Source organism: Chelativorans multitrophicus, assembly GCF_011317445.1.
Lineage (GTDB): Bacteria > Pseudomonadota > Alphaproteobacteria > Rhizobiales > Rhizobiaceae > Chelativorans > Chelativorans multitrophicus.
The window spans coordinates 284563-341901 of the sequence record NZ_JAAAPL010000003.1 but is presented as its reverse complement, the minus strand read 5'-3'; the positions used below and the strand labels follow the sequence as shown (position 1 = coordinate 341901).

Sequence of the window (57339 nt, the reverse complement as noted above, 5' to 3'; positions counted from 1 at the left end):
TCCGTTGGGGTCTTCGCCAAGACGGCGAGTGTCGTCGGCACGCCGGATAGGCGCGTGACGCCGTATTTATCGACGAACTTCCAGTAGTTGGACATGTAACGCTTGTCGCGCGCGCCCATGATGCTCGGTATGAGAACGCTCGCGCCGCTCGCCAGGGGCGAGAGGCAGCGGCCGATCAATCCCCCGACATGGAACATCGGCGTGTCGTGGAGGATCACCTCACCGAGCTTCAAACTGGAGGCGAGTTGGAGCGTCCAATGCCGGTAGGACATGTTCCGGTGCGAGAGCTTGACGATCTTAGGCATTCCGGTGGTTCCGCCAGAGTGCACGTAGACCGCAGTCACGTCACCGCTCTTAGGAGTCTCTGCTTCAAGCTCGTCATCCGATAGAGATGCCAGTTGCGCGTCGAGATCATTGTCGAGGACCGTTCCGCCGGGGCCGGCTACGGAAAAAACCGGCAGGCCGGGCGGCAAGGCATCAATGACCGACATCAGGGATTCCCAGATCCTGAAGCCGGGTGTCGGTCCGAGCGCGATCACGGATTTGACCTCGGCCTCCTTTAGGAGATGCAGCAGCGCCGGGGCTTCCAGCATCCAATTTATGGGAAAGGCGATGGAGTTCGCCATGCTGCCAAGAAGCGCCCAATAGATCTGGGGAACAGCCGGAAGCAATACGGCGACGACGTCGTCCGGTCCCAGGCCCCGCGAGCGCAAGAGTGTGGCGGTCCGAGCGATGTTCTGGCGAAAGCTGGCGAAGGTAACCTCGTCAGGCGCGCGATCAACATCTCCGTCGTGGACATAGGATATCGCGACATCGTCAGCATCGCGCGAAGCCAGAGCCAACGAGATCCTTTTGCAGAAGTCCACGACGCCCAGACGATGCTCAAGCGGAACCTCTTCAATCGCCTCCACATCTGCTATTGACCGGTAGGGTCGATCAAGTAAGGCTTCATCCGCTGTTTCCGGCAGCACTTTCCTACCAGGGACACCAGCGGGCGTGTTGGTCATTGTTTCCTCCTTCACAATCCAGCGGTCGAAAGGCATGCCGTTCAGATCCCTATTGCTTAGCGGGAGGGGTGAAAGAAAGAGCTGCCATGGCATAGAAAGTATTCCGAAATGGATAGATGGAAGATTGATCTGTTTACGCTGCGCGGTTTCTCGATCCTGATGGAGGAAAGAAATGTCTCACGCGCGGCTTTCAAGCTGGGCCTGAAGCAGCCGACAATGAGCCGGATGCTGGCAAAGCTGCGAGCTTATTTTGATGATCCGCTGCTGGTCTGGTCCGGCGGCCATATGGTTCCCACGCCGCGCGCCATCTTGCTGGAATCGGAAATCCACCAGGTCTTGGCGACTATGGAGCGGCTTTCGTCCTCTCCCCAGGAATTCGATCCGAAAACAAGCGGACTGACGATCAGGCTTGCGGCAACCGGCTATACGGAAAACGTGTTCTTGGCCCGGGTGATGTCCGAGGTTGCGGTCCGTGCACCCGGAGTGCAGTTGGAAATACGCCCGCCCGATCGCCTTCACGACACCAGCGCTCTCGAAAAGGGCGAGGTCGATTTTCTTGTGGGATGGAACGTCACTCCGGCTCCGGTCCTGCGCTCACGGGTGCTTTTCACGGACGAACTGGTATGCATCGCTCGCGCCGGACATCCGGCGCTTGAAGACGGCAACCTCTCTTACGAACGTTATGTTGCGCTTCCGCACGTCCAGTTCGACACACCGAGCAAGACGACGACGGAACTGCTGCTGCACGAGAGGCTGGCTCAGCGGGGCGATCGGCCTTTTGTCCAGTTTCGCGTGCAGAACCTTCTGACGGTTGCGGAGATCGTCGCGAACTCCGATCTCATCGCCACCGTGTCAAAGCGGTTCGTCATCAGCTATCTTCAGCAATATCAATTGAGCATCGCCGAATTGCCCGTCAGGCTTCCGGTCATGCAGAACCGGGCCTGGTGGCACGAACGCATGCATCGGGAGCCCTACAGCCACTGGTTTCGTTCACTGCTCGCCGAGATCGGAAAGACGATGTAGGCTATATCCTGCGCGCCGGATGGGCGGGCGGAGATGGCAGCGGACTGATCCCCGCAATCTCTCCTTTGGGATCGATGCAGATCTCGGAGATGACGCCGTCAACAAACTCGGCGTGATGGCTCCGACGCCTTGTGCGCGTCGGTGCCTCGTCAGAATAGCGTAACAACGCTCGGTATTGCCGTCGCCGTCAATCAGCAATCCGGAAGTGTTACGGGTGAGGTGTGCGACTTCACCCGTGATCAGATATCGGCGCGCACGTTCTGTTTCTGAGTGCCAAGCCCTTCGATGCCAAGTTCGACAACGTCGCCAGGCTTGAGATAGCGCGGGGGCTTCATACCCATGCCGACGCCGGGGGGCGTGCCTGTGGAGATGATGTCACCAGGCTGCAGCGACATAAACTGCGACAGATAAGAAACGAGATGGCGTATGCCATAGATCATGGTTTTCGACGAACCGTTCTGCATGGTTTCGCCATTGACCGTCAGCCACATGCCGAGATTTTCCGGGTCTGCAATCTCGTCCTTGGTGACGAGCCATGGACCGGTCGGGCCGAACGTGTCGCAGGACTTGCCCTTGGTCCATTGGCCCTGACGTTCGATCTGGAAGGCACGTTCGGAAACGTCGTGAATGGTGCAATAGCCGGCCACATAGTCGAGCGCGTTATCTTCGCTGACATATTTTGCGGTCTTGCCGATGACAATGCCGAGCTCGACCTCCCAGTCGGTCTTTTCAGAACCGCGCGGGATGATGAGATCGTCGTTCGGGCCGACGATCGCCGAAGTGGCCTTCATGAAGATGATCGGCTCGGACGGAACAGCGGCGCCGGTTTCGGCGGCGTGGTCGGAATAGTTGAGACCAATGCAGATGAACTTGCCGGTACCCGCAACACACGGGCCCAGACGCGGGTTGCCTTCGACCTTTGGTAATGAATTGACATCGAGTGAGCCAAGCTTGGCCAGCGCTTCGGGATTCAGAGCTCCACCCGACAGATCGCTGATATGCGCGGACAGGTCACGAATATTGCCGTCGGCATCGAGAAGACCCGGCTTCTCCTGTCCGGTTTCGCCATAGCGAAGAAACTTCATGTGTTTACTCCTGGGAGATTGGTGAAGCGGCTGAGGATTTAAATCGTCCAGCCGCCGTCGATATTGTACGCTTGGCCGGTCGTATAAGTGGCGCCAGCGAGGTAGACGACGAGATCGGCGATCTCTTCAGGCTGGCCTATACGGCCAATCGGTTGACGAGCAATAAAGGCCGCACGCTGCTCTTCATAATTCCCCTGTGCGCGGAGACGATCCTGCAGCGACGGGCTTTCGACCGTGCCGGGGCAGATCGCGTTACAGCGGATGCCTTTGGTGACATAATCGGCAGCAACGGCCTTGGTCAGCCCGATGACCGCAGCCTTCGTGACGCTATAGGCAAAGCGGTTCGGCACACCCTTAACGCTCGATGCAACGGAGGCCATATTGATGATAGCGCCGTCCTTGCGTTCCAACATGCCCGGCAATATTGCACGGATGGTGCGAATCATCGCCTTGACATTGAGATTAACTGCGAAATCGAGATCTTCGTCCTTCATCTCAAGAATTGTGCCGCCGTGAACGACGCCCGCACAGTTGAACAGAATGTCGACCTGCCCGATTTCAGCGACGATTGCCTTGACTTCCGTCTCGTCGAGAACGTTGAGCTTGCGCGTGATGATTCCCGAAACGCCTTCGATCTCCTTCAGCGCGCCCATGTTGATGTCGGTTGCATAGACTTTTGCGCCGGCTTCCGCGAAAGCCAGCGCGCTTGCACGGCCGATCCCTTGAGCTGCGGCTGTGATCAGCGCGGTTTTCCCGTCAAATCGTATCGTCATCTTGAGCCTTCCATTCGACAAGCAGGATGTGGCCGCAAGATAGCACCACATCCTGTTGATTTACACTTCGCACCGCTCGGTTGCGCGGTCCATATTTGCGCGTTCGGGGCCGTTTCCTGGGCGCTGGTCGTCACCCCCTGCAGATCGTATCGCCGGTATGCACGGGGTGCACGAACCGAAGGCGGTCAGACACCTCCTGCCGCGGCTTCAGGTGGAGCCGCGTTCGAAGGATCGCGAGCGGACCGCGAGGATCGCGATCGCGGTTACTGCACAGCACAGCATCAAATAGCCGACGACCAGCGTCGGTTCGCCGCCGCCCCAGCCGACCAGCGCCGAGGCGATGAAAGGCGTCGGACCGGCGATGAGCAGGCTGTTCAGCTCTCGGGTCATGGCGATACCGGAGAACCGGTAGCGAACCGGGAAGAGGTTGGCAAGGAAGGCACCCTGCGCGCTGGCGAGCCCGCCGAAGCCGATGCCGTAGCCGATGCTGAGCGCGAGCGTGGCGAGGACGACGTTCTTCGTATCGAGCATCGCGAACATCGGGAAGGCAAAGAAGAAGACGAAGACCGCGCCGAAGAAATAAACCCGCGCATGGCCGATGCGATCGGCGAGAGCGCCCATCGGCGGCGTCATAATGATGCCTGTAAGCGTCGCGATCATAACCGCGGTCAGTGAGTCGGTGCGGGTCATGCCGAGCGTGTTGGTCATGTAGCTCAAGCTGAAGGCGCTCAGGATGTAGGCGTTGGCGTTGTGGCCGGTGACCGACAGGAAGCCGAACAGCAATTCGCGCGGGCTCTTCGTGATCAACTCGCCGATTGGCACGCGCTGCTCGTGACGTCGCTCTGCCGCTTTCTTCATGGCAGCGACATATTCCGGCGTCTCATCGAGGTTCTTGCGGATGTAGAGCGCCACGCCGAAAAGCAGCGCAGAGATCAGGAAGGGCACGCGCCAAGCCCAGCCGAACAGCGTCTCCTCCGGCAGGTAGGATACGAGCAGGAACATGAGCGTCGCCAGCATGATGCCGACCACCGTCGCCGCCTGGAGGTAAGCGGTGTAATAGGCCTTGCGCTCCGGCGGAACGTATTCGGCAACAAGCGTCACCGCGCCGGCATATTCGGCACCGGCGCCGAAACCCTGGAGCAGGCGCAGCAAAACCAGCAGGGCGGGCGCCCAGAGGCCGACCTGCGCATAGGTCGGCAGCAAGCCCATCGCAACGGTGGTGAGGCCCATCAGCGATATGGTGAAGATCAGCGCCGGCTTGCGGCCGAAGCGGTCACCCATATGCGAGATCAGCACGCCGCCGAGCGGCCGGCTGAAGAAACCGACGGCGAAGGTGGCGAAAGCCGCCAGCACGCCGGCCGATTCCGAGAATTGCGGGAAGAACAGCTTGTTGATGATCAGCCCGGCCGCGGCGCCGTAGAGCGCATAGTCGAACCATTCGATAATCGTGCCGATGGTCGCCGCCGTGACGGCGCGCCGAATGTTGGCCTGCTCGGCGGGGCTCTTCCCCACCGCGATGGACATTGTCATGGGAATTCCTCCAAACGTTATTGTCGTTGATGGTGACCGCCGTCAGGAAACGGCGGCGGGCATGGTGAGGCCGAAGCGGCTCGCGCTTTCGGCAAGACCGGCAACGATGCCGGGAGACAGCAGCACGCCGTCACGGCGCTGGCCTTCGCGGCGGCTAAACGCTTGCGCGCCGGGCAAGTCGACATGGTTGAAGCCGGGGCGCAGTGCCGAGCCATGGCAAAGGTCCACCAGCGCCGCGACTTGACGCTGGAAATCCTCCTCGCCGCCGAAAGCGGCCGGATCGACAACCAGGACGAAGACCGCTGCGCTCCAGCCGTCGTCGCCTTCGGCCCGGCCGCGGCCGCTCAGGCAGCCGGTCAGCAGTTCGACGATGAGTCCGATCGAGAAGCCCTTGTGGCCCGCTTCCAGCCCGCCGAGCGGCAGGATCGTGCCCGGCGGATCGGCGGCAATGATGTTGGGATCGGTCGAGGGTTTGCCCTGCGCATCCATCAGGAAGGGATGCGGCAGCGCCTCACCTCGCTGGCGGTAGGCGGCGACGCCGCCATTGGTCATCAGCGCCGTAGACATGTCGATCAATATCGGCCTGTCGGGCGATGGCGCGCCGAAGGCGATCGGGTTCGAGGTCAGCACCGGCGTGACGCCGCCGAAGGGCGCGACGCTGCTATGGCCAGGATCGGTCAACGTCACCAGAACCATGCAGCCGGCCGCGACCGCCGGCTCCAGATAGGCACCGAGACAGGCGGTGTGGTGGCTTCGCTGGATCGCGACCGCACCCAGGCCGAAGCGCTTCGCCCGGCTCAGCGCCTCGGCGGTAGCGCGCCGCAGCAACCAGGGGCCGGGCAGCTTGCGCCCGTCCCAGGTGAGGCAAGCGCCGAGATCGTTGAGTACCTCGGGATCGCCGTCGAGCGTCATGCCGCCGGCCTCGATGTCGCGCAGATAGAGCGGCAGCAGTGCGAGCCCATGGGTCGATTTGCCGAAGAGGTCGCCCTCGACCAACACCGCGGCGACATCGCTGGCCTTCTCCGCCGGCATCCCGGCGCGTTCGAAAAGCCCCCGCGCGAGTGCTTCGAGATCTTCCGCACGGTATCGGGTAGCTTGGGGGTTTGTCGTCGTACTCATGGCTTCACTGTCTCCCCGATGGCCAGAACAGGAGGACGAGCACCCCGGCCAGCACCATCATGCCGGCGATGACGTTGATCGCGAGCTGGGTGCTGTGCATCTGATCGTCGACCCAGCCGATAAAGGTCGGGCTGAAGATAACTGCCGAGATTGCCCATCGAGTTGATGAGGGCGATGCCGCTTGCCGCCGCGACGCCGCTGAGGAAGGTCGAGGGTGCAGTCCAGAACACCGGGAAAATGGCGAGGATGCCGAGCGTCGCCAGCGAGAGCCCCGCCACGGCGATGGTGAGGTCGTGCGGGAAGGCAGCGCTCACCGCATAGCCGATGCCGCTGGCGATGGCGCAAAGCGCGAGATGCCATTTGCGCTCGCCGCTGCCGTGCAGGGGGGTGAGCCGCCAGTAAACGCGCTTGTATAGCGCGTCTCCGGCCGTGCCCTCGCCCGCCGCGAGAGGCAAGGTCTGCAAAGTCATCGGGTCTCCTCCTCTAGTTTGTGTTCTTCGGGCGCCGGGCGGTTCAAATTGCCCGGCCTCCGTCGATGGTATGCGGCTTCAGCTGCGTTTCGATCCGGGTGAGCGCCGCCCGGTTGACATCTGTCTCCGAGGCGATGGGATCGGCGCGAGTGCACCCATCTTAGGCTCCCGCCTTCAGGGCCGGCGCGGCGCCGTGGCTCTTGCGGTGAACGATGGTTTTCTCCAGCGCCTCCCAATCCCAGTCGATGCCGAGGCCCGGCTGGTCGGAGGGGATCGCCTTGCCGTTCTCGATACGGATCGGCGAAGAGGTCACGAGGTCGAGCTGCGGGATGTATTCGAGCCAGCGGCTGTTCGGCACGGCGCAGCAGAGCGCGAGATGGATCTCCATAAGGAAATGCGGGCAGACCGGCACGTTGAAGGCCTCAGCCATATGCGCGACCTTGAGCCAGGGTGTGATGCCGCCGACGCGGCCGACATCGACCTGAACGATTGAGCAGGCGCCGGCCTCGAGATAGTCCTTGAACTGCGAGACCGAATACATCGACTCGCCAACCGCGATCGGCACCGTTGTCGACTGCGAAAGGCGCCGATGCGCGCCGACATCGTCGGCATGAATCGGCTCCTCGAACCAAGCGACGTCGAGCTTCTCGTAGTGCCGTGCCCGGCGGATCGCCTCGTCGAGCGAAAGGCCCTGATTGGCGTCGGTCATCACCTCCCAGTCCCAGCCGACCGTGTCGCGCACCGCGGAAAGCCGCTTCACGTCCTCGAATACATGCGGACGGCCCACTTTGACTTTGGTGCCGCCGAACCCGCTCTCCTTGGCCTTGAGCGCCTCCTCGACCAGTTCAGACTCCGACATGTGGAGCCAGCCGCCCTCGGTGTAATAGAGGTCGATCGCGTTCTTCGCGCCGCCTGCGAGCCGGTGCAGCGGCAGCCCTGCTTTGCGGGCGCGCAAATCCCAGAGTGCGGTGTCGATCGCGGCGAGCGCGATTGAGGTGATGGCGCCGACCGTCGTTGCATGAACGCGGAAGAACAGGGTCCGCCAGAGCCCTTCAATCTCCTCCGCCTCGCGGCCGATCAGTACCGGGGCAAGATGGTCGTCGATCAGCTTGCAGACCGAGGAGCCGCCTGTGCCGATTGTATAGCTGTAGCCGGTTCCGGTCGCACCGTCCGCATCGGTGATGCGGACCATCGGTGTCTCCTGCAATTCGAAGGCCTGCACCGCGTCGGTGCGCTTTACCTTGGGCTTTAGGTCCGCTTGAAGAACCTCAACGGATACGATCTTGGTCATAATGAATTCGTCCTTTGCTTTGAAAATCAGGCGGCGGCGTGCGTCAGGCGCGCACGCAAGGCCACGTGAGCGATGGCAGCCGCTGTAAGGCTGGCGCCGATGACGTAGCGTTCGGCATTGATCGAGCCAGTCGCGCCCTTGTCCCAGCCGTCGATGGAAGGGCTGGCGAAGCCGACCAGATTGCCGATAGAACCAATGAGCGCGATACCTGCCGCCGAGGGGCCGCCCCCGCCAGGAATATCGGCGGGGGCGGCCAGAAGACCGGCAACGCGGCATAGATGCCAAAGATCGCAATCAGGCAGCAGGCACAAAGCAAGAATCTAACCTTTCACGCCCGAAAGTTCTTCTTGCGATTTTCCTGGCAGGTCCGAATGCCAGCCGCCGTAGCGACGCCATGACATCTGAAGATGCACTTCGACCGCGGCTTGAGCCCCATCTTCGTCGCCCCGGATGATCGCGTCGTAGATGGCGCGGTGCTCGTCGAGCATCGGCGCAATGTCGTGGGGGATGCGGCTGAACAGCCGCGCATGATGCAGATGAGGATGCAGTCCCTTTACCGCCTGGGACAAAATCTCGTTGCCGGCGGCCTCCAGCATGGCGTTGTGGAAGTTCTCGTCGGCACGGCTAATGCCGACATAGTCCCGGTCCTGCCCGCGCGGCGGATTGGCCTCCATCGCCTCGATGCTCTCACGCATTCGCGCGATCGCCGCGGGTTCGCGGCTGCGCGCCAGACGCCGAGCCGCCCACCCCTCGTTAAGGATGCGGAAGTCGCGCAACTGCTCGAACCACTCGCGCGATGGCTCAGGCGCGACCGAAAATCCGGTGAAGGAGGCGAATGCGACCAGGCCCAGCGTGGACAGCCGCGTCAACGCCTCGCGAATGGGAGAGGAACTCACCTCGAACTCACGCGAGAGCGCATCGATGTTAAGCTTCTCGCCCGGGGTGTAGTCGCGGTCGAGAATGCGTTCCATCAGAACGGCGGTGACTTGGTCGACGAGCACGACGCGCGCCAAAACGGGTTTGCGGATCACGATTGTCCTCCTGATCTCATAATCTACGATAAATTATCGATCGTCAAGGATCGATCATAAATCATAAATCGTGCATGATTCTATGAGCGATTGGATGAGCCGATATGGGCCCTTGATATTACTGCCAATTTATCAGACGTCGTTCCATATAGACTCCTGCTATTATCCTAGATATCGTGCGATATGCCGCATGAAAATCAGCAGACATCGCACTAGCGTCCGCCGGTGGCATAATTCAAGTGGAGAGGAGATTTTTGAATGCGAATGTCCCGAATGGCCTTGGGAGTAGCCTTGGCTAGCCTGTTCGCGCCGAGCGTAGAGGCGCTTGAAGTTGAACGACACACTTACTCCGAGTGGACGCGCACGAGGTTTTCCGAGTCTGTAACCGTGAAAGGACCCGGCAAGTTTATTTTCCTGGCCGGTGTCGGGGCGGAGGACCATACCGAAACCGAGGACAAGAGCGCGGCTATCCTGCATCTCGGCGATCCATACAAGCAGTGCGTCTACGCATATGAGAAGATCAAGACGAAGTTGGCCGACCAGGGTGCGACGCTTGCCGACGTCGTTAAGCAAGTCGTTTACGTCAACGATATTCGTTATCAAGGACCTGTGGCGCAATGCCGGAGGGAGGCATACGGGGACATGCCTATTCCTGCAAACACATTTCTTGTGGTGAGCGGATTTGCAATTCCCGGAATGCTGCTCGAGATCGACGTAACTGCGGTAGTTCCGGAATAGGGCCTGCAAACTGAGGCAGAGCAATACTCTGCCTCATCTTCTTGAACCGTACGAATGGCATTACGGCCAGCGGCCGATGAAATGCCGCACCTACAGGTCGGATGCATGGCCGCCCCAACCAGCAAATGCAAACGCTCAATATAACCCGTTGGCAACGGACAGCTGTCCAAACACGGACCCTTTGCCTCCGAGCAGCAGTGCGTCTGCCGTGGGCCGCTGGGCATCTCCTCAAGTGCGTATTGGCGCCCTCGGGATTACGCTGGCACTTTCGTGTCGTTCATGCGGTAACGGAACTTGGTATCGGTGAGGTTAGCCGCGTCCGATAGTTCCGCGGCGAACAGCTGAGGCGCCAGGATGTTCAGGATGCCTTGCGCGATCTGGTTCGACTGCTTCGGAACGGTAATGACGGTCAGCAGATCCCCGTCCTTCACAGAGGCGTCGGTGGTAACGAGCAGGACGGGACATCCGATTTTCTCCACCTGGTGCGCCAGCTCGATTTCCCGACCATCGCCGAAGATGACCACGCCGGTGGTCCCATCCATAGATTCGAGCGGACCGTGGAGATAATGGCGTGTATCGTAGGCCGATGCGGGAATGCGTGCCGCCTCCCTGATCAGCAGCGATGCTCCGTCGGCGGTGCCCAGCGATGCGCCTGCCCCGACGCAGTCGATGGCGCGGCGCTGATGAAACAGTTCGCGCAGCCGCTTCATCTTTACGGATGCGTTGGCGAGCATCTCCCGCGCGAGTTCAGGGATCGACGCGAAGTCGCCGCGAGCTCCTCCGGTCATCTTCTCAAACGCCATACCCATAGCCAAAAGCGTTGCAGTGTAGCCCGTGCTCGATGGGGTCGCGTCCGAGCCGTTGTTCAACGTGAGATGCAGGTCGGAAGCCCGCGCCAGCGGGCTCGCCGGATCATTTGTGATCGCCAGGCGCTTTGCAGATGCAAGCTTCTCATGCGCCAGGACCGTCTCGACGCTGCGGCCGCGATGGGACAGGCCCACAAGCGCGTCGACCAGGTTACGCCCTTCGGCCATATCGCAGGCGCGGATCGCGAAGGCACGTCGCCGCTGCGCTTGCAGCTCGCCGGCGCCAACCACCGCCGCGGCAAAGCTGGCGCCGATGCCCGTAATTCCGATCACCGGCCTGTCGAGCGACGCCAGATCCATCCCGGCAAGCTGCTCGCTAGCGGCTGCATAGGTGTCGGCCAGCGCTTCGGGCTGGCGGGCTATCGTGGAACGGTAACTCATCGGATTTCCTTCTTTTTGGTCAGGTTCGCGCCGTGGCCGGGTAGGAGTTCCGCCGGCCGGGCAAAGAATTAGAAAGCATCGCGGCGAGACGGCATGCCCCCTCAACCGGGCTCCCGCGAAACAGTTGCGGCGTAATGCGCGCGCAGGACGCCTCGGTGAGCGCTTCGGAGAATGCCTTCCACAAAGAGGGCTGGGCAACGATAACGCTACCGCCTGCCACGGCATAAGCCGCCTGGGCGCCGCGCGCATCGAGATGCATGACGAGTCTCGCCAGTTCGCGCCCTCCCTCCTCGATGACATTCCGAGCAAGCGAAGACCCGCGCGCCGCTGCGTCGAAGACTGCCTCGGCGTGCGCGCCGACTGCGGCGGGTCCGCCGAGGGTCGCGACGACGCTGCCCAGCCGCGGAAGCGACGGGACCGAGAGGCTTTCCATCAGCGCCACAGCAAGCGGTTCGTCCGCTTCCCCGCCCGCATCGAGATGCCGGGCGACCGCACGGACGGCGTCGCGCACGAGGCCGGCCGCGCTGCCCTCGTCGCCGACGAGCCATCCCCAGCCACCAGCGGACATCATACGCTTGCCCAGCGGACGGCACACGGCGATCGAGCCGGTCCCCGCGACCACACCTATCTGGCCCGCGAGGCCGAGGGCGAGCGGCATAAGCTCAGCGTCGTTGACGACGGAGACAGGAATGTCGGTCAGCGCTGAGAAGGCGGTCTCGAACGCCCTGCACTCCTCGTCGTCGTCGCATCCGTGCGCGCCGATGCCGATGGCACTGATGGGCCGCCCTGCCGCAAGCTCCGACACCAGCTCGAACAGGCAGAGGGCGTCGCCATTCCAGCTCCGCGTCCGCCACTGACTGCTGGGGAGGATGCGCTCCCCCGCATTGCCTGCATTGGGCGCATCGGCGTATTCGGCGCGCAGGTGAGTCTTCGTCCCGCCAATGTCGATGCCGATAATCAGCGGGCTCTCCGAGTCCTTGCCTTGGGAGATCATGCGCTGGTTCCGGTCGCACCGCGCATCCGCGCGCCGTCGGGAGAGAAAAGAAGCGCCCGATCGAGATCTCCCGTCAGGACCGCGGTATCGGTCATCTTTGCCGCATCGCGGCCAGCGCGCGCGATGACCCTGGTGCCGTCCGCCAGATCCAGGTGGACGTAGGATTCCGCCCCGAGCTCCTCGCAGAAAACGACGCGGCCTTCCAGCCGCAGCGCGCCATTGGCGGGCGTCGTTCCGGACACCATGCGCAAATGTTCGGGGCGCAGTCCGATCTCTACGTTCTCGACATCGCGCGGCAGCGTGGCCTGGATGCTCGCGGCGCCCTGACCTCCAATGCCTCCGAGCTTCAGGACCTGTCCGTCGGAACCCGCGATCCGCGCAGGCAGGAAGTTCATCTTGGGCGAACCGACAAAGCCGGCGACGAAGCGGTTATCCGGATTGTCGTAGAGGTCGAGAGGAGCGCCGGCTTGCTGGATGCGCCCGGCATGCATGACTACCATCTTATCGGCGAGGGTCATGGCCTCCACCTGATCATGCGTCACATAGATCATCGTGGTGCCCAGGCGCCGGTGCAGCTCCATCAGCTCGGCGCGCATCTGGACACGCAATTCGGCATCCAGGTTGGAAAGCGGCTCATCGAAGAGGAATACGCGCGGTTCCCGCACTATCGCCCGGCCGATTGCCACCCGCTGCTTCTGCCCTCCAGATAGCTGGGCCGGCTTGCGGTCGAGCAGCTGCTCAAGGCGCAGGATTGCCGCCGCCTTCTCCACCCGTTCATGGATGAGCGCCTTCGGGCTTCCCGCCATACGCAGGCCGAAGGACATGTTCTGGAACACGGTCATGTGCGGGTAAAGCGCATAGGACTGGAACACCATCGCGGTGCCGCGCTTGGCGGGCTCGACGTCATTGACCACCTCGCCGCCGATGGAAATCGTGCCGGAGGTCGGATCCTCGAGACCAGTGATCATTCTGAGAAGCGTCGATTTTCCGCAGCCCGAAGGTCCCACGAAGACGACGAACTCGCCCTCTTCGATCGAAAGGCTCACGTCCTTCAGCACGTTCACTGACCCGAAGGATTTCGTGACAGAGGAAATTTCCAGGAAAGCCATGGGTAAAGGCTCCGTTATCCCTTGGTGCCGGACATCGCGATGCCCTCGACGATCTTCCGCTGGAAGATCAGGAAGAAGAGGAGCGGCGGAATGGCGGCGAGGAGGTTGGCGGTCATTACGACGTCGACGGTCTGGTGCGACAGCGGGGCGTTGAAAAGCCCAACGACCTGGCCCACGGTGTACATTTCGGGGCGAGTCGCCACGATCAGGGGCCACATGTAATTGCCCCAGGTCTGCATGAAGGTCAGGATCGCGAGCGTGACCAGCGCGTTGCGGCAGAGCGGAAGCGCAACGTGCCAGTAGATCTGGAAGTGACTGGCGCCGTCGAGCCGAGCCGCCTCGATCATGTCGCGGGGGATCGCGCCCATAAACTGCACCAGCATGAACAGGCCAAAGGCCGAGGCCAGGCCCGGCACGACCAGGCCCTGCATCGTGTTCAGCCATCCGAGCGACGAGGTCAACAAATAGGTCGGGATGATCGTTACCGCGGTCGGCACCATGAGCGACAGCATGATAACAGCGAAGAGGACCCGCTTCCCGCGGAACTCGAACAACGCGAATTCGAACGCCGCGAGAGAGCCGATCAGGAGGACGCCGAAGATCGTCAGTGCCGCGTAGAGCAGCGACACGCCGTAAGCCCTTAAATATCCGGTCTCCGCGAAGATCATCTGGATCTTCTCGATCCCGGCCGCGATCGATGTCGGCCACAGCCGCGGATTGATTGAGACCGGCTCGCCGGGCAGCGAGAACACGACGTTGATCATCCACCAGACCGGGAAGACCGCAATGATTGCGACCAGGATGGCGAGCGCCCATTTGAGGACGGTCCAGACGGTGAGGCGAGGACGGGAAGGAGCGGTCATGAGCGCCTCCACTTGCGAACCGCGAAGGAGGCCAGCGTGAGAAGGATGATCGCGACGGTCAGCAGGAAGCCATATGCTGCCGCCTCCCCAAAGTGGACCTCCCCGAAGGCGCGCCCCATCATGTCCATCACGGGGAAGAGCAGCGCGCCGCGGCGGCCGCCATATTCGGCAAAGGACGAGCCGGTAAGTAGCCACGGCTTGTCGAAAACCTGCATGGCCGAGATGATGCTGTAGGTGATCACGAAGAACATGACCGGGCCCAGCATCGGCACTGTGATATGGACGATCTGCTGCCACTTGTTGGCGCCGTCAAGCCGGGCAGCTTCATAGAGTTCGCCCGGTATGTTCTTCAAGCCGGCCAGGAAGATGACCATGTTGAAGCCGGCCGAAACCCAGACATCGACGGCGATGAGCGCGTAGATCATCGAGTCGGTGTCGTTCAGAAAGTTTATAGACGGGATGCCGAACCAGCCGAGGATCATGTTGAGAAGGCCGAAGTTCGGAGCGTAGATCCAGCGCCAGATCGTCGCCGCCAGAAAGGCGGGCAGTACCACCGGGACGAAATACGCGTTGCGGAAGAAGCTCGCCCAACGCCCGGTAAAGCTGTCGACCAGCAGGGCGAGCCCGAAAGCCACGAGGATGCCAAGTGGAACCGTGATCGATATGTAAGTCGCGAGATTTCCCATCGCGCGACCGAAATCGCGCGATCCGAGAAGCTTCTCGTAATTTGCAAGCCCGATGAAACGCGGTGCGTCGACCCCGTTCCAGTCGTGAAAGCTGTAGTAGAAGCCGCTCACGATCGGATACAGGAAGAAGGCCACGAACAGCACAACGAAGGGTGCGATCATCAGGTATTGCGGCAGGTGCCTGCGCAAGGAGGGCATCGTCTTTCCTTGAGGATGGGCGGCCGGGCGTGCCCGGCCGCGTCAGCGCCGCCTCTTATTCGGCCAAGCAGTCGTTCAGTTCCGCGATCATCTCCTTTGCGCCTTCCTCGGGCGTATAGTCTCCGTCAGCTGTGGCGGAAACGTAATCGACGACCGTTGAGGAGTAGCAGCTCGGAGCGGCCTTCACGAGATAGGGAGGCATTACGTCCATGGCGTATTTAACGGCCTCCACCGACTTGGAGATCAGTGGTAGCGCCGACACTTCCGGATCGTTCATGGCCGCGACATTCGAGTTGAAGCGAGACAGGAGCTTCGCCCAGCGCGCCATCTGTTCCTTCTCGGTCACGTAGGAAGCGAACTCCCAGGCGATGTCGAAGTTCTCGCCTGGAGCCACGCCGATTATCTCGTAATTCTGTATGCCGCCGTGCTTATCGGGCGTATCGCCGGGGATGAGGACGAAGTCATACTTCAGCTTACCGTTCTTGCTGGCTTCCTCATAGGTCGGGTTGACCCACGGTCCCACGGTGTGGAAGGCGAGATTGTCGGTGATGAACAGGTCCTTTGTGGCCTGGTCGTTGCGGCTCGTTCCGGAGGTAAGCGGCGCCATGTCCACGAATTTTTGGAGAACCTCGGCCATAACGTCCGGATCGATTCGTGTGGTGCGGGTTTCCCAGTCGATACCCCAGGTGCTGACGTCGCCCGAGATCGCGTACATCTCGGCGATGGAGTTGAAGATAAGCGCCTGGTCGGGAATGGCGTACATCCCCGCTTCTTTGACCTTCTTCATCTGGTCCAGCCATTCCGCCCAGGTTGCCGGCGGCACTGACGGATCGATGCCCGCCTTCTCGAGAACGGTCAGGTTGCGAAAGAGGAGTGAGCCGTAGCCGGTATAGGGCAGGCAGTACATCTTGCCTGGCTCAGGCGTGCAATTCTTAATTGCGCTTTCGTCGAACTGGCTGCGGTATTCCTCCGGCATGGCCATCCACTTGTCATGGATGTTGGCCAGCGCGCCTACTTCGACCAGTTGGGCGCCGGTGCCGATGCCATTCATGAAGACGTCCGGAATGTTGCCGCTCGCCGCGCCGGCGATCTGCCCCGCCGTAAGGTCCGCGTCGCCTTTGCCGACGATGTTGATCTTTACACCGGGATGCTTGGCGGTGAACTCGCTGATGAATTGCTGCTGAAGCGCCAGCGCGTCTCCCTGCGCGAAATCTGAATAAACCCAGTATTCCAGCGTGACGTCCTGAGCTGCCGCTATCCCGGTCCAGCCGACCGCGATCAGTGCCGAGACGCTACCCAGAAATTTGCTGCACATGGCCATTTACTCCTCCTTTTGGAAACGCCCGCACATAGGTTCCTCTGGGGCCGTTGTTCTATGTTAGGCACCTTAACAAATAAAATCTGGCGGCAAGAGTCAATGGCAAATGCGCTCGGTCGCCGAACGCGTATTGAAGGCAGGGCTAGATTTGGCCGAGCAGGCGCGAGAGTGCTTGTTCGGTCGCGAGCTTCTCGATGCCGAGCACGGTTGCATCGACACCTAGCAAGGTGGTTGCGACCTCGACGGGATATGTCAAGCGACCCACCACCTCCTGCACTTTGGGAAGCAGCAGCGGCGAGGCGCCCATGCCGCCGCCCAAGACCACCAACCCGGGATCGACCACGCTCACGCAGGTCGCCACCAGGGCGCCAATATCAGCAGCGTGTTGCTCCACGTGTTCAATTGCGGCCGTATTTCCCTGTTCCGCGAGGGCCAATAATTCGTTCGTGGTTGCGGGCGGCTCCCCGCAGGCTCGGGGCCAATGGGCACGGACGCGCGCGATCAGCGATTCCGTACCGAGATAGCGTTCCACGGCACCCGCCTCGGGAAAGAGGCCCGGGCCGAAGGGGAAGCTCACATGTCCGATTTCGCCGGCAGATCCGGTCGCGCCGGCAATTAGTTTTCCGCCAAGCACCAGCCCCATACCGATCTTGAGGCCTATCTGGACGTAGGCAAAGGTATCACGACCTCGTGCTGCTCCGAATTGACGTTCGGCCACGGCTGCGCAATTAACGTTGTTGACCAACAGCACATCAATCCCAGCGGGTGGTTCGAATTCGCTGAAGATCATGTTCTGGTTCGTGCTGATCGCGTCGCCTTCCGCACCAACCACTCGGGTCGGTATAGCGATACCGAGGGCGCGTAGAGGTCCCCAGTCTCGATCATTCTCCGCGATCGCCGCGGCCACTTCCTGTGCAACTGTCCGGCTGATCTCGGGAGTGAGCGCGAACTGGCTGCCTGAGAGGCTGCAAACCCTGCTTTGCAGCAGCCTTCCGTCCAGCGTTGCGACCCGCAGGCGCACGTGGGTTGAGCCAGCATCTACCGCAATTACGTGCCCAGCCTTGCGGCCGACCCGGTACTGCGCAGCGCTACGACCAAGCGTCCCCTGCACCGCGCCCGTCAGATCCACATAGCCGAGCCTTTCCAGTTCCGCGACCGCGGCCGACATCGTTGGACGCGAAAGGCCAAGCGCAGCACCGATCTGAGGACGTGTGGAAGGCCCCTCATAGGCGAGACGTCGAAGGACAGCCTTCGCACTTTCCGTCATCGAAGGAAGCTGCTTTGGAACTACTTTATGCACGCGCGCACCATTTTGTTGCTTCAATTAACTTTCGCATTCTTGCCGGGTTTCGTAAAGACAACACCTCCTCACAGTCGCCCACAGGTATGCTGCGGGCCGACATCGCCGTTTTTGCCCGCACCGGCACGGGGATATCACCTGCTGCCAAACGGTCCAGAGCTTTCAATCGCTTTCTCGACCGCGCTGTTGAGTGTGTTGTCGCCGGCAGCGATGCGGCTCGACCTATTGTCCAGCGTGGTTGCGCCGCCGGTGACGATGTTGCTCCACCGGATTGATGCTCTGATCGCGTGCCAACGCCACCACGGGATCGAGTTTTGACGCATTGCGGGCGGGGATGAAGCCGAAGCCGATGCCGATCAGGCTGGAGCACAAAAGTGCCACGACAATGGAAGGCGGCGAGTAGATAAGTTGAAACATGGAAGTGAACTGAGCAAACAGCGCCCCGAACCCGGCGGCAATCAAGATACCGATCAAGCCACCGATGAGACAGACCAGCACAGCTTCGATGAGGAATTGTTGCAAGATGTCGCTTTGACGCGCGCCGATGGCCATGCGCGCACCGGTCTCGCCCGCTATGGAGGATGGGGCAAGGGCCGCCATTGTGGCCTGAATGGTTTTCTGAAAACTATTGGTGTTGAAGATGACGAAGTCCTGCTCGCCGTGGCGCTCCGTCAGGAAAGCCGTCACCATCTTTCAGCTTCGGCGGGGTTCATCGTATCATTGACACGCACAATGATGGAATCCAGCGAGCGCGATCCCGTCATCCGCGTCTGCAGGTTGTATATGGCAGGAACAATTCGAGGTTTTGCGCCCTTCCGAGCCTTGTTCCCCCGCCTTGACGACACCGATGATGCGCATGGGCACGTCACCTAGAAGCACCACCTTGCCGATCACCGAACCATATTCGTGCGGGAAGAGGGTCCGTTTCGCGTTCTCATCGTCACGGCTTCTTCGCACGAGACATAATTGGTTTGGAAGCCGGGCCAACTTGTTGGCCGGGCGAGGGGCCGTGATGAGGTGAATTCGGTTGATTTAATCAGTATGGTGCGCATAATACCGATAAATTGCCAGGAGAAGGAGGAGCTCGTGGATCGGCTGTGGGCAGGAGACCGTGCGCGCTCGGAAGCTGCCGTCCAAATGGCTCTAGAGCAGGTCCATACTCCTGGTACGGGACTGCCGGACTGATGCCACACAAGAATTTCCAACCCTAAATCGATACGAGAGTGAACCATGAATTATGTTTTCCCGCCCCACCCGGTTCCGAGCGTCGCCGTTCAAGGAGAGAGCGAGCGCTTTCCGGTGCGCCGTATTTTCTGCGTCGGGCGCAATTACGAAGAGCATGCGCGTGAGATGGGAAAGGACCCGACGCGTGAGCTGCCCTTCTTCTTCACAAAGCCTGCAGATGCCATTGTCGAAGACGGGGCGGTCGTTCCCTATCCGCCGCTGACCTCGAATTTTCATCACGAAGGGGAACTGGTGCTTGCGATCGGCAAGGCCGGGTTTAATGTTTCCGAAGCCGAGAGTTGGGACCTCATCTGGGGATACGCCATCGGCAATGACCTGACGCGCAGAGATCTTCAATTCGAGGCACGCGACAACGGCCGGCCGTGGGACTGGGGTAAGGCGTTCGACAATTCGGCGGTGTGCGGCCCGATCCACCGGGCATCGGAAATAGGGCGACTGGAGAAGGGCGCAATTCAGCTCACAGTCAACCAAACGGTCCGGCAAAAGGCAGACCTGGCCGACCTGATCTGGTCGGTGCCGGAGATCGTATCGATCCTCTCGCGTTCCGTGCGGGTTGCCCCCGGCGATCTTGTCTACACGGGAACGCCCGCGGGCGTCGGGCCGCTCGTCCCGGGTGATGTTTGCGTTGTCGAGATTGACGGGCTCGGCAAGCTGACGACGACAATCGCGGAAAGAGCGTCATGACGCGGATTGTCCTTCACAATTACTTTCGCTCCTCGACATCCACCAGACTTCGCGCGGCCCTCAATCTCAAGGCATTGGCGTTCGAATATGTGGCGCATCATCTCAGGAAGGGCGAGCATCGGGGGGCCAGCTACCTTGCCATAAATCCGCAGGGGCTGGTGCCCTCCCTTGTTCTCGAGGATGGGACCGTCCTGACGCAATCTCTCGCGATCATCGAATATCTTGAGGAGGTTCATCCAACACCGCCCCTCTTGCCTGCGTCGGCTGTGGAGCGTGCCCGCGTTCGGGCGCTTGCGCATGCCATCGCGCTCGACATCCATCCGGTCAACAATCTGCGGATACTGAATTATTTGAAGTCTGCCTTTAGCGCCTCGGACGAGGCGGTTACAGAGTGGTTCGGGCACTGGGTCGCCGAGACTTTCAAGCCGCTGGAAGACATGCTGGCCGCCGATCCGAGGACAGGCCGGTTCTGCCACGGCGACACGCCCGGGCTGGCCGATATCTGTCTCTACGCGCAGGTGCTGAACAACAGGCGCTTCGGAGTGGACATGTCGCCATATCCAACGATTGCGCGCATCTTCGAAGCATGTGCGGCAGTGCCGGCGCTGGCGGCCGCTGCGCCGGACAGGCAGCCCGACTCCGAGTGAAGGAGGACACGATGAGCAAATCGACGCTGCAAAGCGACGAAGGCGCCGAGTGCACCTCCTTTCTGGATATGCCCGGATATCTGCTTCGCAGATGTCACCAGATCGCAGTCGCCATCTTCCTCGAGGAATGCCGCGACTTCGACCTGACACCGCTCCAATACGTCACTTTAGCCGCGCTGGATCGCTTCGGCTCGATGGATCAGGTCACTCTCGGCGGAGTGACCGCACTCGACCGCACGACCATCTTGGGTGTGCTCAGGAAGCTGGAGGAGCGGGCGCTTATAACGCGCACGACCTCGGACAAGGACAAGCGCGCCAACATCGTAGCCATTACCGAAGACGGTCGGCGGACTGCACGTGCCGCATTGCCCAATATCCAGGAGGTGCAAAAGGCCATTCTATCGCCGCTCAACGGTCACGAGCGCGCACGATTGTTGAAGCTGCTGAAAAAGCTGGCGGACGGCAACAACGGCCTCAGCCGTGCACCTTATCGCCTGCCGTCGCTGCGTGCAGTGTCGACGCGGGAGTGAGAGGAGATGGAGCATGGACGACAGCAGCCGTAGCAACATAATGAAACCGGAGGACACGCCAGAACTGCGTCAGCTCTATGCCGATTTCGAGGCCGAGCACCTAATGCCGCTCTGGACGCAGATCGACGACATCATGCCCGTCGTTCCCATTCCAAAAGCGGTTCCGCACATCTGGAAGTGGTCCAAGCTCTTTCCGCTGGCCGAGCGCTCCGGCGCGCTGGTGCCTGTGGGTCGTGGCGGCGAGCGGCGTGCGATCGGGCTTGCCAATCCTGGGCTCGGCGGCAAGGCTTATGTCAGCCCGACGCTCTGGGCCGCGATCCAGTATCTGGGGCCGCGGGAGACGGCACCTGAACACCGCCACGCCCAGAATGCCTTCCGTTTCGTTGTGGAGGGCGAGGGCGTGTGGACGGTGGTGAACGGCGATCCCGTCAGAATGAGCCGAGGCGACCTGCTGCTCACGCCAGGCTGGCATTTCCACGGACACCACAACGACACCGACCATCCAATGGCTTGGATCGACGGGCTCGACATTCCGTTCTCCTATCAAAACGATGTCGGTTTCTTCGAGTTCGGGTCCGAACGCGTGACCGACTATGCAACCCCGCGCTTCTCGCGCGGTGAGCGGCTATGGGCGCATCCGGGCCTCAGGCCCCTTTCCGCGCTTGAAAATACGGTCAGCTCGCCACTTTGCGCCTATCGTTGGGAATTCACCGACCGCGCACTCACCGAACAGCTCCTGCTGGAGGACGAAGGTCAGCCGGCGACTGTGGAGCAGGGCCACGCCGCGATTCGCTACGTCAATCCCACGACAGGCGGCGACGTGATGCCGACGATCCGCTGCGAATTCCACCGCCTGCGGATGGGAACCGCCACGCCGCCACGGCGCGAGGTCGGTTCGTCCGTCTTCCAGGTATTCGAGGGCGCGGGCTCGGTGGTGATCAATGGCAACGAGACGCGGCTGGAGAAAGGGGACCTTTTTGTCGTGCCTTCCTGGGTCGCCTGGTCGTTGCAGGCCGATGCGCAGTTCGACCTCTTCCGCTTTTCCGACGCCCCCGTGATAGAGCGCCTTGGCTTCGCCCGCACGCTAATCGAGGAGCCACAGGAGAAACGCAGGTGACGGAAGCCGATCCGGACCTGCTTGCACGGGCTCAACTGCGCGAACGGCAAGGGGCTGGCGCGCGTTATGATGCACCAAACGCGCCGGCCGACGATTTGCTTCTGGCTCGGCGCGGTACCGCCTATTTCGCCCGGCAGTTGAACGGCTTGACCGATTCTGAGCTCGATGCTCAGTCAGCCGTGGCAGGGCAATCACGCCGGCACATCGTAGCTGAGGTTGCCTTCCAAGCGCGCTGGCTCGCCAGATTGGCGGCAGCCGCCCGGCTGGGTTTCGAGGTGGAGACGATCGTCGAGCCGGAGCTGTTCATTGAAGACGTGAAGCTGACCGCCACGCTGCCTCCCCACGCCCTGCGATATCTGTTTCAGCACTCGGCGGTGCATCTCGACGTGGAGTGGCGGGACCTTCCTCGCGAAGGGTGGTCGCGCACCATCATCTCGCTCGACGGCCGCGCCGTGCCGATAAATGCGACGCCGCTGATGCGCGCACAGGAAATCTGGATGGCGGCGACGACGCTCGGCGGACATTGGCGTTTGAGCGACATCCCGGCGGTGATAATCAAGCATTCGGACATCGCTGACTTGCGGGGTTCCGCAGCGAGCGGGGCCTAATCCCGCAGGTACGGCGGGTCCATCCGGCGCATTCGAGACCGAATTGCCAACCGGGCTATCCTTCAGCTGCCTCCACGTCTGGCCTCGGCGTATCGGTCAGATCGCGCCACGGAACGAGGGGCGCCGGCACATTTGTCGTCTTCTCCGGTGCCTTGCACAGATCGGCGATAACGCAGGCCGGGCAATCGGGCTTCCTCGCCTTGCAAACATAGCGGCCATGCAGGATCAGCCAATGATGGGCGTGAAGAAGGTAGTGCTGCGGTATGACTTTCAGCAACGCCTGCTCCACCTCTTCGGGTGTCTTGCCGGGAGCGAGCAAAATCCGGTTCGAAATCCGGAATATATGCGTGTCGACCGCCATCGTCGGATGGCCGAAGGCGACGTTAAGCACGACATTTGCCGTTTTGCGCCCGACCCCCGGCAGCTTCGTCAGGGCTTCGCGGTCTTCCGGCACCTGGCCGCCGTGGTCGCGGATCAGCGCCTCGCATAGAGCGATAACGTTCTTGGCCTTATTGCGCCATAAGCCGATAGTGCGGATGTATTCGCCAAGCTTTTCTTCTCCCAGCGCCAGCATCTTTTCGGGCGTGTCGGCGATTTTGAAGAGCGGCCGCGTCGCCTTGTTCACACCAACATCGGTCGCCTGAGCTGAGAGCACCACCGCAACGAGCAGCGTGAACGCATTCACTGATTCGAGCTCACCCTTGGGCTCGGGCCGCTGCACGCTGAAGCGGCGAAAGATTTCTTCCACTTCACCCGCATCATAGGCGGTGAGTGCCTTACCGGAGACTTTGTTGCGGACGGGCTTGGCGGGTGAACGAACGGGCGTTCCCGCAATGGCACGTGGGGACTTGGGCTTTTGCATTCAGCCTCTATAATCTGTCTTATGGATGAAAAGAATGCCAGCGAAACGCCTTTATTCAAGGCTCTTCTCGTTCCCCACCGATCATTGGGGCGCACGGGGTTTTTCGTGCTGATGGGCGGAATTATCTTTATCTGGCTGAGCATCACCTTGATTTTCTGGCGCCTTGGCGCCTGGCCGGTCATCGGCTTTTTCGGGCTCGACGTGCTGGCGCTCTATATCGCTTTCCGCGTAAATTATCGTGCGGCACGGGCTCGTGAGGAAATTTCGCTCTCTCGCACCAACCTGCATATCCGTAAAGTGCCGCCGTCAGGGCGGGCGGAGGAGCACAGCTTCAATCCCCTGTGGGCTCGCTTCCGCGTGCGGCGCCATACGGAGATCGGTATAACCGACATGGCTGTCGAAATGCGCGAGAAGCGCGTTCTTGTCGGCAGTTTCCTCAATCCGGACGATCGCGAAAGCTTCGCAAAGGCGTTTGGCAGGGCGCTGGCCACGGTAAAAGCGCGATAGACGCAAGAATCGGGTGGAGAGGCGCTGATCAGATGCGCATAGTGCGCGCAAGGAGACAGTGCCATGAATGCAGAACTCGCCATCCTCGAACGCGATATCACTCCCGTTGGCGGAGATTATGAGATCGTTCGCCGCGTCATCGAGAAGATCAGCCTCGACTATCGCAACCAGCCCTCTTTGGAAGATCTCGCCGCGGAGCTGGGCGAAACGCCGACGGGATTGCAGAAGCTCTTTACCCGCTGGGCCGGTCTTTCTCCGAAGGCTTTCCTGCAGGCCGTGACGCTGGATCATGCGCGCCGGCTGCTCGACAGCGGCATGCCCCTTCTTGATACAGCCCTGGAGCTTGGCATGTCCGGCCCAGGGCGGCTGCACGATCTGTTCGTAACCCACGAGGCAATCTCGCCCGGTGAATATAAATTGCGCGGCGAGGGGCTCACCATCCGGTACGGCTACCACGTTTCGCCCTTCGGCATAGCGCTTGTGATGGTGACCGATCGCGGATTGGCAGGCCTCGCATTCGCCGATCCGGGCGAGGAGCAGGCGACCTTCGCGGATATGAGCTCGCGCTGGCCAAACGCTGAATATATTGAGGACGTCTCGGCCACGGCCCCCTATGCCGGCCGCGTTTTCGAGCGCTCGCGCTGGCGTTCGGACGAGCCGCTGCGCATCGTGCTCATCGGCACGGACTTCCAGGTCCGTGTATGGGAGGCGCTGCTGAGAATCCCCATAGGCCGCGCACGCGCCTATTCCGATATCGCGGCACAAATCGGCTGTCCTGCTGCCTCGCGCGCAGTCGGAGCGGCGGTGGGGGCAAACCCCCTGTCCTTCGTGGTGCCCTGCCACCGTGCGCTGGGCAAATCGGGCGCGCTGACGGGCTATCACTGGGGCCTCACACGAAAGCGTGCCATTCTTGGCTGGGAGGCTGCGCAGCTTCAACACGGAAATTGAGCGCCTGCCTTTGCGTCTGTGATGAGAACCCGCTAGCTAACGGCAAAAATCATCGGAGGCGCCGCTGTGATCACCATCATCGGTTCAATCAATCTCGATCTCATCGCCCGGGTGGAGCGGCTGCCCGCTCCAGGAGAGACAATTCCTGGCTCCGGCTTTTCCACGGCGCCGGGCGGCAAAGGCGCGAATCAGGCGCTCGCCGCTCGACGCGCCGGCGCCCAGGTGCGCATGATCGGCGCGGTGGGGGCGGATTCGTTCGCGGATCAGGCGCTGGCGCTGCTTCGTGAAGCCGGCGTGGACCTTTCGCGCGTCAAGAAGCCGTCTCCATTGACAGGGGTCGCGATGATCTTGGTGGGGGCCGATGGGGAGAATGTGATCGCTGTCATACCCGGCGCGAATGCGGATGTTGTGGAAGAAGATGTCGAAGCAGCGGGATTGAGCCGTGATGAGTTCGTGCTTCTTCAACACGAAATCCCCTTGCCAACGATAGAAGCTGCACTTCGCAACGCCCGCGCAGCCGGCGCGGTCTCTCTGCTCAATGCCGCACCCTTTCAGCCGCAGGCAGCGGATTTTCTGGGGCTGGCGGACTATCTCGTCGTCAACGAGACCGAATTCGATCTCTACGCCCAGTCGCTTGGTCTGGAGGGAAGTGACCGCGAACAAAGGGCGCGTGCCTACACCGCCAGAACCGGGCGGACGATCGTGGTCACTCTTGGGGGTGATGGTGTCATGGCTGCCGCGCCCGACCGGTTCCTGCGTCTTCCCGCATTTCCCATCACGCCGGTCGACACGGTTGGCGCGGGCGATACCTTCTGCGGCTATCTCGCGGCCGCGCTGTCGGACGGCCTCGTGCTCGAAGCTGCATTACGCCGCGCAGCGGCGGCCGGGGCCCTTGCCTGCCTGAAGCCCGGCGCGCAACCGGCTATACCGTTTCGCTCCGATGTAGATTCAAGGTTGTAAATTTACTTTACCGCAGGTTGTGGTTTGACAGGCAAGCCTCATCAGCGCATAAGGCTTGGAACCAACCGCCCCATTTGGTCGCTTGCAGGGTAGCCGAGGGCGGTTCGAGAGAGCTCCATAAGGGGTGAAACGCACGCGAGGCACGCTTGCGCTCAAGCGTCTTTCTTGCGTGAAACCGTCGCATCAGACAACCCGAAGTGACTCGGCGCGGAGAATGTGCCACATTTTGTACCCAATTTGTCCTGCATCTGCGGGCCCGTTAGCTGCAGAAGGGACGCCTGCCCATGACGAGGGAGCCGCTGGATATGGCAACAATCGCGCTCGTTGACGACGACCGGAACATCCTTACGTCCGTCTCAATCGCGCTGGAATCGGAAGGCTATCGCGTGGAAACCTATACGGATGGCGCGTCCGCACTGGAGGGGCTTAGCTCGCGGCCGCCGTCGCTGGCGATCCTGGACATCAAGATGCCGCGCATGGATGGCATGGAGCTGTTGCGCCGGCTACGCCAGAAAACCGATCTTCCGGTTATCTTTCTCACCTCGAAGGATGATGAGATCGACGAACTCTTTGGCCTCAAGATGGGCGCGGACGATTTCGTCCGCAAACCATTCTCCCAAAGACTGCTGGTCGAGCGCGTCCGCGCCGTCCTTCGCCGGGCAAGCGCGCGCGAGAATGGCGCGAAGGCACCGGACAAGCAGTCGCGCTCGCTCGAGCGCGGACATCTCGTCATGGACCAGGAACGCCATACCTGCACCTGGAAGGACGAACCCGTCACGCTCACCGTTACCGAGTTCCTGATCCTACATGCACTTGCGCAGCGGCCGGGGGTGGTGAAAAGCCGTGACGCGCTCATGGACGCGGCTTATGACGAGCAGGTCTATGTGGACGATCGCACGATCGACAGCCATATCAAGCGGCTACGCAAGAAGTTCAAGGCGGTTGACGGCGAGTTCGACATGATTGAGACGCTTTATGGGGTCGGCTACAGGTTCCGCGAGGCATAGCCCGGCAGCGTTCATGAATGGCCATAGAGGTACAAGATAAGGTCGGATCGGCGGGGCCGGCAGAGGCAGGGCGTTCCAGTTCATGGTCGCCAGGCCGATTTGCCGTGCCCATTCGCCGGCTGCTGGGGCACTTCATGTTCTCCAGCCTCACGCGGCGCATTCTTACCCTCAACCTCACCGCCATCGGCGTGCTCGTCATCGGGGTCCTCTATATCAATCAGTTTCGAGATGCGCTGGTAGAGGCGCAGATCGAAAGCCTCAGGACTCAGGGACGCATCATCGCCGGCGCTATCGCTGCCTCCGCGGCGGTGGAGACCGACGCGATCCTGATCAATCCGGAAAAATTGCTCGAAATGCAGGCTGGCGAGGAGTTGCCTCCCGGATCGGACCAGCTGGAAAATTTGGAATTCCCGATCAATCCGGAAAAGGTTGCTCTTCTTTTGCGGCGCCTGATCAACCCGGACAAGACACGAGCGCGCATTTACGACCGGGACGCCGCGCTGGTGCTCGATTCGCGCCAGCTCTACTCCATTCTTCGTTACCGGCTTCCGGCCGTTGACGGCGAGGAAAAGAGCTTCCTTGAGAAAATCGAGGAGCGGATCAGCTCCATTTTCCAGGCAAATGACCTGCCGATCGACCGCGAGCAGCCTGGTGGCAGCGGTGTGGCCTATGAGGAGGTGATGGCGGCCCTGAAAGGAGGCGAACCGGAAGCGGTGCGCCGCCGGAGCCCGGAGGGCGAATACATCATTTCCGTTGCCGTGCCCATCCAGCGTTACCGCGCCGTGGTGGGCGTGCTCCAGTTGTCGACGCAGGGCGACATCGATCGCATTATTGCTGAAGAACGGCATGCTGTTCTGCGTGTCTTTGGAGTGGCTGCGCTGGTGACCGCAATCCTGTCGCTGCTGCTTGCCTCAACGATTGCCAATCCCTTGCGGCGGCTCGCGGCGGCTGCCATACGCGTTCGCCGCGGCACCAACACTCGCGAAGAAATTCCTGATTTCTCGCACCGGCAGGATGAGATCGGAAATCTCTCGATCGCCCTGCGCGACATGACCAAGGCGCTTTATGCTCGCATCGAGGCCATAGAGAGCTTCGCCGCTGACGTGGCGCATGAGCTGAAAAATCCGCTCACTTCGCTGGGAAGCGCGGTTGAAACCCTGCCGCTCGCCAAGGATGAGCGCTCACGCGAGCGGCTGATGGAGATCATTCAGCATGACGTGCGCCGACTGGACAGGCTGATCACCGATATCTCCGACGCCTCGCGCCTGGACGCGGAATTCGCGCGCGAGGATTCGGAGATCATCGATTTGCAGAAATTTCTGCGCGATCTCGTCGCAGGCGCGCAGGACGCGGGCAGCAAGAAGAAAAAGGTCGATATCCAATTCAAGACCGAAGGCAAGGCGGGCCAGAGCTTTGTCGTGCAGGGGCATGACCTCCGGCTCGGCCAGGTGGTCACCAATCTCATCGAGAACGCACGCTCCTTCGTGCCGGATGAGGGCGGGCGCGTCACCATCACGCTCTCGCGCAGCCAGCGGCGCATCATCATTACGGTCGATGACAACGGGCCGGGCATTCGCGCCGACAATATCGACCGCATCTTTGAGCGCTTCTACACGGACCGGCCGGCGGGCGAGGCCTTTGGCCAGAATTCGGGCCTGGGCTTGTCCATCAGTCGCCAAATCGTGGAAGCGCATGGCGGCACGCTGACCGCGGAGAACATCCCGGGCGCCAAGCCCGGCGAGGTGCGGGGTGCACGCTTCGTGATCTCGCTGCCCGCGGAAGGCTGATCCTTGTGGCCGCGAATCACCACGGGACGCTTGTGCTTACCGGTGATCGCGGTGTTTTCATCACGGGCGCGCCGGGAATGGGAAAGACGACCTTGGCGCTGGCTCTCCTGCGACATTGCGCCGCCTGCGGCCGCTTGGGGCGGTTTGTGTCCGACGATCAGGTGTTCATCTCTGGAGCAGGCGGCCGGCTCGTGGGCCGGGCAGCGCCCGCGATCCATGGTCTTGCCGAGGCGCGGGGCTTCGGTCCAGCGCCCGTTTCATATGAAATGGCGGCCGTCATCGATCTCGTTATTGAGCTGGTACCGGCCGATCAGGCGCCCCGCTACCAGGAAGCGGGCACGGTGCGGCTCGAAGGCGTCGATCTGCCAACGCTGCGGCTGGCCGAGTGCAACGCCGACAGCGCTATCTGGGCCATCGCTGCCCAGCTTTCCCTGCCGCCATTCGGCTGAACGTGTCATCAAGGCGTTAAAATCGGCTCGATCGAAGCAGTTTTAGGCTTGTCATCATCTTCGCCGTTGACAAGATAGTGATCTTGTCGTGTGTGAGGCAGCCGTCGTGACCGCAAAAAAAATGGCGGAGCATTCAGGCTTGGACTGCATGGGCCATCGAAACGGAGTAGCGGTGTGAGAGCCTCGGGGCAGGAAGAAGGGGCGCAACTGGACCCTTATGAATCGGCAGTGGTGGTGTGGAGCAGCCGCGAGGCAATCGCTCGATGATCGGTATCGTGCTTGTTACCCACGGCCGGCTGGCCGAGGAGTTCCGACATGCGCTTGAGCATGTCGTCGGGGTTCAAAGCCACTTGGAAACGGTTTCTATCGGCGCCGACGACAATATGGAGCAGCGCCGGAACGACATTCTTGAAGCCGTGGCGCGCGCCGATACCGGAGCTGGTGTCATCATCCTCACGGACATGTTTGGCGGAACGCCCTCCAATCTCGCGATCTCCGTCATGGAGGCAAGCCGTATCGAGGTAATCGCCGGCATGAATCTGCCAATGCTCATTAAGCTCTCAAGCGCGCGCGCCGACAACGACATGAAGAAGGCGCTCGAAGAGGCTCAGACTGCCGGCCGCAAATATATCAACGTGGCGAGCCAAGTGCTGAATGGCAAATGAGTGATGCGCCAACCAATCCGCCAGCCGACGAAGTAATCACGCGCGATTTCGCGATCGTGAACCAGCGCGGACTGCATGCGCGTGCCTCGGCGAAATTCGTCCAGCTCGTCAGCAGCTACAACGCCAAGGTCTCGGTGGAGAAGGACGGTATTTCTGTCGGCGGCACATCCATCATGGGGTTGATGATGCTTGCCGCCAGCCCGGGATGCCGCATTCGGGTAAGCGCCAGCGGGCCGGATGCGTCGAAGCTTCTCGATGCTCTGGCTGAACTGATTGCCGAGCGCTTCGGCGAGGAAATTTAAAGCGAAGGAGGAGAAGGGGCAGGGAAACGCCGCCGTTTCTTTGACCGCCTGAAGTCCGGAAGCTTCCTCATCATCGTATCGTCTGGGGCAACCGACACCCCTCTGAGCTTCGAAACCTGCGCGCTTTTTTGCCTTGCTGCCTCGCTTCGCGGCTCCCTTTATCGTCATATTCACGAATAAAGATTTCTTTATATCGTTGTCGCAGCGGGGCTGATCTGTTAGGCAGGCAAAACGCCGTTTTCGCCTTTACGGAATTTTGTACCAAGCTGGAGTCAAGCCGATGGCTGCCGATGACTATGTCGTTGCCGATATGTCCCTCGCCGCGTGGGGGCGCAAGGAAATCGAGATCGCTGAAACCGAGATGCCGGGCCTGATGGCTTGCCGTGAGGAGTTCGGCGAGGCCAAGCCCCTCAAAGGCGCGCGCATCACCGGTTCCCTCCACATGACGATCCAGACCGCCGTTCTGATCGAGACGCTGAAGTCTCTTGGCGCAGAGGTTCGCTGGGCCTCCTGCAACATCTTTTCCACACAGGATCATGCCGCCGCGGCCATTGCCGAGACAGGGACTCCGGTCTTTGCCGTCAAGGGCGAGACGCTGGAGGAATACTGGACCTATACGGACCGCATCTTCCAGTGGCCCGACGGGCAGCCTTCCAACATGATCCTCGACGATGGGGGAGACGCGACCATGTACATCCTGCTTGGCGCTCGCGCCGAAGCGGGTGAGGATGTTCTCTCGAACCCGGACGGCGAAGAAGAGGAAATTCTCTTCCAGCAGATCAAGAAGCGCATGGCGGAGACCCCCGGCTTCTTCACCCGTCAGCGTGCAGCCATTCGCGGTGTGACGGAGGAGACAACCACCGGCGTTAACCGGCTTTACCAGCTTCAGAAGAAGGGCCTCCTGCCCTTTCCCGCAATCAATGTGAACGATTCCGTCACCAAGTCGAAATTCGACAACAAATATGGCTGCAAGGAATCCCTGGTCGACGGCATTCGTCGCGCCACCGACGTGATGATGGCCGGCAAGGTTGCGATCGTCTGCGGCTATGGCGATGTCGGCAAAGGATCGGCCCAGTCGCTCGCGGGAGCAGGGGCGCGCGTCAAAGTCACCGAGGCGGACCCGATCTGCGCTCTTCAGGCGGCGATGGATGGTTTTGAGGTGGTCACGCTCGATGAGGCGATCGCCACGGCTGACATCATCATCACGGCTACCGGGAACAAGGATGTCGTGAGCCTCGACCACATGCGCAAGATGAAGGACATGGTGATCCTCGGCAATATCGGCCACTTCGATAACGAGATCCAGGTCGCTGCCCTGCGCAATTTCAAATGGGTGAACATCAAGCCGCAGGTGGACCTGATCGAATTCCCCGATGGCAAGCGCATCATCCTGCTTTCAGAAGGCCGCCTGCTCAATCTGGGCAATGCCACCGGGCATCCGAGCTTCGTGATGTCCGCCTCCTTTACCAACCAGGTATTGGCCCAGATCGAGCTCTGGACGCGCGGCAGCCAATACGAAAACAAGGTTTATGTGCTGCCCAAACATCTGGATGAGAAGGTGGCGCGGCTGCATCTGGCCAAGCTGGGCGCCAACCTGACCAAGCTTTCGCCCGAGCAGGCCGCTTATATCGGCGTCACGCCCGAGGGTCCCTTCAAACCCGATCACTACAGGTATTAGTTTCGCATTAACCAACACACAAGATATTGATGCCGGGTCTTGACTTTTGGCCCGGCATTATTTTTGTCGCACGCTCTTCTTCACGCAGATTCGGCGAACGAGTACAGTGAACTGATTCGAAAGCGCCGATCGTCCGTACGGCGTGGGTCGGGGCAGTCTTGATTGTCATGCGGCGAAGAGGGAGAGAGCATGCCGGGGCTGGACCCGCTATGCGGCGGGGCTCATGGGCCTCAAGCCCATAGAAGACTAGGAATTCGAGATATGGCCCGGTTGGCTGTGTCCTCGATTGCGGCGCTGGCCTCAACGCCTCTGACCGCGGTCATGGCAATGGCGCAGCAGGAAGGCGCCGCACGCGCGGCTGCCGGCCTTTCCATCAGCACCATAGAGGTCATTCAGCTCTCCGTTTTCGCCGGCGTCCTTGGGGCTGCCTTTCTTTCGGCAATCTGGCTCATTCGCGAGCGCGGCCGCACCGCGTCGGAAAATACAGAGCTCAAGAACCGCATGGCCGAGCTTTCCGGAGCGCTCTCCCGCGCGGAAGCTCTGCTCAACCTCAAAGATCAGCGCATCATCGTCTGGCAGGGGAACCAGCGCCCGATCGTTTTGGGCGACCTTTCGCCCGAAAGCGGAGTGCCGCACGACCGCAGCACCTTCCTGGCGTTTGGCCGGTGGCTAACTCCACGATCGGCATCGGCGCTCGATCGCGCAACGGCTGCGCTGAGGGAGGCCGGCACGGCCTTTGACCTGGTGGCGGAGACCCGCGAGGGGCTTCTTTTCGAGGTGCAAGGGCGAAAGTCAGCGCTGCATGCGATCGTCCGCTTCCTCTCGCTCTCGGCGGCGCAGGCGGAAAATGCCCGGCTGAAGCTCGACCACCAGCGCCTGCAAGCTGACCACGAGAGCATCCTCGGCCTCATCAACGCGCTTGAGATGCCGTTCTGGCTGCGTGATGAGGCAGGACGGCTCAAATGGGTCAACTCCGCCTATGCACAGATGGTGGAAGCGAAAGATCCCTCGGCCGCTGCCGCCGAGGGCAGGGAGCTTCTCCCTTCCTCGGCGCGCGCCGCCGTAGCACAACACCATCAGGAGCAGCCGGTGTTCCGTGAGCCCCTCTCGACCGTCGTCGGCGGGGACCGGCGTCTGTTTGCCGTCACCGACTATGCCAGCCAGAAGGGGAGCGCCGGCATCGCGCTCGATACCAGTGATGTCGATGCGTTGCGGCGGGAATACGAAAGCACCCTGCGAAGCCACGCGGATACGCTGGACCAGCTCACCACCGCGGTTGCGATTTTCGATGCAGATCAGAAGCTGAAATTCTACAATCAGGCATTCCAGAAGCTATGGGCGCTCGACGCCGGTTTCCTCGATGCCGGGCCGGAATACGCATTGCTTCTGGACCGGTTGCGCAGCGACGGCAAGCTTGCGGAACAGCCGGAATGGCGGCGCTGGAAAGAGCAACTCCTGTCTGCCTATCGCGCCGTCGAGCCGCAGGAGCATTGGTGGCATCTGCCCGATGGCCGGACCATTCGCGTGGTTGCCACACCGCAGTCCAAGGGCGGGGTGACCTGGGTATTCGAGAACCTCACCGAAAAGATCGACCTGGAAAGCCGCTACAACGCCGTCGTGAAAGTGCAGCGGGAAACGCTGGACAATCTTGCGGAAGGTGTGGCGGTGTTCGGCCCGGATGGGCGCCTGCGTCTGTCAAATCCCGCTTTCCGCACGCTTTGGGGAATTCCCGAAAAGCTGATCGGCCCGGACATTCACATCTCCATTCTCAAGGCCGCCTGCGATCCGGTTGCGATGGAAAGCCCCTGGGCGGAATTCGTCGGCGCGGTGACCGGTTTCGACGACGAGCGGCGCGACAAGCACGGCAGGACCGAGCTCATCAACGGCGCGGCCCTGCATTATGCGATCGTGCATCTGCCGAATGGTCAGGTAATGCTTACCTTCGTGGACGTGACCGACAGCGTCAATGTGGAACGGGCGCTCAAGGAGAAGAACGAGGCGCTGGAAAAGGCGGACAGGCTCAAGAACGATTTCGTACAGCATGTCTCCTACGAGCTGCGTTCGCCGCTTACCAATATCATCGGTTTTACCGAGCTTTTGGGGCAGGAGACGACGGGGCCGCTCAATCCGCGCCAGCGGGAATATGTGGACCACATCGGCTCCTCGTCCTCGCTTTTGCTGACGATCGTGAACGATATCCTGGATTTGGCGACCGTGGACGCTGGAATCATGGAGCTGGAGATTGGCGAGGTTGAAATCCGGCCGCTCGTCAAGGCGGCGACGGACCTCGTGGCCGACCGGTTGCGCGAGCACCGCATTAGGCTTGAGGTCACGGTGGATGCTGCACCGGTGAGCTTTCACGCCGATGAAAACCGCATTCGCCAGATTCTCTATAATCTGCTCAGCAACGCTGCCAATTACGCGCCCGAAGGCGGCAAAATCACCCTGTCAGCAAGCGGCACCGGCAATGCGATCGAATTCCGCGTGCATGACAACGGACCGGGCATGTCCCCCGAGGTGCTCGCCACGATCTTCAAGCGCTTCGAGCCTAGCGCGAAGGGCGGGCGGCGGCGCGGCGCGGGTCTTGGGCTTGCGATCGTCAAAAGTTTCGTGGAGCTTCACGGAGGTACCGTGGATATCGACACCGCGCCCGGGCGCGGGACGGCGGTGACCTGCCGTTTCCCCATGTCGCCAAGCGGTATCCGCGCAGCGGCGGAGTAACATGTTCTCCTGCAGACGCATTCTACCCGACGAAGCGGCAAGCGCGCGGCTGGGCGAGGATCTCGCCCTTGCGCTTCGCCAGGGCGATGTAGTCGCTCTTCACGGCGACCTTGGCGCCGGCAAATCGACGCTCGCCCGGGCCGCAATCCGCGCGATCGCGGGGGATCGCCAGCTGGAAGTGCCGAGCCCGACCTTCACACTCGTGCAGAGCTACGCGCTGCGCATCCCGGTACACCATTTCGATCTTTACCGTTTGTCGCATCCGGAGGAACTGGAGGAGCTCGGCCTTTCTGAAGCCATGGCGGACGGCATCGTCCTTGTCGAATGGCCGGAGCGCGCGCCGGATGCATTCGCCGGCGCAATCAAGATAACTCTGCGGGAACATGGCGAGGGCCGTGAGGTCGAGATCGAAGCGCCGCTAGATGCCGCCGAACGGATCGCTCATTCCTTAAAAATCCGCGAGTTTCTGGATAAGGCCGGGCACACCAATGCTCAGCGTACCTATTTGCTCGGCGATGCCTCGATCCGAGCCTATGAGACCATCGAAAGCGATGGCGGACGCCTGATCTTGATGGACGCCCCGGAGCGCCGCGACGAGCCCATCGTGCGCGACGGACTGCCCTACAGCAGGATCGCGCGGCTCGCACAGTCGGTGACGGCTTTCGTGGGCGTCGCCAATACTTTGCGCGCCGCCAGCTTTTGCGCACCGCAAATCCATGCGCAGGATTTAGGTGCCGGATTGCTGCTCACCGAGCATCTTGGCGACGAGCATTTTCTTGGAAAAGAGAGAAGGCCGATCCGCGAGCGCTATCTTACGGCCGCTGGCCTGCTTGCGGAGCTGCACGACCGCTCCTGGCCGGAACGCTTTCCGGTCGCCGAGGGGATCCAATATACGCCTCCCCCTTATGATCGCGCAGCGCTTGGTATCGAAACGGAGCTGCTTCTTGATTGGTACCTTCCCTTCGTGAAGGAGCGTGCGGCGACCGACGAGGAGAGGAAGGAGTTCGAGCGGTTGTGGTCAGGCCTGTTCGACCGACTCGAGGCCGCGGAGCAAACCCTCGTCCTTCGCGACTATCACTCGCCGAACATCATATGGCGCAGCGAAAGAAGGGGCCTCGACCGGCTCGGCCTTGTGGATGTGCAGGATGCGGTTTGGGGGCCGGGGGCCTATGACGTCGCCTCACTGGCCCTCGATGCACGCGTGACCATCTCCGAGGAACTGGAGCGCAGCATAGTCGGAATCTATTGCGCGGGCAGGCGGGCACCGCGATTCGATAGCGCCTCCTTCGAGGAGGCCTATGCCATCACCGCCGCCCAGCGGAACACAAAATTGCTGGGAATCTTCGTGCGTCTTTGCCGGCGCGACGGCAAGCCGGTCTATTTGCGCCACCTGCCGCGTATCCGCACTTACCTTAACCGCGTGCTTGCCCACCCCGCGCTCTCCGATCTCGGCGCTTTCTATCGCGAACAGGGTTTTCTCGATGGAGAAACCGAATGAGGAAGCCGGAACGGGCCATGGTTCTTGCGGCGGGCCTTGGCCAGCGGATGAGACCTCTCACCGAGACAATGCCGAAGCCCCTCGTTCCCGTGGGCGGCAAGCCGCTCATCGACTGGGGCCTCGACGCGCTGCAAAGGGCGGGCGTGGGCGAGGCGGTCGTCAACATACATTATCTCGCCGCCCTGATGGTGGAGTACCTGGCCCTGCGCGCCGACCCGCACATCGTCATCTCCGACGAGCGGCAGATGCTGCTCGATTCCGGCGGCGGCATCGTCAAGGCCTTGCCACTTCTTGGGGACAACCCCTTCTTCCTCCTCAATGCCGACACATTCTGGATCGACCGCTCGGAAGATAACCTGGACCGGCTGGCCTTTGCGTGGAACGGCGGTCAAATGGATATTCTGATCCTGCTCGCGGATCCTGTATCCGCGACGGGGCATACGGGGAAGCTGGATTTCACGATGGATGCGGAGGGGCGGCTCAAGCGTGCGCAGGGCGCGGCAAACGGCTATATCTATGCCGGCGGCGCTATCCTGCATCCGCGCCTCTTTGCCGGCGCCGTCGCGACCCCTCATTCCCTCAACCTGTATTTCGACCGTGCGATTGCGGCAGGCAGGATGTATGGCCTGCCGCTCGACGGCCACTGGATCACCGTCGGTACGCCGGGCGCGATTGCCCCGGCCGAAGCCGTGCTGCGGCGGCTCTCGGTATCGGTCCAAAGATCGGAATCGATTTTTGGAAAGCACGATGCGTAGTTTCAGTAGGTTAGAGCGTCCTTCGTGCGTCCGGATGGACGCACGGCGCTCTAATGTGGCGTTGTGAGCACGGAACGAAATAGCCCGCGCGTCTTTTCCATTCCCCCCGGCGTGCCGTTTTTGCCGGCTCTTGCCGACGCGCTGCTCCAGGGTCGCCTGGTGCCCGGCTTCCGCTATGATGGCGACCCGCTTTCGCTCGCCGACGCCACGATTTACCTTCCCACCCGCCGCGCGGCACGGGAGCTGAGAAGCGTCTTCGTCGACCGTCTTGGGGGTGTGTCCGCCATCCTCCCCGTCATCCGCCCGCTTGGTGAGTTCGAGGCTGAGCTGGCCGATTTGAGCGATGAAGGCGGCGCTGCTCAACTTGACCATGCGCCACCCATTCCCAAGCTTGACCGCATCCTCCTCCTTGGAAGCCTCGCGCAGGCGTGGAAGGCGCGCGTGCCTGCGCATGTGGCCGCTCGCTTTGAGGAAGGTGTGATCGTGCCCGCCTCCCTGAGCGACGGCCTTTGGCTTGCGCGCGACCTGGCCGCTCTCATGGACGAGATCGAGACCGAGGAGGGTGACTGGAGCCGGCTTGCCGAACTCGTGCCGGAGGAGCTTGCCGGCTGGTGGCAGGTGATGCTCGAATTCCTTAATATCGTTACCAGGGCCTGGCCTGAACTGCTTGCCGAGCGAGACCGCTCAAACCCCGCCACGCACCGCAATGCAATGCTCGCAGCCGAGGCTGCCCGGCTCATGCGAACCCCACCGCGGGGACCTGTCATCGCGGCTGGGTCTACGGGCTCAATCCCGGCAACCGCACGACTGCTCGGCACCATTGCCCGGCTCGAAAACGGCGCCGTGGTTCTGCCGGGGCTCGACCTCAATCTGGACGAAGATTCCTGGCGCGCGGTCGGTGCAATCGAAGGGCCATCCGCTTGCGGGCATCCGCAGTTCGGCCTCAGGAAGCTGATCGGGACCATCGGCGTGGCGCGCGCGCAGGTTCTGGAGCTTGCTGCGCCGGCCCCGGAGCTTGCCGCTCGCCGCCAGCTCCTGAGCGAGGCGATGCGGCCGGCCGATACCACCGATCTTTGGGCGTTAAATCGCTCGATGGTCGACCGGGCGCTATCGCAAGGTGCGCTTGCCGGCGTCAGTCTGATCGAGGCTGCGAACGAACGGGACGAGGCGGCGGCAATTGCCGTCGCCCTGCGCCACGCCATTGCCCGAGAGGGGACAACGGCGGCATTGGTCACACCCAACAGAACATTGGCGCGCCGGGTGGCCGCCGAACTCAAACGGTTTGGTATCCGTGCCGACGACTCTGGCGGAAGCCTGCTTGCCGACAGCGTGCCCGCCACACTGCTCCGCCTGATGCTGGAGGCCATCTGCCGGCCGAAGGAACCGGTGGTAATCGTGGGGCTCTTGAAGCATCCACTGCTTCGCCTGGGCTTGCCGAGAGAGCGCGTGCGCCGCGCTGCCGAGGTGATCGAGCTGATGGCCTTGCGCGGCGGAACAGGCCGGCCTGACGTGGCAACGCTGTCTAGCCTCTTCGCCCAGCGCCATGATGCGATGATGCGCGATCCTCGCAAGCCGTTCTGGCTAAGCCGGCTAAGCGCTTCCGATATCGCCGAAGCTCGCCAGGTGCTTGCCGCCCTGGAACAGGCAATCGTCCCGCTCTCCAGCCTGCGGGAGGCAGCTGCTGTCGGCCTGTCCCTATTGGCGCGCGCCTCGGTGGAAGCGTTTGAAGCGCTGGCAAGGGATGAGGACGGAACGCTCAACGAACTCTACCGGGGCGAGGCGGGCGAGGCCCTTGCCCGCTTCCTTCGGGATCTGGTGGAGTGCCGGACCGGCACGAAGGCGGAGATTTCCGAATGGCCGGACGTTTTCGCCGCCCTGATGGCGGGCGAGGTCGTGAAACCCGCCATGGGCGCCGACCAGCGCATCGCCATCTGGGGCGCGCTGGAGGCCCGCCTGCAAAGCGTCGATATGCTCGTATTGGGCGGACTTAATGAAGGCACGTGGCCGGAGGCGCCGCGGTCTGACCGCTTCATGTCGCGCCTCATGAAAGGTGAGCTCAAGCTGGAGCCGCCGGAGCGGCGCATCGGCCTTGCCGCGCATGATTTCATGATGGCGTTCGGTGCGCCGCAAGTGGTGCTTGCCCGCTCGACCAGATCGGAGAGCGCCCCCGCCGTCGCCTCACGCTGGCTGCAGCGGCTTGCCGCCTGCGCCGGGCCATCGGAAACCGCCGCCATGCGCGCGCGCGGCCAGCGCTTTATTGCCTGGGCGCATGCGCTGGAGGCCCGCGATGACGTGCCTTTTGCTCCCCGCCCCTGCCCCAGGCCGCCGCTCGAGGCGCGGCCAAAGCGCTTCTCCGTCACCGAAATCGAGACGCTAAGGCGTGATCCTTATGCCGTGTATGCGCGGCGAATCCTCAAGCTGATGCCGCTCGATCCGCTCATCCGCGATCCGGGCGCCGCAGAACGCGGCACCCTGTTTCACGATATTTTGCAAGCCTTTATCCAATCTGGCGCGGACCCTTCCGCTCCCGATGCGCTGGAACGGCTGCTCGATGCCGGAAAAAAGCTGTTTGCAGAAACGAAGCTCCCGGTTGATGTGGAGGCGGTCTGGTGGCCGCGTTTTGAGCGCACCGCTTACGGCATCATCGGCTGGGAGCGCGGACGCGCGGAAGCCGTTGCCGCTCGGCATGCGGAAATCCGCGCCTCGGCCATCGAGGTCGGCGCCACTGGCAAGCTGCTTTCGGGCCGCGCTGACCGTATCGACATCCGCGCGGATGGAAGCGCCGAGATCATCGACTATAAAACCGGCTCCACCCCCTCAAAGGTGCAGGCACACCGGCTTCTTGCCCCGCAGCTTGCCCTTGAAGCAGCGCTTCTTGCCCGCGGCGCTTTTGTGGAGCTTGGGCAGGCGCAACCAGCCGAGCTTTGTTATGTGCGGCTGAAGGCGAATGGCACCGTGGAGCCGGAATCCATCCTCAAGATCAAGGACAGCGAGAAAGCGGGACCCGAAATCGCCGAGGAAGCCTGGCAGCGGCTGGAGCGGCTGCTTGCATGGTACGATAATTCGGAAGCCGGCTATCTTTCCCGCGCCTTACCGTTCAAGGAAGGGGACACGGAAGGGGATTACGACCATCTTGCCCGCGTGCTCGAATGGTCGGCTGGCGGAGATTCCGGAGAAGGGGAGGCGGAATGAAGAAGGCCTTCCGCATTCCGGGAGATACGCTTTTCGCCCAGGCGCTGGCTTCGGATCCCTCGCTTTCGGCCTGGGTGTCGGCCAATGCCGGCTCGGGCAAAACCCATGTACTCGCAAGCCGTGTCATTCGCCTGCTGCTCAAGGGCACGGACCCGTCGAAAATCCTCTGCCTCACCTATACGCGCGCGGCAGCCGCCAATATGGCTAACCGCGTCTTCGAGAATCTGGCGGGCTGGAGCCTGCTCTCGGATGACGATCTCGCCGAAGAGGTCGCCAAGCTTGAAGGCCGTAGACCGTCATCCGAAAAGCTGCGCCGAGCGCGGCAACTCTTCGCCCGCGCGCTGGAAACGCCCGGCGGCTTGAAGATCCAGACCATCCACGCCTTTTGCGAGGCCATCCTGCACCAGTTTCCGCTGGAAGCGAATATTGCCGGCCACTTCGATCTGCTTGACGAGCAGATGGAGGAGGCCCTCTTCGCGGAAGCTCGACGGGACCTTTTGACCAGCATTGCCGCCGAGAGGGACGGCCCGCTGGAAGAGGCTTTCGCCGAAGTGCTTGAACGCGGCGGCGAAAGCGGCCTGCAGACGCTGCTAACCGAAATCGTCGCCAGGCGCGATGAGTTGCGCCGCTTCATTGACGAGGTGGCGGATGACGGAAAGCCCTATTTTGGGCTTCGCGCCGAGTTCGGTTTCGAAGAGACAGAATCCGCCGAAGCGATCGCCAACGCCGCCTGGCCTGTTCCGGGTTTCGACGCGCAAGCTTTTTCCGAGTTCGTGGAGGCGGCTCTGGAAACTGACGCAAGCCGGGTGCTCAACGGCATTGTCCCGGCCGCTTCGCAGGCCTTCGGCGAAAGCGATCCCGTAATTCGTCTTGATCTGCTCAAGAAAGCATTCTTCACGGAGAAAGGCGAGGCTTATAGCGAAAGAACGTTCAAAGCCGCTCTCAAGGCGCGGCTGCCTGGCATCTATGATCGCTATCTGGCGGCGGCCGAATTCCTGCGGCAAGCCTGCGACCGCCTCGCGCTCTTCCGCATGCTCACGGCCACCACGGCCGCGCTTGGCATCGCCGATGCCTTGATTGCCCGTTACGAGCGGCTGAAACGAGCCCGTGGTTTCCTCGATTTCAACGATCTTATTATGCGCACTGTCCGGCTGCTCGCCCGGCAGGACGTCGGACCTTGGGTGCAGTACAAGCTCGACCGCGGTATCGACCACATACTGATTGATGAGGCGCAGGACACAAGCCCCGAGCAATGGCGCATCGTGCGGAGTCTTGCCGAGGAATTTTTTGCCGGCAAAGGTTCTCGCGATGGCGTAGAGCGCACCATCTTCGCCGTGGGTGACGAAAAGCAGTCCATCTACTCCTTCCAGGGCGCGGAGCCGGAAGCCTTTGCTGAAAGCGGCTTCAGGTTCCAGGCCCAAGTGCCGGCGGCCGGCGGCCGTTTCGAGCGCGTGCGCCTTACCCGTTCCTTCCGATCGACGGAGGATGTGCTGCGGGCCGTGGACCTGGTCTTCTCGCGCGAGGAGGCCCGCAAAGGCCTGACGCGGGATCCCGAACCCATCGAGCACAAGGCAATCCGTGACAGCGCGCCGGGCTATGTGGAGATCTGGTCGCCATTGAGTCCGGAAGTCGTTGAGGAGCCCGACGACTGGACCAAGGCGGTGGATCATGCCTCCGCGCCGGCCGCAAAACTTGCCGAAGTAATTGCCGGCAAGGTCGAAAGCTGGCTCAAGAATGGCGAAATGATCGAGGGGCAGGGCCGGCGCCTGAGGCCCGGCGACATCATGGTGCTGGTGCGCAAGCGTGACCGCTTCGTTCATGCCTTGTCGCGCAGCCTCAAGAACCGCAGGATTTCCGTGGCCGGCGCGGACCGGCTGCGGCTCACCGCGCATATCGCCGTCAAGGATCTGACGGCGCTTGGGCGCTTTCTGCTGCAGCCCAATGACGATCTCTCGCTCGCCGCCGTCCTGAAGAGCCCGCTTTTCGATCTCGATGAGGATGCGCTCTTCCGCCTCGCTTGGCCGCGGGCGGAAAGTGTTTCGCTTTTTCAGGCGCTTCGCGAAAAGGCGAGCGCTGACGGGAAACTGCAGGACATTCTCGACACCCTGCGCAATTGGCAAAGGGATGCGGCCTTCAGACCCGTTTTCGAGTTTTACGCCAGCGTGCTCGCGGGCACCGCCGGCCGGGAAGGAGCGCGCAGCCGCTTCGTGGCTCGGCTGGGGCATGAGGCGAACGATGTTCTCGACGAGTTCCTCTCCTTCTGCCTGACAGCGGAGAGAACGGGCCTGATCGGGCTGGAGGCATTGCTCGACACGCTGGAAGGAGCAGCGCCAGAGATCAAGCGCGAAATGGACCAGTCGCGCGACGAAATCCGCATCATGACTGTGCACGCGGCCAAGGGCCTGGAAGCGCCGGTGGTGTTTCTCGTCGATCCCGGCAGCGCGCCGGTGAGCAACAGCCACATGCCCTGCCTCATGCCGTTCCGCATGAAAGAGCTTCCCGTAAAAGGCTTCTTGTGGCGGCAGGGAAAGGATCTCGCCAACACCGTCGCGCGCGGCTTCGAGGCCAAAGTGCGCGAGAAGGCGGAGGAGGAATATCGGCGGCTGCTCTATGTGGGCATGACCAGGGCTGAGGACAGGCTGATCGTCTGCGGCTATCACGGTGTGCGGGGCCCCGCGCCATCCACATGGCACAACCTTGTTCGTCAAGCCTTCGCCGACCAACCGGGCACGACTGAGCTGCAGGACCCGGAGATCTGCGCGCCGGTGCTGCGCTTCAGCGTGACGCCGCCCGTTGAGATGCCACGGGAGGAGAGCAGGGCAAGCAAGGTGGAAACTTTCGATATACCGGCGGAATTGACCCGCCCGCTCCCGCCCGCGCCGGCTATTCCACGGCCGCTTTCCCCCTCTGGGGCAGCGGTTCTGATCGAAGGTGGATATGAAGCGGCCGCTTTGAAACGCTCGCCGGTTCTGGACGGCGCGGCCGACCCCGGCTTTGCGCTTGAGAGGGGCACCGCAGTGCACCGGCTGCTGCAGGCGCTGCCGGAGCTTGCGCCTGACAAGCGCGAGATTGCCGCCCGGCGTTACCTTGCCCGCGCGGGCGCAAGCTGGCCCCCACGGGAAGCGGAAAGTGTCTGCCGTTCGGTGCTTGCAGTTCTGCGGGACGAGCAATTCGCGCCGATCTTCGCGCCGGGCTCTCGCGCTGAGGTCTCTGTGATGGGCGAGATCCTGCTCGGCGGCACTCCGCAGGCGGTGAGCGGCAAGGTGGACCGGCTTGCGGTGACGGCGGGGGAGGTGCTGCTGGTGGACTACAAAACCAACCGGCCGGCGCCGGAACACTTTGCCGAGGTGCCCGCAGCCTATATCGCCCAGCTCGCGCTTTATGCGGAGCTGTTGAAGCCGCTTTATCCCGGCAGAAGCATTTCGGCCGCATTGCTCTTTACGGAAGCGCCTCGCCTCATTCCGGTGAGCGCCGAGGCAATGGCGGCTGCGCTTGCGCGCCTGGGAAGCGCGAAAGCCGACCCCGAATAGTGTTGACCGGGCGTAACCACCCTCGGGTAGCCGAAGCCTTGTCCACCGTCAGCGCACAGTGTGGCTAAAAAACAGGGGCTAGAGCGGACGCGCAAGCCAGTGCGGGTGCATTCCGCTCCGGGGTGGCGCGTTGAGGGCGGATCTGGAACGTACAAAGTTCCTTATCCTTGGGCCTCGCGAATACTCCGTCCGCCCCCCAATGCCGGAGTCGCAGCCGAGAAATTAGAGCACTTGAACTCCATCAACGAGCCAAGGTTTCGCCGCGCTTGCCCGACTCACCGGAGCGTGACAAAAGTGCTTCTTGAACTTATTTCCGCGGGGCCCCACATCACGGGCAAGTTTTCAAGATAAGGAGAGCCTGATGGCCACGGTGAAAGTCGATAGCGGCAATTTTCAATCCGATGTTCTGCAGGCCTGCGAGCCCGTGGTGGTGGATTTCTGGGCAGAATGGTGCGGCCCCTGCAAGATGATCGCGCCTGCCCTGGAAGAGATTTCATCGGAAATGCAAGGCAAGGTGAAAGTCGCCAAGCTCAATATCGACGAGAACCCCGAACTTGCCGCACGGTATGGCGTGCGCTCGATCCCCACGCTCATGCTGTTCAAGAATGGCGAAGTGGCGGATATGAAGGTTGGAGCAGCCCCGAAGACGGCTTTGTCGGCTTGGATCGGCGGTTCCATCGCATAACACGCGATTCCCTTTGGAATTCAAGAAGCCCGGCCTATGCCGGGCTTTTTTCTTTTCGGATCGCTCGCGCCCGCACCTTTCATGCTGCCTGGGCAAGCCTCTCACTCGAGATTCGGTAGGATATCGCCTCCGCGAGATGGATTCGGCCCACGTTTTCCTGCCCCTCCAGATCGGCGAGTGTGCGAGCGACCTTGAGCACGCGATGATAGGCGCGGGCGGACAGCGCCATCTTCTCGCTTGCGTCCTGAAGCAGCGAAAGCCCGCCCTGATCGGGCATGGCTACCTGCTCGATGAGCGCGGCCGAGCAGCGCGCATTGGTGGTGGAAGATGGCAGCCCTAGCGCAGCGTAGCGCTCCGCCTGAATGGCGCGCGCCCGCCCCACGCGCTCAGCCACCAGGGCGCTCCCCTCCGCCTTGCCAGGGCGGATCAAATCGCTCGCCGATACGGCGGGGACATCGATCCGCAGGTCTATGCGATCGAGCAGCGGGCCGGAGATGCGCGCTTGGTAATCGGCCTGGCAGCGCGGTCCGCGCGCGCAGCGGTGCCCCGGTTCGCCCGCCATGCCGCAGCGGCACGGGTTCATCGCCGCGACAAGCTGGATTTGCGCCGGGTAGCTCACCCTGTGATTGGCGCGAGCGATCACGCATTCACCGGTTTCAAGGGGCTGGCGCAGGGAATCGAGCACCTGCGGCGTGAATTCCGGCAGCTCGTCGAGGAAAAGCACACCGTAATGGGCAAGAGAGAGCTCGCCGGGCCGTGCCCTGAGCCCTCCGCCCACCATCGCCGCCATGGAGGCAGAGTGATGCGGCGCCCGAAAGGGCCGCCGGTCCGAGAGCCGGCCGTCGGCAAGCTCGCCGGCGATCGAGGCTATCATGGAAACCTCCAGAAGCTCGCGGGGCAGGAGCGGCGGCAGAATGGAAGGAAGGCGCTGCGCGAGCATGGACTTTCCCGCTCCCGGCGGGCCAACCATGAGCAGATTGTGGCCTCCTGCCGCCGCCACCTCGAGCGCCCGCTTGGCGCTCTCCTGCCCCTTGATATCGGCAAGGTCCGGCAGGGTGCCGGCCGGCGGACCAAACCCCGGTTTCGGCCGGCTCATCACCTGCGTGCCCCGGAAATGGTTGGCCAGAGCGATAAGACTGCGCGGGGCCAGGATATCCAGCTCTGCGCTCGCCCAGGCGGCTTCCGGCCCGCAATCATAAGGGCAGATGAGGCCCTTGCCCGAAGCATTTGCCCCAATTGCCGCCGGCAGCACCCCGGCCACTCGGGCCACCGTGCCGTCCAGCGCCAACTCGCCAAGCACCACATAATCTGAAAGCGCATCCCCAGGGATCGCTCCGAGCGCGGCCATCAAGCCGAGCGCGATCGGCAGGTCGTAATGACTGCCCTCCTTAGGCAGGTCCGCCGGCGCCAGATTGACCGTGACGCGCTTGGGCGGCATCGAAAGACCGGAAGCATGAAGTGCAGCCTGCACACGCTCCCGGCTCTCCGCCACAGCCTTGTCACCCAAACCGACAATCTGGATGCCCATCTTGCCAGGCGCGACCATCACCTGCACGTCTACAGGAACAGCCTCTATCCCCTCGAACGCGATCGTGCGCACACGCGAAACCATTGAAAACGCCCCCCGCTCGCGGCCCACCCCTGGCCAACGCGGCAATGAAAGCATAAGCTGCAGATCAGATCAAGAACATCCAGCGAACAAAAATTCCGGTGAAGCTTAGGATGAGATAGCAGCCTTCAGGCCATCAATCGGCGGCCTCGGGCAAGCGTCCATATTTGGCGCCATATCGCATCATACGTCTCAGATGGCGTGCACCAAAAACCGCGTCTGCCGCGAGCCGGGCGGTGGCGTTAGCGCAGAAGTCATATTCCCCTTCCATGACGACGATTTTGCCGCTCTTGCCTGCCATTCCCTTCTTGAAAAGGCGCAGGCCCGGCTCGTGCGCGGCGCCGCCCAGATCATACCACCTTGCGCCCTCGGCGCGCAGCCAACCCATGATCCACCACTGCAAAGCATAGCCGGCCTTGAGCGGCAGGGCTGCCGAAGAGGTCGCGCCGAACATGTAATATGCGGTGTCACCGAACCGGCCGACGGTCGCTCCCGCCACGAGTTCGCCCTGATAAAAAGCCATGGCCACTTTCGGCTTCAGCTTGGCCGGCAAGCGGGCAATCAGGTCGCTCGTCATATGGACGGGCGTTGCGCTGTCGAAACCTTTGCGCAAAACCATTTCGTTATAGAGCTTTTCGAAAGCTGCAGCCTCGCTCTCCGTTTGGGAAAGGCGAATCTCAAGCCCGTTCGCGAGTGCCTGGCGCAGGCTGCGCCGCCAATGATGGGTGAAGCTCTTCATCTGCTCCTGCTCGGAAAGCGAGAGGTCGACGAAATAGCGCTCGGCGTCCAGCATTCGGCGGCGGCGGACGAAACCCATTTCCCGCAATAGGGTATATTCCTCGTCCTGATGGACCGGGCTCGGCCGGGGCAGGACCGTAAGGCAGTGTCCGCGCGAAACAGCGTATTCCTTCACCAGGGCATCCATCACCGTGCGGTAGATCGTCGGATCTGCCTTGCACTCCTGCGCACGCCAGAACGGGCCGAAGCGGACGAAAGCCAACCCACGGCCGAGAACCGGCAGCTTGAAGATCGTCGCCCGCGCACCCGCAACCGGCACACCCGCCCGGCGCAGAAGGAGATGGCTGTCACGCCCCTTCCAATGTTTCGTGGCATAGCAGGCGGTCTGCTCGTGATGAGCATCGGTGAACCCGCTGATGATCTCGTCCCACTGGGCATCCGGCACGTCGTCGACCTCGACGGTATAGCCGGCGTGTGCCTCCTTCGCGCGGATCGTCATGCAATCTACCCACCCTTGTTAACCACGCGAACCGCTTCACGGCAGCCCAGGCTATCTCACACGGCCGGTTTATGAATGCATAACGGACGGGGTTACCGCGGCTGAGCGGAGAAGGTCCGCCGTCCTACGAAATCGCGCCGCGCCGCGCCTCCACCGCATCCCAGAAAAGAGCAGCGATGTCGGCGCCGCCAAATCGTTTCACCTCCCGCACCCCCGTCGGTGAAGTGACATTGATCTCCGTGAGGAGACCGCCGATCACGTCGATCCCCACCAGAACAAAGCCGCGCTCGCGCAGCGCTGGCCCGATGCGGGCGCAGATTTCGCGCTCGCGCTCGGTGATTTCCGTCGGTTCCGCGCGTCCGCCCACATGCATGTTGGAGCGCGAATCATGTTCCGAGGGTATGCGATTGATGGCCCCCACCGGTTCGCCTTCGATCAGGATGATGCGCTTGTCACCGCCGCGCACCTCCTTCAGGTAGCGTTGCACGATGAAGGGCTCGCGGAACATCTGGGTGAACAGCTCGAGCAGAGAGGCGAGATTGCGGTCTGCCTGCGCCAGGTGGAATATGCCCGCGCCGCCATTGCCGTAGAGCGGCTTGACGATGATGTCGCCATGTTCCCTCCGGAACGCGTCGACCTCGATCGGATCGCGGGTGATCAGCGTGTCCGGCATCAAATCCGGAAACTCCGTCACGAAAATCTTTTCCGGGCTGTTGCGAACCCAGACCGGATCATTGACCACCAATGTCTTGGGGTGGACGCGCTCGAGTATATGCGTGGTGGTGATGTAATTCATGTCGAAGGGCGGATCCTGGCGCAGCAGCACGACATCCATTTCGGACAGCGCAATGCGTTCGGGCGCGCCTAGGGAAAAGTGATTGCCGATCTCGTCCCGTACATTCAGCGCCTCCACCGTCGCGAACGCTTCGCTGCCGCGCTGAAACAGGCGGTCGGGCGTGTAATGCCACAGCTTGTGACCACGGCGTTCGGCCTCCAACGCAAGCGCAAATGTAGTATCGCCTGCGATTGAGATGGTCGAGACATGGTCCATTTGAATGGCGACGCGAAGCGGCATAAAAGGACTCCGGCAGGTTGCGGCAGCGATTCGCGGCAGATGACGCCGCCATCGTCCAACTGTCAAGCGCCTGCGGAAGCCGTGTCAGGCAGCGGAAACAATGGTGGCGGGGGGATCGCATACGTTTCTTAAAGAATTCTGCGGGAACCTGCGCCAGGGCGCAAAATGGCGGAATAAAGGATGCGGTCTCAACTGATTGAGGGCCAGGACGCCAGAGGCGTCAGAGAGGTCGTTGGCTCAATCGAGCCTCTCACAGGTTTGGGCAGTTATCAAAGCTTCTTGAAAGAGGTGACCCGTCTCATTGCCAATCGCGGGGACGCTCCGGTTCCCTTTGCGGTTATCGTTCTCGATCTGGACGGGTTCATGCCCATCAGGGACCTGTTCGGCAATACCGTCGGTGACGATATCCTTCGGCAAGCCGCGATGCGCTTGCGTGCCGCGATTGGCGACTCTTCGATCATCGCCCGCGTCGGCATGGATGATTTCGCCGTGCTTCAGCCCATGATCTCCAGCGAAGAAGCCATGGCCGAGCGCGCCAGAATGCTGATAGAGGTTCTATGCCCACCCTATGAGGTGGGCGAGCGCACCGTGCAGCTTTCCGCATCAGCCGGCTGCTCGCTTTTCTCTTCGAAAGAAGAGACGGCTGAACTGCTGCTCGGCAAGGCAGAAACTTCGCTTTACCACGCCAAGCGCTCGGGGCGGCGCTCCGTACTGGTCTACACGCGAGAAATGGACGAGGCAGCCAAGCGCCGAATCCGTATCGAGCAGGCACTCAGGCAAGCGGTCGCCGAAGGAGAGGTGGAGCCGCACTTCCAGCCTATCGTCGACCTCCCCTCCCGTCGGGTCGTCGGTTTCGAGGCCCTCGCGCGCTGGACGGATAGCGAGCTTGGGCTGGTGCCGCCCTGCGTGTTCATTCCAATAGCCGAGGAGATCGGAATAATCGGCCAGCTCACGGTCCTTCTCCTGCGCAAAGCAGCGGAGACTGCCCGCGATTGGCCGCAGCATCTCTTCCTTTCCTTCAATCTTACGCCTTCCCAACTGATGGATCGCAATACCGGTCCGCAAATCCTTTCCACCTTGGAAAAGACCGGTTTCGATCCAAAGCGGCTGGAAATCGAGATCACGGAGACGGGTCTCCTGGGGGATCCGGCTTCGGCGGCCAGGACGATCGAACATCTCCGGAGCATGGGAATCCGCGTGTCACTCGATGACTTCGGCACCGGGCAATCCAGCCTCGGCCGGCTGCGCGATTTCCGTTTCGACAAATTGAAAATAGATCGCGCCTTCGTCGCCTCCCTTCTGGAGGACCGCCCCAGCGAACACATCATCCGGGCCATACTGGCCATGTGCGATGGGCTGGGTATCGATGTGATCGCGGAAGGCATCGAAGAGGAAGCTCAGGCTGAAAAGCTCGTTTCCTTCGGCTGCAAGGGCGGACAAGGCTTTCTCTTCGGCACGCCCAGCGATGCCACGGCGACCCTGGGGCACCTTCAAGCCGGCTGTCTTTAGTCTTAGCGGGCCGCCGGAGGCTTGCCGCTAGCGTCGGGCGAGGGTCAACCTCATTCCTGGATGAGTGCGCCGGGCTCTTTCATGGCTCCAAATTCGGCTTTCTGCCGAAAGAAGATCGTACGAAGAAACGATGCGCCCGCATCGGGGTTATTACTTGGCCACCTGCGGGTGTAACGCTAAGCTCGTACGAGACGGGGAGGGAAGAGATGACATGGACAGGACAATTTCCCGACCTTGAAGGTGCTTCCGTGTTGATCACCGGGGGCGGGTCGGGGATAGGCGCTGCTCTGACGGAGGGCTTCCTTCGGCAGGGCGCCAGAGTTGCCTTTATCGACGTTGCCGAAGATGAGAGTCGGGGCCTTTGCGATAGGCTGCAAGCAGAACTTCACCGCGCGCCGCTGTTTCTCCATGCCGATCTGAGGGACATTTCCGCCCTGCGCAAGGCAGCGGCCGAAGCCGCCGAGGCGAACGGCCCGGTGACCGTCCTTGTCAACAATGCAGCCAAGGACGACCGTCATACTATAGAGGAGGTGACGCCGGATTTTTGGGACAACAACCAGGCGATCAATCTGCGGCCGCAGTTTTTTGCCGTTCAGGCTGTTGTGCCGGGCATGAAGGCGGCCGGGCGCGGCTCGATTATCAATTTCACGTCCATTTCCTACATGATCAACAATGGGGAGATGCCATCCTACACGGCCGCAAAAGGCGGTATTGTGGGGCTCACCAAGGGCCTGGCCGGCGCATTGGGCGCATTCGGCATCCGGGTGAATGCACTTGCCCCCGGCTGGGTGCTGACCCAACGCCAGAAAGAATTGTGGGTCACCGACGAAAGTCTGGAGGAATTCGTCGCCCGGCAATGCCTCAAGAGAGCGCTTGAAGCGGAAGATCTCGTGGGGCCCTGCCTTTTCCTCGCATCTGATGCTTCGCGTGCGATCACCGCACAGGTGCTGATCGTCGACGGAGGATATCTATGAGCAAGGTCGCGGTTTCGGTCCTGTCCGATATCGCCTGTCTTTTGGGAGAAGGGCCGGCTTATGATGCACGAACGGACAGCCTGTTCTGGTTCGATATCATTCAACGCAAGCTCCTGGAAAAGCGGCTTTCCGGCACAGAGACTATCGTCCACGATCTGCCCGTCATGGCGAGCGCGCTGGCGGATGTCGACGAGCAGGGCCAGCTTCTGGTTACGGAAAATGGCCTCCAGCTCAGGAACCGCGCCACGGGCCGGCTAGAAATGCTCGTGGAGGTCGATGCCGACAGGCCGGACATGCGCTCCAACGATGCGCGCACACACCCTGCCGGTGCTCTCTGGTTCGGCATGATGGGCAAGAAGGCGCAGGATCAGGCGGGCGCCATTTACTGGTTCTTCAAGGGCGAAGTTCGACGGCTGTTCTCACACATCACCATCCCCAATTCCATCTGCTTCTCCCCCGACGGAACGATCGGTTATTTCGCCGATACGCGTGAGAACCGGCTCTTTCGGGTGACGTGTGATCCCGAAACCGGGTTGCCCGTGGATGATCCAGTGCTCACGATAGAAGGCGAAAAGATGCCGGGCAACATGGACGGCTCCGTTGTGGACGCCAGCGGGACAATCTGGAATGCGCGCTGGGGTGGCGGCAGGATCGACGCTTGGAGCCCGAGCGGCGAACTCATCCGCAGCATTCCGATGCCGGCGCGGCAGATATCCTGCCCCGCTTTCATCGGCCGTGATGCCGGCAAGCTCGTCGCGACCTCGGCCTATGAAGGAATGGATGAGGAAGCGCGCAAAGCGGACCCGCAAGCTGGAAAGCTCTTCCTGCTCGATCTCGAAGTAGAGGGCCAGCTTAATCCGCCCGTGCTGCTCTAGCAGCCTGTCATTGCACAACACATTGACCGACGAAATCAATTATGTAACATGTTAAATATTTAGAGATTTAAGCCGCCGGAATGCGGCTTGGGGGGCTGTGCACCACATGAATTGCACCCTGGATCTGGTGACGCGCCTGTACGGATCATTCAGCGCGGAGCGCGGCATTAGCAAAAACAACCCCGGCAAGCTGATCTTTATGGAAGAGAGATGACTTCAACGCGCGAAATTCGGTTTGAGGCGCGCGCGTCGATTTCATCCCTCCCCGCCCCGCTGGCAACCTGCGGTTCATCGCCTCTCGCTCCTCGCGAACAAAGCGGACCCGTTCAAGGGAGAAACAGATGTCCTATGCATTGACGATCAACGGCAAGGCCGTTCAGACGTCGACGACATTCGATGTAATCAACCCGGCCACCGGCGAGGTGGCCGCCGCCTGCCCGGAAGGCACGGTAGCCGAACTGAACGCCGCAGTCGCTGCGGCCAAGAGCGCCTTTCCCGCCTGGTCCTCGCGTCCGGATAGCAACCGCCGGGAGGCGCTCGGCAAGATAGCCGACCTGATCGAGGCGCATCGGGAGGAATTGGCCGCATTGATCACCGCCGAGCAGGGCAAGCCCCAGGTCGGTCCGGGCGCTCCCTTCGAGGTTAGCGGTTGTGTCGCCTGGACGCGCGTCACCCAGGCTCTCGATTTCGAGCCTCAGATCCTAATCGACAACGATCACGAGCGCGTGGAATTGATCCGCGAGCCTGTCGGAGTGGTAGCCTCTATCACCCCCTGGAACTGGCCGCTGATGATCGCGATCTGGCATATTATGCCAGCGCTGCGGGTGGGATGCACCGTAGTCATCAAACCCTCGCCATACACGCCTCTTTCGACGCTTCGGCTGGTCGAGCTGATCAATGAGGCCGGCATTCTTCCCGCTGGCGTGCTGAACGCCGTGACGGGCGATAAGGAGGTGGGCGACCGGATTTCCGAGCATCCCGACATCGACAAGATCGCCTTTACCGGATCGACCGCCACCGGCCGCAGGATAATGGAACGCGCCGGACCAACGCTCAAAAGACTGACCTTGGAGTTGGGTGGCAATGATGCAGGCATAATCCTTCCCGGCACCGATATGTCGCCGCGCATGGAAGACCTGTTCTGGGGCTCGTTTATAAATGCCGGCCAGACCTGCTCGTGCCTGAAGCGACTCTATGTGCATGAGAGCGACTATGAAAGCGTCTGCGCGGCGCTGTCCGGCTTCGTTGGCGGAATAAAGGTCGGCAACGGGGCCGAACCCGACACCTTGATTGGCCCGCTCTCCAACAAGATGCAGTTCGACAAGATTGTGGCCATGGTCGAGGACGCACGCGCCAAAGGAGCCCGCATTCTCGCCGGTGGCGAGAAGCCGAGTGGCAGGGGATACAACTACCCGCTTACCATCATCGCGGATGCGACCATGGATATGCGAGTCGTCGCGGAAGAGCAGTTCGGGCCGGTTCTGCCGGTGATCCGCTACCGGGACGTGGAAGAAGCTGTAGCCGAGGCGAATTCGCTGGAACTCGGGCTCGGCGCGTCCGTATGGGGCGATGACCCCGAGGAGGCGGCAAAAGTCGCCCGCAAACTGATTGCCGGAACACGCTGGGTCAATCGGCACGGCGTGCTCAACCCCACTGTCCCGATGGGCGGCGTGAAGCAGTCCGGGATCGGTGTGGAATTCGGGATTGAGGGACTGCAGGAGTTTACGACCGTGCAGGTCCTGAGCATCGCAAAGCGGGTCGCCGGATGACGCGCCTCACGACAGGCGAGATCATCGCCAAATCGCTCATCGCCAACGGCGTGGACACTTTGTTCGGGATTTCCGGCGCGCATATGTACGACTTCAACGATGCTGTTGCGCGCGAGGCGGGAGCGATCCGGTTCATTCATACGCGTCACGAACAGGGTGCCGGCTATATGGCGTATGGCTATGCCAAATCGTCAGGCAAAGTCGGCGCCTACACCGTTGTGCCCGGTCCCGGCCTTCTGAATTCCGGCGCGGCGCTTTGCACGGCTTATGGCGCTAACGCGCCCGTATTGTGCATCACCGGGAATATCATGTCCCACCTTATCGGACAGGGGCGGGGCCAGCTCCATGAATTACCTGACCATCTGGGCACCTTGAAAGGCCTTACCAAGTGGGCGGAGCGGATCAATCATCCGACACAGGCAGCCGCGGTTATGCACGAGGCCTTCCGGCAGATGCTGTCCGGCCGGCCAAGACCGGTTGGCATCGAAACCCCCTGGGATGTTTTCGGGATGGCCGCCGAAGTGGAAGAGCCTACGGCGGTTCAAAAAGATCCCGCGCCGACCCCGGATCCTGAAGCGGTCGGGGCGGCCGCCGCGCTCATCCGTGCGGCAAAGAACCCGCTCATCATGCTGGGCTCGGGTGCTATCGGTGCGGAGCAGGAGGTGGCCGCGCTTGCCCGGCTTCTGCAAGCGCCGGTAACGGCTCACCGCTCGGGCAAAGGCGTTCTTCCCGAGGACGACCCGCTTTTCCTGCTGCCGCCAGCCGCCTGGCGCTATTGGCAGGATTGCGACCTCCTGATCGGCATCGGGTCACGTCTGGAACTCCAGTATTTCCGTTGGCGGTGGATGCCGAAGGGGCTGAAGGTCCTGCGCATCGACATCGACCCGACCGAGATGGTTCGCCTGAAGCCGGATGTGGGCCTCGTCACCTCGTCTGCTGCCGGGCTCCAAGCGCTGCTTGACGAGTTGGGAAGCAAGGAACAGCGTTCTTCGAGGGAGGCGGAACTGTCGCGATTGCGCAGCGATGCCGCCGAAGCCCTCAAATCCGTCCAGCCGCAGGAGGAATATCTTCGCGTCATTCGCGAAGTGCTGCCGCGCGACGGCTTCTTTGTGGAAGAGGTTTCCCAGGTCGGCTTCACAGCCCGCATGTGCTTCCCCGTCTACGGGCCGCGCCAGTATGTAACCTGCGGGTATCAGGACAATCTCGGCTTCGGCTTCAACACGGCGCTCGGCGTGAAAGTTGCCAATCCCGACAAAGCGGTCGTGTCGATCTCAGGCGATGGCGGGTTCATGTTCGGGGTCCAGGAACTTGCAACTGCCCGCCAGTTCGGAATTGCCGTGGTGGCGATCGTTTTCGACAACTCGGCTTACGGCAATGTCCGTCGGGATCAGCAAAATAGCTATGGAAACAGATTGCTGGGAGCAGATCTGGACAATCCCGATTTCGTCGCTCTCGGGAAATCCTTTGGTGTTGCATCCTTCCGCGTCGGCAGTCCCGATGAACTTCGGGAGAAGCTGCCGGGTGCGCTCGCGTGCGGGGAACCGGTCGTAATCGAGGTGCCGGTGCCACGTGGCTCGGAGGCATCGCCCTGGCCCTTCGTGCATCCGGCTCCGCTGAACTAGATGGGTCCGTTTGAGACCCCGTGCACCGCAGACGGGCTGCGGCGCATCAGCCCTCCAGGATCTCCTTCGACGCCACGGTAGAATCGGGGTTGAGCCGGTAGACGATCGGAACGCCTGTGGCGATCTCCATCTTGACGATCTCCTCGCCGGAAAGCCCGTCCAGAACCATCGCCAGCGAGCGTAGCGAATTGCCGTGAGCGCTCACCAGCACTGTCTTGCCCCGCAGCACCTGCGGGAGGATTTCCCGCAAATAGTAGGGCCAGACGCGGGCACCCGTGTCGCGCAGGCTCTCGCCGCCGGGAGGCGGAATATCATAAGAGCGGCGCCAGATATGCACCTGCTCCTCGCCCCATTTCTTTCGCGCGTCGTCCTTGTTGAGGCCAGAGAGATCGCCGTAATCCCGCTCGTTGAGCGCCACGTCCTCGATCGTCTCCAGAGCGGGCAATCCGAGGACCTCCAGAATATGCGTATTGGTGACTTTGGCGCGCGAAAGCACCGAGGTGAAGGCGATGTCCGGTCTAAGCCCCCTGTCCTTGATCTTGCGTCCCGCCGATGTGGCTTCTTCATGGCCAAGCTCGGATAGGCCGGGATCGCGCCAGCCGGTGAACAGGTTCTTCAGGTTCCATTCGCTCTGGCCGTGGCGAACAAGGATCAGCGTTCCGGACATGGTTCTTCCCTATCTGGCTTGGTCGGAATTTTCGGTGAAGCCCAGTACATCGAGCATGGAGTGGAGGCCCGGCTTCCTGCCGCGCGCCCAGAGCGCGGCCTTGACGGCGCCGCGCGCGAAGATGGTGCGATCTTCGGCAAGATGCGAAAGGACGATGCGTTCACCGATGCCGGCGAGGATGACCGAATGCTCCCCCACGACGGAGCCACCGCGAAGCGTGGCGAACCCGATGGTGCCGGCTTCGCGCGGGCCGGTATGGCCGTCGCGCACGCGAACGCTCTTGTCCGCCAGTTCGATGGCGCGCCCTTCCGCCGCCGCCTCGCCCAGCAGCAGCGCTGTTCCTGAAGGCGCATCCACCTTATGGCGATGATGCATCTCAAGAATCTCGATGTCGAAATCGGCCGCATCCAGCGCCCTGGCCGCCTGCTTCACCAGAACGGAAAGCAGGTTGACCCCGAGGCTCATATTGCCTGATTTCACAATCGTGGCATGCCGGGCGGCCGCGGCGATCGCTGCCTCGTCTTCGCCGGAAAGCCCCGTCGTGCCGATCACATGGACGATGCGGGCCTGAGCGGCGTACCCCGCGAATTCCACCGTTGCTTTCGGTGTGGTGAAATCCAGCACCCCATCGGCCTTGGCGAAGACCGATAGCGGCTCGTCGCAGATCTCCACATTGATGATGCCGATGCCGGCGAGTTCGCCTGCGTCTCGGCCAAGATGGGGCGAGCCGGAACGCTCGATGGCGCCGACGACCCGAACGCCCTCCATGGCATGAACGGTGCGTATGAGCGTCTGGCCCATTCGCCCGCCAGCGCCAACGATTACGAGTCCCATATCATTCATCGGCGACCACCCCTTATCTGCTCCATGGTGGCATCGTTGGTATCCACTTCCCCACCTTCCAGGAGGTTCTCCGCCCGTTCCGTCTGCATGCGATAGAAGCGGGCATATATGCCATGCGGCCTCGCCACAAGTTCCCGGTGAGTGCCTTCCTCAACGAGTTGGCCTTCCTCCAGCACCACGATGTGATCCGCATTCACGACCGTCGAAAGACGATGCGCGATGACGAGCGTGGTGCGCTTGGCCATGACGCGTTCAAGCGCCTGCTGGACTTTCGCTTCCGATTCATTGTCGAGCGCGGAGGTCGCCTCGTCGAGCAGCAGGATGGGCGCGTTGCGAACTATCGCGCGGGCAATGGAAAGGCGCTGGCGCTGACCGCCGGAGAGAGTCACGCCATTCTCGCCCACGAGAGTATGGTAACCTTGCGGTTGCTGGACAATGAAATCCTCGGCATTGGCAAGCCGCGCCGCCTCTTCCACTTCTTTGTCGCTGGCATCGGGCCGCCCATAGCGGATATTGTCGCTAATAGTGCCCTCGAACAGATAGGGATGCTGCGAAACATAGGCGATCTTAGAGCGCAGGGAGTGCTTCGTGACCTGCGAAATGTCCTGCCCGTCGATGGTGATCTGCCCTGCGTCGAGATCGTAGAAGCGCTGCAGAAGCGCGAAGAGCGTCGATTTGCCGGCGCCTGAAGGACCAACGATGGCCGTCGTCCTGCCGGCCATCGCCTCGAAGCTCACGCCGTGAAGCACAGGCATATGATCCAGATAGGAAAAGCGGACATCCGTAAAACGGACATTCCCCGCAGTCACCTGCAAGGGTTTCGCGTTCGCCACATCTCCCTGCTGCGGCTCGATGTCCAGAATTTCGTAAATCATCTTGGCGTTGATCAGCGCCCGCTCGAGGGTGACCTGCGTGCGGGCGAGCTTGCGCGCAGGATCGTAGGCAAGCAGCAGCGCCGTTATGAATGCGAAGATATCACCCGGTGGTATCCCGTAGTGCT

The 57339-nt window shown here is 61.8% G+C and carries 51 protein-coding genes (2 of these 51 cut by a window edge); 27 read left to right on the top strand and 24 right to left on the bottom strand.

The features are described from left to right. Window positions 1-1007: the 5' portion of an acyl-CoA synthetase gene (locus tag GNP00_RS16030; protein ID WP_166016162.1), read on the bottom strand. The gene continues 940 nt to the left of window position 1, outside the view; 1007 of the gene's 1947 nt are visible here — the first part of the coding sequence; its start codon is at window positions 1005-1007; its stop codon lies off the left edge, out of view. 108 nt (window positions 1008-1115) lie between these two features. Here GNP00_RS16030 and GNP00_RS16025 point away from each other — a divergent pair, with 108 nt between their 5' ends. Next, complete coding sequence (locus GNP00_RS16025; protein WP_011582856.1) at window positions 1116-2030, top strand: LysR family transcriptional regulator; 915 nt, start codon at window positions 1116-1118, stop codon at window positions 2028-2030. A 239-nt stretch (window positions 2031-2269) separates the two neighbouring features. Here GNP00_RS16025 and GNP00_RS16020 read toward each other — a convergent pair whose 3' ends face one another. From GNP00_RS16020 to GNP00_RS15985, 8 genes are all read right to left on the bottom strand, one after another. Further along, complete coding sequence (locus GNP00_RS16020; protein WP_011582857.1) at window positions 2270-3115, bottom strand: fumarylacetoacetate hydrolase family protein; 846 nt, start codon at window positions 3113-3115, stop codon at window positions 2270-2272. Between the two features lie 38 nt (window positions 3116-3153). Beyond that, on the bottom strand, window positions 3154-3888 hold the full coding sequence (locus GNP00_RS16015; RefSeq protein WP_041544873.1) for an SDR family oxidoreductase: 735 nt from the start codon (window positions 3886-3888) through the stop codon (window positions 3154-3156). A 207-nt stretch (window positions 3889-4095) separates the two neighbouring features. Continuing rightward, window positions 4096-5418, bottom strand: a complete 1323-nt coding sequence (locus tag GNP00_RS16010) for an MFS transporter (RefSeq protein ID WP_011582859.1) — start codon at window positions 5416-5418, stop codon at window positions 4096-4098. Between the two features lie 42 nt (window positions 5419-5460). Continuing rightward, window positions 5461-6537 (bottom strand): Ldh family oxidoreductase, encoded by a 1077-nt coding sequence (locus GNP00_RS16005; protein WP_011582860.1) that lies wholly within the window; start codon window positions 6535-6537, stop codon window positions 5461-5463. After that, entirely contained in the window at window positions 6534-7007 is a 474-nt protein-coding gene (locus GNP00_RS16000; RefSeq protein WP_041544874.1) for an MFS transporter, read from the bottom strand. Before GNP00_RS16000 ends, GNP00_RS16005 begins: the two co-directional genes overlap by 4 nt. A 160-nt stretch (window positions 7008-7167) precedes the next feature. Continuing rightward, the gene (locus GNP00_RS15995) at window positions 7168-8298 is read right to left on the bottom strand and encodes a mandelate racemase/muconate lactonizing enzyme family protein (protein WP_011582861.1); all 1131 of its coding nucleotides are present in this window, start codon (window positions 8296-8298) and stop codon (window positions 7168-7170) included. Window positions 8299-8324: 26 nt separating this feature from the next. Then, window positions 8325-8609 carry a hypothetical protein gene (locus GNP00_RS15990; protein ID WP_011582862.1) on the bottom strand — a complete coding sequence of 95 codons (285 nt, stop codon included), beginning with the start codon at window positions 8607-8609 and terminating at the stop codon, window positions 8325-8327. A 9-nt stretch (window positions 8610-8618) separates the two neighbouring features. Further along, complete coding sequence (locus tag GNP00_RS15985; protein ID WP_011582863.1) at window positions 8619-9329, bottom strand: FCD domain-containing protein; 711 nt, start codon at window positions 9327-9329, stop codon at window positions 8619-8621. 291 nt (window positions 9330-9620) lie between these two features. Between GNP00_RS15985 and GNP00_RS15980 the strand changes: the two genes are divergently transcribed. After that, the gene (locus tag GNP00_RS15980) at window positions 9621-10067 is read left to right on the top strand and encodes a Rid family hydrolase (RefSeq protein ID WP_246263725.1); all 447 of its coding nucleotides are present in this window, start codon (window positions 9621-9623) and stop codon (window positions 10065-10067) included. A 254-nt stretch (window positions 10068-10321) separates the two neighbouring features. On the opposite strand, the gene GNP00_RS15975 is transcribed toward GNP00_RS15980, so the two are convergent. From GNP00_RS15975 to GNP00_RS15935, 8 genes are all read right to left on the bottom strand, one after another. Further along, the gene (locus GNP00_RS15975) at window positions 10322-11314 is read right to left on the bottom strand and encodes an SIS domain-containing protein (RefSeq protein ID WP_011582865.1); all 993 of its coding nucleotides are present in this window, start codon (window positions 11312-11314) and stop codon (window positions 10322-10324) included. A gap of 19 nt (window positions 11315-11333) precedes the next feature. Further along, entirely contained in the window at window positions 11334-12308 is a 975-nt protein-coding gene (locus tag GNP00_RS15970; RefSeq protein WP_011582866.1) for an N-acetylglucosamine kinase, read from the bottom strand. Beyond that, a complete protein-coding gene (locus GNP00_RS15965) occupies window positions 12305-13417 on the bottom strand; it encodes an ABC transporter ATP-binding protein (RefSeq protein WP_011582867.1) in 1113 nt (370 codons plus the stop codon). Before GNP00_RS15965 ends, GNP00_RS15970 begins: the two co-directional genes overlap by 4 nt. Window positions 13418-13431: 14 nt before the next feature. After that, a complete protein-coding gene (locus tag GNP00_RS15960; RefSeq protein ID WP_011582868.1) occupies window positions 13432-14280 on the bottom strand; it encodes a carbohydrate ABC transporter permease in 849 nt (282 codons plus the stop codon). Beyond that, the gene (locus tag GNP00_RS15955; protein WP_011582869.1) at window positions 14277-15164 is read right to left on the bottom strand and encodes a carbohydrate ABC transporter permease; all 888 of its coding nucleotides are present in this window, start codon (window positions 15162-15164) and stop codon (window positions 14277-14279) included. The genes GNP00_RS15960 and GNP00_RS15955 overlap by 4 nt, the downstream gene beginning before the upstream one ends. A 55-nt stretch (window positions 15165-15219) precedes the next feature. Further along, window positions 15220-16485, bottom strand: a complete 1266-nt coding sequence (locus GNP00_RS15950; protein WP_011582870.1) for an ABC transporter substrate-binding protein — start codon at window positions 16483-16485, stop codon at window positions 15220-15222. 139 nt (window positions 16486-16624) lie between these two features. Beyond that, entirely contained in the window at window positions 16625-17749 is a 1125-nt protein-coding gene (locus tag GNP00_RS15945) for an ROK family transcriptional regulator (protein WP_011582871.1), read from the bottom strand. A 255-nt stretch (window positions 17750-18004) separates the two neighbouring features. Continuing rightward, the gene (locus GNP00_RS15935; RefSeq protein WP_041544875.1) at window positions 18005-18472 is read right to left on the bottom strand and encodes an FtsX-like permease family protein; all 468 of its coding nucleotides are present in this window, start codon (window positions 18470-18472) and stop codon (window positions 18005-18007) included. A gap of 540 nt (window positions 18473-19012) precedes the next feature. Between GNP00_RS15935 and GNP00_RS15930 the strand changes: the two genes are divergently transcribed. Genes GNP00_RS15930 through GNP00_RS15910 form a run of 5 tightly spaced genes read left to right on the top strand, consistent with a single transcriptional unit; the run spans window position 19013 to window position 22613 of the window. Next, window positions 19013-19711, top strand: a complete 699-nt coding sequence (locus GNP00_RS15930; protein WP_011582872.1) for a fumarylacetoacetate hydrolase family protein — start codon at window positions 19013-19015, stop codon at window positions 19709-19711. Beyond that, the gene (gene maiA / locus GNP00_RS15925) at window positions 19708-20358 is read left to right on the top strand and encodes a maleylacetoacetate isomerase (RefSeq protein ID WP_011582873.1); all 651 of its coding nucleotides are present in this window, start codon (window positions 19708-19710) and stop codon (window positions 20356-20358) included. Before GNP00_RS15930 ends, maiA begins: the two co-directional genes overlap by 4 nt. Window positions 20359-20369: 11 nt before the next feature. Next, window positions 20370-20888 (top strand): MarR family winged helix-turn-helix transcriptional regulator, encoded by a 519-nt coding sequence (locus GNP00_RS15920; RefSeq protein ID WP_011582874.1) that lies wholly within the window; start codon window positions 20370-20372, stop codon window positions 20886-20888. A 13-nt stretch (window positions 20889-20901) separates the two neighbouring features. After that, complete coding sequence (locus tag GNP00_RS15915; protein ID WP_011582875.1) at window positions 20902-22005, top strand: cupin domain-containing protein; 1104 nt, start codon at window positions 20902-20904, stop codon at window positions 22003-22005. After that, on the top strand, window positions 22002-22613 hold the full coding sequence (locus tag GNP00_RS15910; protein WP_166016159.1) for a maleylpyruvate isomerase N-terminal domain-containing protein: 612 nt from the start codon (window positions 22002-22004) through the stop codon (window positions 22611-22613). The genes GNP00_RS15915 and GNP00_RS15910 overlap by 4 nt, the downstream gene beginning before the upstream one ends. Before the next feature lie 55 nt (window positions 22614-22668). Here the strand turns inward: GNP00_RS15910 and nth are convergent, their stop codons facing one another. After that, window positions 22669-23475 (bottom strand): endonuclease III, encoded by an 807-nt coding sequence (nth, locus tag GNP00_RS15905; protein WP_011582877.1) that lies wholly within the window; start codon window positions 23473-23475, stop codon window positions 22669-22671. Between the two features lie 21 nt (window positions 23476-23496). Between nth and GNP00_RS15900 the strand changes: the two genes are divergently transcribed. The 15 genes from GNP00_RS15900 to trxA all read left to right on the top strand — a co-directional run bounded on the left by GNP00_RS15900 (window position 23497) and on the right by trxA (window position 44159). Further along, on the top strand, window positions 23497-23982 hold the full coding sequence (locus GNP00_RS15900; RefSeq protein ID WP_011582878.1) for a DUF2244 domain-containing protein: 486 nt from the start codon (window positions 23497-23499) through the stop codon (window positions 23980-23982). A gap of 63 nt (window positions 23983-24045) precedes the next feature. Beyond that, on the top strand, window positions 24046-24930 hold the full coding sequence (locus GNP00_RS15895) for a methylated-DNA--[protein]-cysteine S-methyltransferase (protein WP_011582879.1): 885 nt from the start codon (window positions 24046-24048) through the stop codon (window positions 24928-24930). A 66-nt stretch (window positions 24931-24996) separates the two neighbouring features. Beyond that, window positions 24997-25890: a PfkB family carbohydrate kinase gene (locus GNP00_RS15890; protein ID WP_011582880.1), complete on the top strand. Its 894-nt coding sequence runs from the start codon at window positions 24997-24999 to the stop codon at window positions 25888-25890. A 305-nt stretch (window positions 25891-26195) separates the two neighbouring features. Further along, window positions 26196-26897, top strand: coding sequence for a response regulator transcription factor (locus tag GNP00_RS15885; RefSeq protein WP_011582881.1), 702 nt, complete (start codon window positions 26196-26198; stop codon window positions 26895-26897). A 17-nt stretch (window positions 26898-26914) separates the two neighbouring features. Beyond that, window positions 26915-28684, top strand: a complete 1770-nt coding sequence (locus tag GNP00_RS15880; RefSeq protein ID WP_011582882.1) for a sensor histidine kinase — start codon at window positions 26915-26917, stop codon at window positions 28682-28684. 5 nt (window positions 28685-28689) lie between these two features. Further along, a complete protein-coding gene (locus GNP00_RS15875; RefSeq protein ID WP_049764856.1) occupies window positions 28690-29133 on the top strand; it encodes a phosphoenolpyruvate carboxykinase (ATP) in 444 nt (147 codons plus the stop codon). 263 nt (window positions 29134-29396) lie between these two features. Next, window positions 29397-29798 (top strand): PTS sugar transporter subunit IIA, encoded by a 402-nt coding sequence (locus GNP00_RS15870; RefSeq protein ID WP_011582884.1) that lies wholly within the window; start codon window positions 29397-29399, stop codon window positions 29796-29798. Then, on the top strand, window positions 29795-30100 hold the full coding sequence (locus tag GNP00_RS15865; protein WP_011582885.1) for an HPr family phosphocarrier protein: 306 nt from the start codon (window positions 29795-29797) through the stop codon (window positions 30098-30100). The genes GNP00_RS15870 and GNP00_RS15865 overlap by 4 nt, the downstream gene beginning before the upstream one ends. Before the next feature lie 280 nt (window positions 30101-30380). Next, window positions 30381-31778 carry an adenosylhomocysteinase gene (gene ahcY / locus GNP00_RS15860; protein ID WP_011582886.1) on the top strand — a complete coding sequence of 466 codons (1398 nt, stop codon included), beginning with the start codon at window positions 30381-30383 and terminating at the stop codon, window positions 31776-31778. A gap of 189 nt (window positions 31779-31967) precedes the next feature. Beyond that, entirely contained in the window at window positions 31968-34499 is a 2532-nt protein-coding gene (locus tag GNP00_RS15855; RefSeq protein ID WP_011582887.1) for a sensor histidine kinase, read from the top strand. Between the two features lies 1 nt (window position 34500). Next, window positions 34501-35997: a bifunctional tRNA (adenosine(37)-N6)-threonylcarbamoyltransferase complex ATPase subunit type 1 TsaE/phosphotransferase gene (locus GNP00_RS15850; RefSeq protein WP_011582888.1), complete on the top strand. Its 1497-nt coding sequence runs from the start codon at window positions 34501-34503 to the stop codon at window positions 35995-35997. Continuing rightward, window positions 35994-36752: a nucleotidyltransferase family protein gene (locus GNP00_RS15845; protein WP_011582889.1), complete on the top strand. Its 759-nt coding sequence runs from the start codon at window positions 35994-35996 to the stop codon at window positions 36750-36752. Before GNP00_RS15850 ends, GNP00_RS15845 begins: the two co-directional genes overlap by 4 nt. Window positions 36753-36815: 63 nt before the next feature. Continuing rightward, a complete protein-coding gene (gene addB / locus GNP00_RS15840) occupies window positions 36816-39944 on the top strand; it encodes a double-strand break repair protein AddB (RefSeq protein WP_011582890.1) in 3129 nt (1042 codons plus the stop codon). Further along, on the top strand, window positions 39941-43474 hold the full coding sequence (gene addA / locus GNP00_RS15835) for a double-strand break repair helicase AddA (RefSeq protein WP_011582891.1): 3534 nt from the start codon (window positions 39941-39943) through the stop codon (window positions 43472-43474). Before addB ends, addA begins: the two co-directional genes overlap by 4 nt. 361 nt (window positions 43475-43835) lie before the next feature. Next, window positions 43836-44159, top strand: a complete 324-nt coding sequence (gene trxA / locus GNP00_RS15830) for a thioredoxin (RefSeq protein WP_011582892.1) — start codon at window positions 43836-43838, stop codon at window positions 44157-44159. Between the two features lie 79 nt (window positions 44160-44238). Here trxA and GNP00_RS15825 read toward each other — a convergent pair whose 3' ends face one another. The 3 genes from GNP00_RS15825 to gshB form a co-directional block, all read right to left on the bottom strand. After that, window positions 44239-45771, bottom strand: a complete 1533-nt coding sequence (locus tag GNP00_RS15825; RefSeq protein WP_011582893.1) for a YifB family Mg chelatase-like AAA ATPase — start codon at window positions 45769-45771, stop codon at window positions 44239-44241. Window positions 45772-45904: 133 nt separating this feature from the next. Continuing rightward, window positions 45905-47005 (bottom strand): lipid II:glycine glycyltransferase FemX, encoded by a 1101-nt coding sequence (locus tag GNP00_RS15820; RefSeq protein WP_011582894.1) that lies wholly within the window; start codon window positions 47003-47005, stop codon window positions 45905-45907. A 124-nt stretch (window positions 47006-47129) separates the two neighbouring features. Then, window positions 47130-48080 carry a glutathione synthase gene (gshB, locus tag GNP00_RS15815; protein WP_011582895.1) on the bottom strand — a complete coding sequence of 317 codons (951 nt, stop codon included), beginning with the start codon at window positions 48078-48080 and terminating at the stop codon, window positions 47130-47132. Window positions 48081-48260: 180 nt separating this feature from the next. Between gshB and GNP00_RS15810 the strand changes: the two genes are divergently transcribed. The 5 genes from GNP00_RS15810 (at window position 48261) to GNP00_RS15790 (ending at window position 54829) form a co-directional block, all read left to right on the top strand. Next, entirely contained in the window at window positions 48261-49589 is a 1329-nt protein-coding gene (locus tag GNP00_RS15810; RefSeq protein ID WP_011582896.1) for a putative bifunctional diguanylate cyclase/phosphodiesterase, read from the top strand. Window positions 49590-49795: 206 nt separating this feature from the next. Further along, a complete protein-coding gene (locus GNP00_RS15805) occupies window positions 49796-50563 on the top strand; it encodes an SDR family NAD(P)-dependent oxidoreductase (RefSeq protein ID WP_011582897.1) in 768 nt (255 codons plus the stop codon). After that, window positions 50560-51438, top strand: a complete 879-nt coding sequence (locus GNP00_RS15800) for an SMP-30/gluconolactonase/LRE family protein (protein WP_011582898.1) — start codon at window positions 50560-50562, stop codon at window positions 51436-51438. Before GNP00_RS15805 ends, GNP00_RS15800 begins: the two co-directional genes overlap by 4 nt. Before the next feature lie 341 nt (window positions 51439-51779). Then, a complete protein-coding gene (locus tag GNP00_RS15795; protein WP_011582899.1) occupies window positions 51780-53207 on the top strand; it encodes an aldehyde dehydrogenase family protein in 1428 nt (475 codons plus the stop codon). Further along, window positions 53204-54829 carry a thiamine pyrophosphate-dependent enzyme gene (locus tag GNP00_RS15790; RefSeq protein ID WP_011582900.1) on the top strand — a complete coding sequence of 542 codons (1626 nt, stop codon included), beginning with the start codon at window positions 53204-53206 and terminating at the stop codon, window positions 54827-54829. Before GNP00_RS15795 ends, GNP00_RS15790 begins: the two co-directional genes overlap by 4 nt. A 46-nt stretch (window positions 54830-54875) precedes the next feature. Here the strand turns inward: GNP00_RS15790 and GNP00_RS15785 are convergent, their stop codons facing one another. The 3 genes in view from GNP00_RS15785 to GNP00_RS15775 are tightly spaced (at most 9 nt apart) and all read right to left on the bottom strand, a layout consistent with a single transcriptional unit that may run on beyond the window. Further along, window positions 54876-55496, bottom strand: coding sequence for a 2,3-bisphosphoglycerate-dependent phosphoglycerate mutase (locus GNP00_RS15785; protein WP_011582901.1), 621 nt, complete (start codon window positions 55494-55496; stop codon window positions 54876-54878). Window positions 55497-55505: 9 nt separating this feature from the next. Continuing rightward, window positions 55506-56339 (bottom strand): 4-hydroxy-tetrahydrodipicolinate reductase, encoded by an 834-nt coding sequence (gene dapB / locus GNP00_RS15780; protein ID WP_011582902.1) that lies wholly within the window; start codon window positions 56337-56339, stop codon window positions 55506-55508. Then, window positions 56336-57339, bottom strand: partial view of an ABC transporter ATP-binding protein gene (locus tag GNP00_RS15775; RefSeq protein WP_085953123.1) — the 3' portion only. The gene runs 913 nt beyond the window's last position; the window shows 1004 of its 1917 coding nt (coding positions 914-1917); its start codon lies off the right edge, out of view; its stop codon occupies window positions 56336-56338. Before GNP00_RS15775 ends, dapB begins: the two co-directional genes overlap by 4 nt.

What these genes read in the sequence shown, in the direction of transcription:
- GNP00_RS16025 (WP_011582856.1), top strand. Translation starts at nt 1,116, where the DNA reads ATGGATAGATGGAAGATTGATCTGTTTACGCTGCGCGGTTTCTCGATC.
- GNP00_RS16020 (WP_011582857.1), bottom strand. Translation starts at nt 3,115, where the DNA reads ATGAAGTTTCTTCGCTATGGCGAAACCGGACAGGAGAAGCCGGGTCTT.
- GNP00_RS16015 (WP_041544873.1), bottom strand. Translation starts at nt 3,888, where the DNA reads ATGACGATACGATTTGACGGGAAAACCGCGCTGATCACAGCCGCAGCT.
- GNP00_RS16010 (WP_011582859.1), bottom strand. Translation starts at nt 5,418, where the DNA reads ATGACAATGTCCATCGCGGTGGGGAAGAGCCCCGCCGAGCAGGCCAAC.
- GNP00_RS16005 (WP_011582860.1), bottom strand. Translation starts at nt 6,537, where the DNA reads ATGAGTACGACGACAAACCCCCAAGCTACCCGATACCGTGCGGAAGAT.
- GNP00_RS16000 (WP_041544874.1), bottom strand. Translation starts at nt 7,007, where the DNA reads ATGACTTTGCAGACCTTGCCTCTCGCGGCGGGCGAGGGCACGGCCGGA.
- GNP00_RS15995 (WP_011582861.1), bottom strand. Translation starts at nt 8,298, where the DNA reads ATGACCAAGATCGTATCCGTTGAGGTTCTTCAAGCGGACCTAAAGCCC.
- GNP00_RS15975 (WP_011582865.1), bottom strand. Translation starts at nt 11,314, where the DNA reads ATGAGTTACCGTTCCACGATAGCCCGCCAGCCCGAAGCGCTGGCCGAC.
- GNP00_RS15970 (WP_011582866.1), bottom strand. Translation starts at nt 12,308, where the DNA reads ATGATCTCCCAAGGCAAGGACTCGGAGAGCCCGCTGATTATCGGCATC.
- GNP00_RS15965 (WP_011582867.1), bottom strand. Translation starts at nt 13,417, where the DNA reads ATGGCTTTCCTGGAAATTTCCTCTGTCACGAAATCCTTCGGGTCAGTG.
- GNP00_RS15960 (WP_011582868.1), bottom strand. Translation starts at nt 14,280, where the DNA reads ATGACCGCTCCTTCCCGTCCTCGCCTCACCGTCTGGACCGTCCTCAAA.
- GNP00_RS15955 (WP_011582869.1), bottom strand. Translation starts at nt 15,164, where the DNA reads ATGCCCTCCTTGCGCAGGCACCTGCCGCAATACCTGATGATCGCACCC.
- GNP00_RS15950 (WP_011582870.1), bottom strand. Translation starts at nt 16,485, where the DNA reads ATGGCCATGTGCAGCAAATTTCTGGGTAGCGTCTCGGCACTGATCGCG.
- GNP00_RS15945 (WP_011582871.1), bottom strand. Translation starts at nt 17,749, where the DNA reads ATGACGGAAAGTGCGAAGGCTGTCCTTCGACGTCTCGCCTATGAGGGG.
- GNP00_RS15935 (WP_041544875.1), bottom strand. Translation starts at nt 18,472, where the DNA reads ATGGTGACGGCTTTCCTGACGGAGCGCCACGGCGAGCAGGACTTCGTC.
- GNP00_RS15930 (WP_011582872.1), top strand. Translation starts at nt 19,013, where the DNA reads ATGAATTATGTTTTCCCGCCCCACCCGGTTCCGAGCGTCGCCGTTCAA.
- maiA (WP_011582873.1), top strand. Translation starts at nt 19,708, where the DNA reads ATGACGCGGATTGTCCTTCACAATTACTTTCGCTCCTCGACATCCACC.
- GNP00_RS15920 (WP_011582874.1), top strand. Translation starts at nt 20,370, where the DNA reads ATGAGCAAATCGACGCTGCAAAGCGACGAAGGCGCCGAGTGCACCTCC.
- GNP00_RS15915 (WP_011582875.1), top strand. Translation starts at nt 20,902, where the DNA reads ATGGACGACAGCAGCCGTAGCAACATAATGAAACCGGAGGACACGCCA.
- nth (WP_011582877.1), bottom strand. Translation starts at nt 23,475, where the DNA reads ATGCAAAAGCCCAAGTCCCCACGTGCCATTGCGGGAACGCCCGTTCGT.
- GNP00_RS15900 (WP_011582878.1), top strand. Translation starts at nt 23,497, where the DNA reads ATGGATGAAAAGAATGCCAGCGAAACGCCTTTATTCAAGGCTCTTCTC.
- GNP00_RS15895 (WP_011582879.1), top strand. Translation starts at nt 24,046, where the DNA reads ATGAATGCAGAACTCGCCATCCTCGAACGCGATATCACTCCCGTTGGC.
- GNP00_RS15885 (WP_011582881.1), top strand. Translation starts at nt 26,196, where the DNA reads ATGGCAACAATCGCGCTCGTTGACGACGACCGGAACATCCTTACGTCC.
- GNP00_RS15880 (WP_011582882.1), top strand. Translation starts at nt 26,915, where the DNA reads ATGGCCATAGAGGTACAAGATAAGGTCGGATCGGCGGGGCCGGCAGAG.
- GNP00_RS15870 (WP_011582884.1), top strand. Translation starts at nt 29,397, where the DNA reads ATGATCGGTATCGTGCTTGTTACCCACGGCCGGCTGGCCGAGGAGTTC.
- GNP00_RS15865 (WP_011582885.1), top strand. Translation starts at nt 29,795, where the DNA reads ATGAGTGATGCGCCAACCAATCCGCCAGCCGACGAAGTAATCACGCGC.
- ahcY (WP_011582886.1), top strand. Translation starts at nt 30,381, where the DNA reads ATGGCTGCCGATGACTATGTCGTTGCCGATATGTCCCTCGCCGCGTGG.
- GNP00_RS15855 (WP_011582887.1), top strand. Translation starts at nt 31,968, where the DNA reads ATGCCGGGGCTGGACCCGCTATGCGGCGGGGCTCATGGGCCTCAAGCC.
- GNP00_RS15850 (WP_011582888.1), top strand. Translation starts at nt 34,501, where the DNA reads ATGTTCTCCTGCAGACGCATTCTACCCGACGAAGCGGCAAGCGCGCGG.
- GNP00_RS15845 (WP_011582889.1), top strand. Translation starts at nt 35,994, where the DNA reads ATGAGGAAGCCGGAACGGGCCATGGTTCTTGCGGCGGGCCTTGGCCAG.
- addA (WP_011582891.1), top strand. Translation starts at nt 39,941, where the DNA reads ATGAAGAAGGCCTTCCGCATTCCGGGAGATACGCTTTTCGCCCAGGCG.
- trxA (WP_011582892.1), top strand. Translation starts at nt 43,836, where the DNA reads ATGGCCACGGTGAAAGTCGATAGCGGCAATTTTCAATCCGATGTTCTG.
- GNP00_RS15825 (WP_011582893.1), bottom strand. Translation starts at nt 45,771, where the DNA reads ATGGTTTCGCGTGTGCGCACGATCGCGTTCGAGGGGATAGAGGCTGTT.
- GNP00_RS15820 (WP_011582894.1), bottom strand. Translation starts at nt 47,005, where the DNA reads ATGACGATCCGCGCGAAGGAGGCACACGCCGGCTATACCGTCGAGGTC.
- gshB (WP_011582895.1), bottom strand. Translation starts at nt 48,080, where the DNA reads ATGCCGCTTCGCGTCGCCATTCAAATGGACCATGTCTCGACCATCTCA.
- GNP00_RS15810 (WP_011582896.1), top strand. Translation starts at nt 48,261, where the DNA reads ATGCGGTCTCAACTGATTGAGGGCCAGGACGCCAGAGGCGTCAGAGAG.
- GNP00_RS15805 (WP_011582897.1), top strand. Translation starts at nt 49,796, where the DNA reads ATGACATGGACAGGACAATTTCCCGACCTTGAAGGTGCTTCCGTGTTG.
- GNP00_RS15800 (WP_011582898.1), top strand. Translation starts at nt 50,560, where the DNA reads ATGAGCAAGGTCGCGGTTTCGGTCCTGTCCGATATCGCCTGTCTTTTG.
- GNP00_RS15795 (WP_011582899.1), top strand. Translation starts at nt 51,780, where the DNA reads ATGTCCTATGCATTGACGATCAACGGCAAGGCCGTTCAGACGTCGACG.
- GNP00_RS15790 (WP_011582900.1), top strand. Translation starts at nt 53,204, where the DNA reads ATGACGCGCCTCACGACAGGCGAGATCATCGCCAAATCGCTCATCGCC.
- GNP00_RS15785 (WP_011582901.1), bottom strand. Translation starts at nt 55,496, where the DNA reads ATGTCCGGAACGCTGATCCTTGTTCGCCACGGCCAGAGCGAATGGAAC.
- dapB (WP_011582902.1), bottom strand. Translation starts at nt 56,339, where the DNA reads ATGAATGATATGGGACTCGTAATCGTTGGCGCTGGCGGGCGAATGGGC.